Source organism: Streptomyces sp. NPDC048295 (assembly GCF_040652135.1).
Taxonomy (GTDB): domain Bacteria; phylum Actinomycetota; class Actinomycetes; order Streptomycetales; family Streptomycetaceae; genus Streptomyces.
On record NZ_JBEZLL010000003.1, the window covers coordinates 223034 to 278402 of the forward strand.

Genomic DNA, 55369 nt, shown 5'->3' on the forward strand with positions numbered 1-55369 from the left:
AGTCGCTGTCGTCCGCACCGATCTCGGAGCGCGTCTCGATCCGTACGTCCCACGCGAGCTCGGGGCGGTGCAGCCGGATCGCCCAGTCGGAGCGGGTACGCGCGGAGAGCGGGTCGTTCTCCTGGATCGTGTACGTCTCCAGGGCGTCCTCGGTGAACTCCAGGCCGTCCGGGTAGACCCGGGTGCCGCCGTAGCGCGGGTCGACCTCCAGCCGCCATTCGCCCTTGGCGACATCGCGGACCACCAGCCGCTCCGGGCGTTGTTCGTCGAGGGTCACCGGGTACACGACGCCGAGCGGCTCCGACTGCTCCGGCTCCTCGAAGCGGATCGCGGGCTCCTCGACGGGCCGGCGCACCGGCAGTTCGACGAGGCTGCCGTCGGCGTCCAGGACGAAGCCCACCGACCCGGCCTGCGGCCAGATCCACGGCCAGTACGAGGAGGAGACCGCGAGCCTGATCCGGTGGCCGGGCGGGAAGGTGTGCCCGATGCCGTTCAGCTCGAAGGTCACGTCCTCGGTGCTGCCCACCGGCCAGTCGTCCGCGCGGTCGCGGCCGCCCCGGGCGGAGAGGTTGAGCGCGCCCCGGGTGACCAGCGTCGAGGAGCCGTCCGGCGCGACGTCGCAGAGCCGGGCGATCGCCTGGCCGCGCGGCACGTCCATCCGGATCCGCAGTTTCACCCGGGGGCGGCCGAGGATCTCGATCGGGGCGTCCTCGACCGGGAATTCGAAGCAGACCGACTTGGCGTCCTCGTCGCGCTGGTCGGGCGGCAGGTCGGCGTCGTTGCCGAACGGGAAGAACCGCCCGGCGTCCAGCCCCGTCTGCTGCGGCGAGTCGACGATCTGCGGGCCGCCCCCGAGGGCGTACGCGACCGGCTCGATGTTCGGGGACGGCCAGCTGTGCTCGCCGGCCCAGCGGCCGGGCAGCGTCTCGTACACCGTGGCGGGGCGGTGCGACTCGCTGATCCAGGACCGCAGCAGCGGCTCGGACATGGCGCCGGTGTCCTTGTCCTTCAGGTGCTGGTCCCACCAGCGCAGCGTCTCCTGGAGGAAGCCGATCGACGGCCCCGGCGGCAGCCCGCGGTCCGGGTACTGGTGCGACCACGGCCCGATCAGCCCGCGGACCCGGTCCGCCGGCAGGTGCTCGACGAGCCGCAGGACGGTGTCGCGGTACGGGTCGTGCCAGCCGCCCACCGCGAGGACCTTCGCCCGGATCGCGGAGTAGTCCTCGCAGACGCTGCCGTGCTTCCAGTAGTCGTCGCGGGTCTGGTGCGCCAGCCAGGTGTGGATGAAGGGGTCGACGGCCTCCAGCCGCTTCAGCCACATGTCCTTCCAGCCGTCGCCGACCTGCGCCGGGTCCGGCGGCCGGGAGACGAAGGCCAGCATGGTCGCCGCCCAGGCATGCATGTCGACGGCGAGGACCGAGCCGCCCATGTAGTGGACGTCGTTGTCGTAGCGGTCGTCGGTCGAGCAGACGGTGACGATCGCCTTCAGCGGCTCGGGGGCCAGCGCGGCGATCTGGAGCGAGTTGAAGCCGCCCCAGGAGATGCCGAACATGCCGACCCGGCCGGAGCACCACGGCTGCTCGGCCAGCCAGTGGATGACGGCGACGCCGTCGGCCAGCTCCGTCGCGTCGTACTCGTCGCCCGGCAGCCCCTCGCTGTTGCCGTGTCCGCGTACGTCGACCCGGACGGAGGCGTAGCCGTGGCCCGCGTACCAGGGGTGGCGCTGCCAGTCCCGCGGCGCCGTCCAGTCGCTCAGCCGGTAGGGCAGGTATTCGAGCAGCGCGGGCACCGGTTCGTCGGTGACGGGCCGCCAGATCCGGGCGTAGAGCCGGGTGCCGTCCGGCAGCGGGATGCGGACGTCCTCATGGGTGGTCTCGTACGGGAATGTGGTGCGGATGTGCATGGTGGTACCTCAGTGGACGGGGTGCATGGTGCGCTTGAGCCAGGGTGCGGCGGCGATCACGGCCACACCGGCCACCACCGCGATCGCGCCATTGACACCGAAGTAGGCGGGGTTGGAGACCTCGCCGTACAGCTTCACGACCTGTGCCTGGATGCCGTTGGCGAGGGCCAGCGAGAGGAACCAGAGCGCCATCGTCTGGCTGGCGAACGCCTTGGGGGCGAGCTTGGTGGTCGCGGACATGCCGGAGGTCTCCAGCAGGATGTCGCCGAGGCCGAGCAGCAGGTACGAGCCGACGATCCACCAGGCGGCCATCTTGTAGGTGTCGCCGGAGTGCCCGGAGGTCGGCAGCACCATCAGCAGGAAGGACAGCCCGCCGAGGATCACCCCGATCGCGATCTTGTTGGAGGCGTGCGGCTGACGCGGCCCCATCCGGGCCCAGACGGCGGCGACCACCGGGGCGAGCGCGACCTCGAAGGCACCCAGCGCGGAGGCGTACCAGCTCGCCGGGAAGTGGAAGCCGAAGATCTCGGTGCGGGCGTTGGTCGACGCGAGCAGCATCATCGTCGAGTACGCCTGGAACAGGATGAAGTTGAAGACCACGGAGGCCAGGAACAGCACCACGTACGGGCGCAGCCTGCCGCGTTCCTCCGGGGTGACCCGGGGGCTGCGGAACATCACCACGAAGTAGACGACCGGGGCGATCACCGAGATCAGGGTGAGCAGGTCGACGAAGCGGTTCATGGTCAGCCAGCCGGCCAGGGCGAGCGCGGTGGCGACCGCGGCGACCACGACGGCACCGGCCACGATCAGCCGAACGGCGCGGCGCATGGGTGCCGGTGCCAGCGCGAATTCGGCGCTGTGCTTTCGCCCGGCCAGGTGACGCCGGCCGAGCACGTACTGGATCAGACCGAGGGTCATGCCGAAGGCAGCGGCCGAGAAACCCCAGTGCCAGCTCGCGTGGTCCCCGAGCCAGCCGGTGACCAGCGGGCCGAGGAACGCCCCGATGTTGATGCCCATGTAGTAGAGCGCGAAGCCGGCGTCGCGGCGTTCGTCGGTGGTGCGGTAGAGCTTGCCGACCATGGTCGCCACATTGGGCTTGAGCAGGCCGGTCCCGGCGCTGATCAGACCGAGGCCGACCCAGGTCATGGTGTCGGTGGGCACCGCCATGGCGTAATGCCCGCAGGCGATGAGGATTCCGCCGTACAGGACGGCGCGGTACGAGCCGAGGATCCGGTCGGCGAGCCAGCCGCCGGCGACGGAGACAAGATAGACGAGGGTGCCGTAAGCGGCCGAGACCGATGCCGCGGTACCCGCTTCCATGCCCATGCCGCCGCGGGCGACCGTGTCCGCGAAGTAGAGGACCAGGATCGCCTGCATGCCCAGGAACGAGAAGCGTTCCCAGACCTCCAGGCCGGACAGGGTCATCAGCCCTCGTGGCTGGCCGAAAAAAGCATGGTCGTCTTCGGGCGGCGGCTGACTCGGTTCGGTGTCGGTGGCCGTGTGGGACAAAGGGAGAACTCCTGATCGTATGAGCTGATCCCGAACATACCGGCGGTGGCGGGAAGGCGCCCACGTTGATCCAAAGGGGACCGGATACGCTGACTTGAGTGATGACAGCGACACATCGACATTCCGTGTGATCGTCAGCAGACAGGAGATCCCCTCGTGACCGTCGTCGGGCCGTTCGGGCTGAGCGTGCGGGACCAGGCACTTGAGGCCGATGTCCAGGCCGGGTTGGCTGCTGTCGAGTCCGGGCTGCTCGATGCCACCAAGAGCGGCGTGCCCTTCATCACGGAGGCCGCGCAGCATCTCGTGCGCGCCGGGGGCAAGCGTTTCCGGCCGCTGCTGGCGATGCTGGCCGCCCGGTTCGGCGACCCGGACGCGCCGGGCGTGGTGCCCGCGGCCGTCGTCGTCGAACTGACGCACCTCGCGACGCTCTACCACGACGACGTGATGGACGAGGCGGACGTGCGCCGCGGCGTGGACAGCGCCAACAGCCGCTGGGGCAACTCGGTGGCCGTGCTGACCGGCGACTTCCTCTTCGCCCGCGCCTCGCACATACTGGCCGACCTCGGTCCGGAGGCCGTTCGCATCCAGGCGGAGGCGTTCGAGCGGCTGGTGACCGGCCAGATCCTGGAGACCGCGGGGCCGGGCGACGGCCGCGACCCGGTCGAGCACTACCTCGAAGTGATGCGCGGCAAGACCGGCTCGCTGATCGCGGTGGCCTGCCGGTTCGGCGCGATGATGGCCGGCGCGGACGAGTCGGCGGTGGACATCCTCACCCAGTACGGGGAACGGCTCGGCGTCGCCTTCCAGCTCGCCGACGACGTGCTCGACATCGCGTCCGACTCCCACGAGTCCGGCAAGACCCCGGGCACCGATCTGCGCGAGGGCATCCCCACGCTCCCCGTGCTCCACCTGCGGGCGCAGGCGGAGGCCGAAGGGAAGCCGGACGACCTGGAGCTCGTCGAGCTGCTCGACGGCGACCTCAGCGACGACGCCCGGCACGCCGAGGCGCTGCGCAGGCTGCGCGCCCACCCGGCGCTGGAGCAGGCCAGGCGGGACACCGTGCGGTACGCGGAGGAGGCGCGCGCCACGCTGACGCCGCTGCCCGAGGGCTACGCGAAGGCCGCGCTGCGGGAGTTGTGCGACGCGGTGGTGCACCGCGCGGGCTGAGCCTTCCCCGTGGCATCCCCTACTGGACGGGGGCGCGAACGCCGTGCGATGTCATACCGAAGAGGTACGCGGAGTTGATCCCGGGGGCTGACGCCTCCGTGCCCCCGGTTTGGTCAGATGGAGAACAACCACTCCTGACCGAACCGGGTGAGAATGGCGGCACGGAGTGGACGAGTGCAACCGGACGGAAGCCGCCGACCACGGAGGTAGGGCACACATGGCACCGAACGACAGCGCAGGGACCGACGGCGGGACCAGGGGCACCGCCGCGGGCCGCCGCAAGGCGGCGCGCTACATCGTCCCGGTCGCGGTTGCGGGAGTCGCGGCCGCGACGATCGGGCTCGTCCCGGCGCTCGCGAGCTCCGGCGACCCCGATCTGCCGAAGATCAGCGCACAGCAGCTCATAGAGAAGATCGCCGCCTCGGACACCGAGCAGCTCTCCGGCACGGTGAAGATCAGCACGGACTTCGGCCTCCCGTCGCTCGGCGGTCTGGCCGAGTCCTTCGCCCAGGGCGGCGCGGGCGGCAAGGGCGGTTCGAGCGCCGACCCGCAGGAACGGATGACGGAGCTGGCCTCCGGCACGCACACCCTCCGGGTGGCGGCCGACGGCCCCGACAAGCAGCGGCTGTCGATCCTGGACAACGCGTCCGAGTACAGCCTGATCCGCAACGGCGATCAGGTCTGGGCGTACGACAGCAAGTCCGACCAGGCCTACCACGCCACCGAGGACCGGGCCGGCAAGGACGCCGGGAAGAAGTCCGGGCACACCGTTCCCGAGGGCGTGCCCACCACCCCGAAGGCCCTTGCCGAGCAGGTGCTGAAGGCCGCCGGTCCCACCACGTCGGTGACGGTCGAAGGCACCGCGCAGGTCGCCGGACGCGACGCGTACAAGCTGGTCGTCAAGCCGAAGCAGAGCGGCTCCACGATCGGTTCGGTCACGGTCGCGGTCGACGCGGAGAACGGCGTGCCGCTGAAGTTCACGCTGCTCGCGAGCAGCGGCGGCAAGGCCGTCGTCGACGCCGGCTTCACCAAGGTCGACTTCTCGAAGCCGGACGCCTCCTCGTTCACGTTCACCCCGCCCAAGGGCACCGAGGTGACCGAGGCCGACGACGCGAAGGCGCAGCACAAGAACGACAAGGGCCTCGACGGCCTGATCCCGGGCGCCGGGGAGCTGGGCGCCGGGGGCCGGGACGGCAAGGACACCAAGGTCATCGGCGAGGGCTGGAACGCCATCGCCGAGATCACGACCCCGGGCGGCACCGGCCTCCCCTCGAAGGGATCGGGCGACGTCCCGGCCGAGGCCCAGCAGTTCCTGGACGCGCTGGGCGACAAGGTCACCGGCACGTTCGGCTCGGGCACGGTCTTCAAGACCCGCTTGGTCAACGCCCTGATGACGGACGACGGCAAGGTGTACGTCGGCGCGGTCACCAAGGACGCGCTGGTCCGGGCGGCGAACAACGCCTCCTGAGCCGGGGCGCGCCGCGCTTCCCGCACCGCTCACCCGCCCCGCCGTACGCTCCGTACGGCGGGGCGGTCCGCCCTGGGGCCGGTCCGGCGGACAGGCCCTGGCCGACCCATGGGGAGTACGCATGACAGAGTCCGGGACCGTCGTCGAACCGGCGCCGGTCACCGAGCCGGGAGCCGTGATCGAGACCCGGGGCCTCACCAAGCGCTACCGCGGCGGCCAGCTCGCCGTCGACGGCCTCGACCTCAGTGTCCCCGCCGGCAGCGTCTTCGGCTTCCTCGGCCCCAACGGCTCGGGCAAGACCACCACCATCCGCATGCTGATGGGCCTGATCGAGGCGACCTCCGGCACCGCGCGGCTGCTGGGTCACACCATGCCGGGCTCCGCCCGCACCGTGCTCCCGCAGGTCGGCGCGCTGATCGAGGGGCCCGCGCTGTACGGCTTCCTGAGCGGCCGGGACAATCTGGTGCGGTACGACTCCGCCGACCCCACCGCCGATCCGCGCACCCGCCGGGCCCGGGTGGGGCAGGCCCTGGACCGGGTCGGGCTGGCCGCGGCGGCCGGGAAGAAGGCCAGGGCGTACTCGCTCGGCATGAAGCAGCGTCTGGGCCTCGCCGCCGCCCTGCTCCAGCCGCGCCGCCTGCTCGTCCTCGACGAGCCGACCAACGGCCTGGACCCGCAGGGCATGCGGGAGATCCGCACCCTGGTCAGGGAACTGGCGGCGGACGGCACCACCGTCTTCCTCTCCTCGCACCTCCTCGACGAGATCGAGCAGGTCTGCACGCACGCCGCGGTGATGGCCAGGGGCCGGCTGATGACCCAGGGCCCGGTCGCGGAACTGGCCGCGGGCGCCCGCGGACGGCTGGCGGTCACCACCCCCGACCCGGGAGAGGCCGCCCGGGTCCTCAAGGAGCTCGGCGTCACCGGGATCGCGGTCGACGGCGACCGGGTGAGCGCCGAGGCCCCGCCGGGCGACGTGGAGCTCGCCGACCTCAGCGCCGCGCTGGTGCACGCCGGCGTACGACTGAGGTCCTTCGGCGTCCAGCGGGCCTCGCTGGAGGACGCCTTCGTCGCACTCACCGGGGAGGGTTTCGATGTCGCAGGCTGAAACCGCGGTCACCGGGGCGGGCCGGGCGCCGAGCCCGCTGTGGACCTTCGGGATCCTCCGCTCCGAACTGACCACCACACTGCGCCGCTGGCGCACCCTCGCGCTGCTCGGGGTGCTGGCCGCCGTGCCCGTGCTGATCGGCATCGCGGTGCGGATCGAGACGGGCGACGGCTCCTCGCCCGGACCGGGCGGCGGGGGAGGCCCGGCGTTCCTCTCCCAGGTCACCAACAACGGCCTCTTCCTGGTCTTCGCCGCCCTCGCCGTGACGCTCCCGGTCTTCCTGCCGATGGCCGTCGGTGTCGTCGCGGGCGACTCGGTCGCGGGCGAGGCCGGCGCGGGAACGCTGCGCTACCTGCTGGTCGCCCCGGCCGGCCGCACCAGGCTGCTGCTGACGAAGTACGCCTCGGTGCTGGTGTTCTGCCTGGTCGCGACCCTGGTCGTGGCGCTCTCCGCGCTCGCCGTGGGCGCCCTGCTCTTCCCCGTCGGCGAGGTCACCACCATCTCGGGGACGCGGATCGGCTTCGGCGAGGGGCTGCTGCGGGCCGGGCTGATCGCGGTGGTGGTCGCGGCATCGCTGATCGGGTTCGCGGCGGTCGGCCTGTTCGTCTCGACCCTCACCAGCAGCGGCATCGCGGCCATGGCCACCACCGTCGGACTGCTGATCACCGTGCAGATCGTCGATGGCATCCCGCAGTTGAGCGCGGTGCACCCGTATCTCTTCCCGCATTACTGGATGTCGTACGCGGATCTGCTGCGCGACCCCGTCTACTGGGACGAAGTGGTCAAGAACCTGGGGCTTCAGGGCTTGTACGCGGTGGTGTTCGGCTCGGCGGCCTGGGCCCGGTTCACGGCGAAGGACATCACCGCCTGACGCACGGGACTCGCCGACGCACGGGGCGCAATGCCCCACTCGCGCCGTCGGCCGGGCGAGCCGTCCCCCGATCGGCTCGTCGCGGCACGAACGGCACGAACGGTGCGAATTGCAGGAACGACACGACACGGCACGTTCCGTTTCCGCCTGCGTATTGTTCGACCTCTGGCGACAGGCTGTCAATAACGCCCGGTTCGAACACGCCTATGCTCACCGAATGATCACATCGCAGAGTTCGCAGCGCCGCAGCGAGAGATCACGGAGAGCGACCCTGGAGGCCGCTCTCGAACTGTGCACGGAGAAGGGGTACGGCCGCGTCACGGTCGAGGCCATCGCGGCCAGAGCGGGCGTCAGCAAGAAGACGATCTACCGCTGGTGGCCGTCGAAGAGTGCGGTGATCCTGGAGGCCTTCACCGACGCGCTGGTCGGCACGACACCGTTCGCCGACACCGGCGACATCGCCGCCGATCTGCGGGCCAATCTCGCGGGCGCGGTGAAGCTTCTCAGCACACCGCCCTTCGGCCCCGCGTACGCCGGGATCCTCTCCGAGATGCACCACGACGACGAACTCGCGCGGACCGTCCGGGCGAAGCTGGTCGACCCCCGCTTCGACGAGGCGGTCACCCGTCTGAGCCGGGCCCAGGAGCAGGGGCAGGTCCCGCCGGACGCCGATCTCCCGCTGGCCGTGGAGATGCTGTACAGCCCCGTCTACTACCGCCATGTCCTGCGCAAGCCGATCCAGGACGAGGAGGAGATCGCGTCACTGGTCGCGCATGTGCTGCGGGCGATCGGTGTGCCGCCGGAGCCGTGAGACCGGGGCGACTGTCAGAGGGGCGTGCGAGCATGCGACGCATGGGAAACCTGTACGACTACTTCGGCGCACCGGACGACGCCACGGCGCTGGCGGCCTTCGGTCAGGGGATCGAGGAGGCCGGCCTCCCGCTGCTCCCGGTCAAGGGGATCGACCCGTACGTGCAGTTGGGCCAGGCCGAGAGCATGCTCACCGGCACGCCGTACGAGGACGTCACCTCGCTCCCGCGCTTCAACCGGCTGCTCAGCTCCCCCGAGGACGAATCCCGCTGGCTGGTCACGCTCACCGACGAGCTGCGGGACGCGCTCGCGGCCGCGAGACCCGGTGGGTTCGCCGCGGTGGCCGCGACCTGGTCGCACATCGAGGAGTTCGGAGGCGATGTCCCACCCGACGAGCTGGCCGACTTCCTGAGCAGGCTGGCGGACCTGGCCGAGCAGGCGCGGGCCCGCCCCGAGCCGCACCGGTTGTACTGCCTGATGTCACTCTGACACTCCGTCGGCTGACACGGACGACCTGGCAGGCATGGACGACCCGGGCGGCACGGACGACCCGGGCGGCACGGACGACCCGGGCGGCACGGACGACCCGGGCGGCACGGACGACCCGGGCGGCACGGACGACCCGGGCGGAACGGGTGACCCGGGCGGCACGGGCCGTTCAGCGGATGCGGGTGTTCAGCCGCTGCGGGTGGCTCGGCCGAACACCCGCTCAAGCACCTCCGCGACCCCGTCGCCCTCGTTCGACGACGTCACCTCGTCCGCCGCGGCCCGCAGCTCGGGATGGGCGTTGGCCATGGCCACGCCGTACCCGGCCGCCCGGAACATCGGCAGGTCGTTGGGCATGTCCCCGAAGGCGATCGCGGAGTCCGCGGCCACGCCGAGGTACTCGGCGGCCAGCGCGAGCCCGGTCCCCTTGTCGACGCCGTACGGCTGGAGTTCGACCGTGCCGGGGCCGGAGTGCGTGACGGTGGCGAGATCGCCGACGGCACCGCGGGCCGCCTCGGCCAGTGCGCCGTCGGTGAGCTCCGGGTGCCGGATGAGCACCTTCACCACGGGCGCGGACCACAACTCGTGCCGGTGCCGGGTCCGTTGGGCGGGCAGCGTGGGATGGGGCATCGCATACCCCGGCTCGATCAGGGTCCGCCCGTCCGCCCCGTCCTGGTCGACGGCTGCGAAGACCGGCCCCACCTGGGCCTCGATCTTGCCGAGCGCGGCGTCGGCGGCCTCCCGGTCCAGGGTGAACGCGTGCACCAGCCGCCCGGACCCGGCGTCGTACAGCTGGGTTCCCTGCCCGCACACCGCCGGCCCCCGGTAGCCCAGCCCGTCGAGCAGCCCGCGTATCCCGGGCACGGGGCGCCCCGTGACGACGAGATGCCGGGCCCCGGCGCGGGCGGCCAGGGCGAGCGCGGCGCGGGTGCGGGGGCTCACGGTGTCGTCGCGGCGCAGCAGGGTGCCGTCCAGGTCGGTGGCGACGAGGGCATATGCGGGTGGGGTGGGCATGGTGCAAGCCTAGGAGTGCCCGGCGTGCGGACGGGCGCGCGTTGACAGGTCCCCGCTGGGATGCGTGTAATGAACCCGGTGTCGCGTGACGCCGGCCAAAGAGCAGTGGGCCGGCCGGTGCTCGGGCGAACACCCTTCACCGAGGGGCCCGTCATGAGTTCATACTCCGCGCCCTGTATCTGACGCACATATCCGACGCAGCGGTGACCGCTGGTCGCACTCTTCCTCTTCCGCATGCCCCGGCACCGTGCACCGTCATGGGCCGTGTGGCGCGCTCGCTCGTTCTCATGGAGACACAGAACGCATGCCCACACCTTTCAACCAGTCCGTCATCGAGGAGTTCCGCGCCCATGGCGGGAAGGTCGGTGGTCCCTTCGAAGGCAGGGACCTGCTCCTGCTGACCACCACCGGCGCGAGGTCGGGGAAGGAGACCACCACACCCCTCGGCTACGTCCGCCACGGCGACGCGCTGCTGGTCGTCGGCTCCAACCTCGGTGCCCCGCACCACCCCGACTGGTACCACAACCTGCTCGCCCGTCCCGTGGTCCACGTGGAGCTCGGCACCCGTACCTTCCAGGCCCTCGCGGTCCCCGCGGAGGGGGCGCGGCGCGAGGAGCTGTTCGCGTACGCCGTCCAGGCGGCGCCCGGTTACGCCGACTACCAGGCACGCACGACCCGGCTCCTCCCGGTCGTGGTGCTGGAGCGTGCCGAGCCCGACGGTTGGGAGCCGGCCCGCGAGATCACCACCCTCGCGGGGAAGGTCATGGAGGTCCACACCTGGCTGCGGGGCCAGTTGCGCCAGGTGAAGGCGGAGGCGGACGCCCACTTCGCCGCACGGGCCGCCCACCGGGGCCCCGGCGCGCCACCCGTTCCGGGCCTCGGGCTCCAGATCAGGCAGCGCTGCCTGGCGTTCTGCCAGTCGCTGGAGTTCCACCACACCAGCGAGGACGAGCACCTGTTCCCCGGCATCGCCCGCTACCACCCGCACCTGACGGACACCTTCGCCCGGCTCGCCGACGAACACCGCGCGGTCGCCCGCATCCAGGGCGAGCTGGTGGCCCTGCTGGCGGACATGGGCAAGGCCGAACCCGAGCGTTTCCGCGCCGAGCTGGACAGGATGTCCACGGAGCTGAACGCCCATCTCGACTACGAGGAGGAGCAGATCCTGCCCCTGCTGGCCGGTGTCCCGTGGCCTCCCGCCCCTGCCAAGTGAGTCACTCTACGCAGCCGTTGACTACACATGGTAGTCATGGCTGTGAGGGTGCATCGGGCGCCCTCGTGACAGCCAGGAGAACCCTCATGCGCCGCGTCCTCACCGCGTTCGGCACCCTCGCCGCCGTGGCAATGCTCTCCGTATCGGTCACCCAGTCGGCCGCCGCCGCCACTGGAGACCTGGTCATCAACGGGAAGGTGCATGTCAACCCCTCCGGATGCTTCGACTCCGACCGCTGGCCGCTCTCCGTCCAGAACAGGACTAATGAAATGGTGCTGATCTTTGATTCGCCGAACTGCTCCGGCCGGGTCATCGCGGTCGTCCCGCCGGGGTCCTCGCAGGTGTCGGAGTTCGGCGCGAGCGTCTTCGTCCGCTGACCTTGCGGATGTTCTTCCTCTCCTGAGCCCCGGCGGTCCTCGTGACCGCCGGGGCTCGGACCATGGGCTCGGACCCGTGCCGGGGTCCTGGCCGGCACGATCTACGCTGATCTGCGGATCCGGCACGGGAGCGAGCAGACATGAGCGACGACGCGCGGCGGCTGGCCGAGGCACAGCGCCGGCACTGGCAGAGCACGTACACCGCCCACCCCGGCATGTACGGCGAGGACCCCTCCGCCCCTGCCGCCCACGCCGCCCGGGTCTTCCGCACGGCCGGGGCGGTCGACGTGCTGGAGATGGGGGCCGGTCACGGCAGGGACGCCCTGTACTTCGCCCGCGAGGGCTTCAACGTCCGGGCGGCCGACTTCAGCCCCGTGGGCCTGGACCAGCTCCGGCGCGCGGCGCGGGCCCAGGGCCTCGACGGGCGGGTGACCACCACGGTCCATGACGTACGCGAGCCGCTGCCGCTGCCGGACGCCTCCGTCGAAGCGGTCTTCGCGCACATGCTGTTGTGCATGGCCCTCTCGACCGAGGAGATCCACGCCCTGGTCGGCGAAGTCGGCCGCGTCCTGAAGCCGGGCGGGACCTTCGTGTACACGGTTCGCCACACCGGCGACGCCCACTACGGCTCCGGCACCGCCCATGGTGACGACATCTACGAACACGGCGGTTTCGCCGTGCACTTCTTCCCCCGCCACCTGGTCGACTCCCTCGCCGACGGCTGGACCCTGGACGAGGTCCACGCGTTCGAGGAGGGCGACCTGCCCCGCCGCCTGTGGCGCATCACCCAGAGCCTCCCGCGGTGAACGCCCACCCGATACCGGCCGCCGGCATCACCGTCGACGGCACCGGACTGCTGTGCGTCACACTCCTGCTGCGCCTGCGCAAGCAGATCGACGCCGCACCGCCCGGAACCCTGGTGCACGTCGTCGCGACCGACCCGGCCGCACCCCTCGACCTGCCGGCCTGGTGCCACATGACCGGTCACGACTACCTCGGACCGGTGCCCGGAGAGCGCCCGGTGTACGCGATCCGGCTGACCGCCGACGCGCACCCCACCCTCCCCGACGCCCCCTGGCGCATCGGACGGACGGACTGACGCAACGCCCCCGGGGCGGCGCGGCATTCGCGGCTCAGCGATAGCTTGGGCGACCCCGTGAACCGAACCCGACCGAACCCGACCGAACGAACCGAAGCGAACCGACCGACCGAACCGCTTCCGAGCGGTTGAAAGGCTGTGCCGTGCGAGTGAGAGTCAAGGACTTCGACCACCTGGTGCTCAACGTGCAGGACGTGGAACGGTCCCTGGAGTTCTACTGCGGACCCCTCGGACTGGAGCCGATCAAGGTCGACGAGTGGCGGGCGGGGACGTTCCCGTTCCCGTCGGTGCGGGTCAGCCAGACGACGATCATCGACCTGCTGGGCCGGCCGCGTCATGAGTCGAACGTCGACCACATCTGCCTGGTCGTCGAGCCGCTGGACTGGCAGGAGGTCATCGACTCCGGCACCTTCACCGTGCTGGAGGGCCCGGTCTCCCGCTCCGGGGCCCGGGGCGAGGCGCAGTCGGTGTACGTCCGGGACCCGGACGGCAACACCGTCGAACTGCGCTGGTATCCGCAGGACGTGGTGGGGGACTGACCGGCCGGCGGGACCACTCGTACCGCCCACCCGGGTGAGCGGTACGGCCGCCCGGATGGAAGCGTCCCGCGCATCTCGTTCCGGTCGTGACCCGCACCCGTGGTGCTCGTTCCCAGGCCATGAAAAAGATCTTGGCAGCCGCTGTGCTCGCCGCCGTGAGCCTCACCGTCGCCGCCCCCACCCACGCCGCCACACCCTCGGCGGCGAAGTCCCAGCACGCGAACTCCGCCCTCGCTCCGGCCACGGGGACGGAGATCCCCGAGGCGAACAGGTACGTGATCCACAACGTGGGTGCCGCCCCGGGGACTGCTCTGGGGATCGGCCCCGTCCCGCTGATCTACCCGCCGATCGACGTCCCCGTGCGGAACCTCTCCGGCGGCTTCGTCGAGCGGTGGGTGGTGACGCCGGTCGGGAACGGCCTGTACACGATCATCGCCGGACAGGGCCGGCCCGCCGAGGAGGGGCGGCCCGGTGACTACGCCCTCGTCGAGCGCGGCGACGCGGTCTTCGTCTCGGCCACGAAGCAGCCCGGCCAGTGGACGATCGAGCCGGCCGGTGGGGGCAGGTGGACCATCGGAGTCCCCAACAGCGACAAGGTCATCACCCTGAACCGGGACGACGAGTTCCCGCCGGTCGTCCTGGCCCCGAGGAACGGCTCGGACGCCCAGCTGTGGGACTCGGCCCTCCTCGACTAGGGGGCTCTCCCGCCCGTGGCACCAGAACGTCGCGGTGAAGCGTGACCGAAGAAGCCCCGCCGTGCTCCTGATCCGGGAGCGTGGCGGGGCTTCTTCATGCCGGGCGAACGGTCTTCCGTGGGGGCGCATACGAGCCGAACGCCTTCCCGCGAGACACCGCCTTGTCCATGGCGACTTCGGCCTCCTGCGAGTAGGCGAGCACGGAGCGCCGGTCACCCTCGTGCTGCGGTGGCTCGGCGGCCAGGCGCTGTGGATCGCGGACCGGCTCGACCCCGATCCGCAACGGTCCTCCTGGGTACGGCCGTTCATGCTGCTGCCGGCCGTCTCCCCGACTGTCGACCGCCCTGCGGAACTCCGTGCCTGGTACGAGGACCGCGAGAGCCAACGCGCCGCCCACGCGCACATCAAGAGTGGCGCCCCGCTCCTCGTCGTCGTCCCGGACCTGGACTGCACGTACACGCTGTCGGTGCGGTCCGTGTTGAGCGAGACGCCGGGCGTACCGCTCAACACACCTCATCCAGAGACCTGTTGACTCACTGCACGCAGAACTCGTTGCCCTCGGGGTCCGTGAGCACCGTCCAGGAGCCGCCCTGTTCCGCCACCTCGCGGAGCACCGTCGCGCCCAGCCCCACCAGCCGCTGCACCTCGGCCTCGCGGCGCTCCGGGCCCGCGTGCACGTCCAGGTGGAGGCGGTTCTTCACCGTCTTGGTCTCCGGGACGCGCTGGAACAGGAGGCGCCGCCCGAGGCCCGCCCCGCTGTCCTTGTCGTACGGGTCGTCGGGGTGCCGGGCCCCCGCGAGGTCGCGCCAGGCGCGGCGGTCGTGTGCGACGAGGGTGATGTCCTCGGATACCGCGCCGAAGCCCAGCAGTCGCTCGATCAGGACGCTGTGGTCCTCGACGAGGTAGCCGAGGGCCTCGCCCCAGAAGGTGGCCTGGGCGTGCGGGTCGGTCGAGTCGATGACGACTTTCCATTCCAGAGTCATGGTAACCGTTTTTAGTGGTTACTTGATCGGTTCGTCAATGGACACGCTGACGGCGAAAGCCGCTCCGTGCCTTCCGAGTTGGGGTCGTGCGGCCGGGTCGGCGGCGGCCGTGACGCAGTTGCCGCCGTTGTTGCGGTACGAGGACTTGAGGCCGTCGCTCTGCCGGAACGCGGCCCGCTCGACCAGGAGCGGCGCCCCGCTGCTCGTGACGGTTCCCGGCACGCACTGTGCGTACCTGGTCTCCGTGCGGCGCGCACGCGGGTAGCGGGACGAAAACAGGCCGACTTCGCATGCCGGGCACGTTAAACAATTCCCGCGCCTGCTCCATCAGATGGGGTGAACCCCGCGGCATGGAGGAGTGACACGCCCGGATCGGCGCCCAGGATGACGTCGTCCCGCCCACCCCTCCCACAAGGAGTACGACCATGTCCGCGACGACCGAACCCAACGTAGGTTCGTTCACCCTCGGCGGTCCGCTGACCGCCGGACCCGCCAGGGCCGTCGAGGTGCCGGAGCACGAGGAGTGGCCCCTGCCGAACGGCTTCGCCTGGGTGTTCCCCGGTGAGGGCAACCGCGGCAATCTCGTCCGGCCCGTGATCATGGCCGACGGTTTCAACCTCGGCCGGAGCAAGCTCGACGAGCTCTACCAAGGGCTGGAGGGCGGCGACTTCCCGTTCATCAGTGAGCTGCGCCGGCGCGGCAGGGACGTGATCCTCCTCGGCTTCGAGGAGCGCAGCGCGTCGATTCTGGAGAACGCGGAGGCGGTCGTGGCCGCTATCATGCGGGCCTCCGCCGAGCAGGTGGGCGACGCCCGTCTGGTCGTCGGCGGGTTCAGCATGGGCGGCATCGTCACCCGCTACGCGCTTGCCAAGCTGGAGACGCAGCGGATGGACCACCGGACCGCGCTGTACTTCTCCTACGACAGCCCGCACCGCGGCGCTTCCGTCCCGGTGGGCGTGCAGGCGTTCTCCCACTTCATCCCCTTCCCGAACAACTTCGCGAAGCAGATGGACAGCCCGGCCGCGCGCCAGATGCTGTGGCGGCACTACGACAAGGACACCGGCAAGATCGGCGTCGCCCCGGAGCGCACGGAGTTCCTGGCCGCTCTGGACCGGGTCGGCGGCTGGCCGCAGCGGCCGATGAAGATCGCCGTGGCCAACGGCCGCGCCGACGGGGTCGGCCTGCCCGACGTGAAGCCCGGCGATGTCGCGCTGCGGATCGACCGGATCTACCCCGGCACCACCTTCTACACCCAGGCCCAGGGCGACGACGTGACGGTCGCCTACCTGAACCGGCGGTTCCCCAAGGCCGAGAAGACCATCACGACCGACGGGTTCCCGGAACTGGACGGCGCGCCGGGCGGAACCCTGCACACGTACAAGATCCTCTCCGACACCTTGGAGAAGCTCGGCGGCAAGGTGGAACTGCGGCACGAGGACGTGTGCTTCGTCCCCTCGGTCAGCGCGGTCGCGGTCCGTGACGTCGAGAAGCAGGACGACCTGTACGTGAACATCGACGGACTGCCGCCGCAGGAGAGCGAACTGGACGACTTCCTCTGTTCGTCCACGACCACCGCGCACACGGCCATCACCGAAGAGCTGTGCACCTGGCTCATGGACCGGCTCCCCGACTGATCCTCGCCACGTGCACGACTGGGGGCTGCCGTCCGCCGACATGAGGTGGACGGCGGCCCCTTCGTCGATCCGCACTCCGGCCGGCCTCCGGCGAGAACACCCGGCTCCTGCTGCCGGCAGTCGCGGAAACCTTTTATGGTGGATGCGTGATCGAGCCCTCGACGGACGTGCCCGGGCTGACCCTTCATGCGCCGGGGGGCCGCTCCTACCGCTTCGATCCCGGGGCCCTGTGCCTGGAGCTGCTGCCCACCGGCGGGTACGCGCGGTACGCGGCGTACGAAGTGCTGCACACCCCCGAGGACCTGGTGCGCTGGGCGGGGGAGAGCCGGCTGCCGGGCGGTCTGTCGCTGTCGGTGAGTGCGGAAGAGCTGGTGCGGGCGCACGAGTTGCGCGGAGCGCTGTGGAATCTGACCGCCGACCGGGCGCACGGCCGCGCCCTCGACCGGTCCGATCTCGCCGTGGTGAACGCGGTGGCGGCCGAGCCGCCGCTCATTCCCCGTATCGACCCCGGAAGCGGGTCTCTCGCCGTCGTCCCGGACGCCACCGGCGCTGCCCTGCTCTCGACGGTCGCCCGGGACGCGGTGGAGCTCTTCACCGGTCCGTACGCAGGCCGCATCCGTGAATGCGGCTCCGACAGCTGCAAGCTGCTCTTCGTCGATACCTCGCGGCCGGGCCGGCGGCGCTGGTGCGCGATGGAGCGCTGCGGAAACCTCCACAAGGTACGGGCGCACCGTGCCCGGCACTCCCCGAAGGGGACATGATGCCCACAGGGCTGACGAAGGACGCGGGCCGGGAGACCGGCGTCCCGTGCACTGGCAGCGCGTGATGGACGAGGTCGCGGCGGCGCTCGTCCGAGGCCGGCTGGAAGACTCGTGGCGTGACGGATCGGATCGAGACCCCCTCGGGGCTGCTGCTGCGGCCTTGGTGTGCCCATGACGTGACGGCGGTGCTCGACGCGTTCGCGGAACCTGCGATGCGGCGCCAGGCGGCCCGACCCGTCGGATCGGTGGCCGAGGCGGAGCGCTGGCCGGCGGACCGGGAGGAGAGCCGCGCGGTGGGCTCGGCCTTCGCGTTCGCCGTGGTCGGGACCGATGGCACGGTGCTGGGCAACGTCCAGGTGGGGGCGCTCGACCGTACGCACGGCACGGGCTGGGTCTCGTACTGGACGACGGCTCCGGCCCGGGGCCGGGGAGCGGCGACGGGCGGATGCCGGGCCCTGGCCTCCTGGGCCTTCCGGGAACTGGGTCTGTTCCGGCTGGAGTCGGGCCACCGTACGAACAACCCGGCATCGTGCGCGGTCGCCCGCGCGGCAGGGTTCGTGGTGGAGGGGATCCAGCGGCAGAAGCTCGCGTACGACGGTGTCCGGTACGACGTCGAGCTCCACGCCCGGCTGGCCACCGACCCGGAGCCCGCGCCGCACCCGCCCTCGTAAGGAATCCCCGTCAGGCCCTGCCGCCCAGCCGGTCGAGGTAGGCGCCGATCGTCCCGCTCTTGGTGGCCGGGGTGATCAGGGCCACGTGGTTGTCGGGGCGGACCAGGACGAGGAGGGCGGTGGCCGGGGCGACGCCGTACGCCGTGCGGGCGTGGCCCGCGTCGTCGGTCAGGTCGCGGGGGGTTCCGGCGTCCACCCCGTACGCCCGCACCGTGTCACCGTACGCGGACTCCGTCGCCCGCAGCGTCTCGGACGTGTCCGGGCCGAAGCCCAGCAGGGTGAAGTGCGGGCCCGCGAACGCCTCGAACAGGCGGGTCGGCGCGCCCGTCGTGGTGTCGCGGCAGGGGGCGTCCGGGGCGCGGTCGCCCGCCCGCAGCCGGGGGGTGGAGCCGGGGGCGGAGAGGGAGCTCCAGGGGTAGCCGAGGCCCAGGCCCGCGGTGTCCCGGGAGAGCGCCGAGTCCAGGCCGCCGCCCGGCTGCCGGATCGCTTCGAGGGTCGTCCGCAGCCGCTCGGCGGTGATGTCCAGAGTCCAGGAGGCGACGGGAAGCCGCTCCTCCTCGTAGGTGTCCAGCAGGCGGGCGTCCGACCGGCCCTCGACGACCCGGGCGAGCTTCCAGCCCAGGTTGTACGCGTCCTGGATCCCGGTGTTCATGCCCAGCCCGCCGGCGACGGAGTGCACATGCGCGGCGTCCCCGGCCAGCAGCACCCGGCCCACCCGGTAGCGGTCGGCCATGCGCTCGTTGACCCGGTACGTCGACAGCAGGGTGGCCTGCGAGAGACGGGCCTCCGGGAGCCGGGTGTGCTTGGCGAACAGGCGCCGGAAGCTCTCCAGCGAGGGCGGTACGAGGGCTCCCGCCGCGTCGCGCTCCGGCCCGGCCTGGAACCACCAGCCCGTGCGCGTACCCGGGATCGGGCACAGCATCACGGCGCCGTCCTCGTCGAACCACTGGTGCCAGATGCCGCGGTCGAGGCCGTCCACCTCCACGTCCCCGCAGACCATCGCCTGCTCCTCGGTCGTCCTCCCCTCGAACGGGACGCCGAGCATCTTGCGCACCGGGCTGTGGCCGCCGTCGCAGCCCACCACGTACCGCGCCCGCACGCTCCGGCCGTCGGCGAGCGCCACGGTCACCGACTCGGGTCCCTGCGACAGACCGACCGCCTCGGAACCGAGCTCCACGTGCACGCCGTACTCCGCCAGGCGGTCCCGCAGGATCTCCTCCAGCTGCCACTGGGCGATCAGCCGGCCCTGGGCGTACGGGGTGTCCGGCGTGGGGTGCGAGGACGCGGACGGATCGGCGTCGGCGACCGGCAGCCCGTCGCGGTACTTGCGCATCGGCAGCGGTCCCGAACCCGCGGCCAGCACCCGGTCGGCGACGCCCAGGTCCTCCAGCACCTCCAGGGAGCGGGGGTTGGGGCCCTTGGCCCGTGAGCTGCGCGGGAATCCGGGGGACCTCTCGATGATCCGTACACCGACCGAGCGCCGGGCCAGGTCGCAGGCGAGGGTCAGGCCGGTCGGACCCGAGCCGACGATCAGTACGGGGGCGGGGACGGTCGTGGTGGCAGGCGCGGTTGCGGACATGCGGGCTCCTCGGTCGCGGTTCCGTGGACACCCAGGGAAACGTAACCGAGTTAAAAAAGCAACCAGGTAACTAAATCTGTACCTGCGGGGCGGGCTCGTCGGCCGGCGGATTCGGGCGCGGTGCCTGCTGCCGCGCCGCCTGCCGGGCCTCGCGCACCTGGATCCTCGTCCGCCGCGCCGTCCGGAACGCGTCCCAGGTCAGCAGGATGAGCGCCAGCCACACCAGGGCGAACCCGGCCCACCGCTCCGGCGGCATCGCCTCGTGGAAGTAGAGGATGCCGAGCACGAACTGGAAGACCGGCGCCAGGTACTGCAGCAGGCCCAGCGTGGAGAGCGGCACCCGGATCGCCGCCGCGCCGAACAGTACGAGCGGGACGGCCGTGACGAGACCGGCCGAGGCCAGCAGGGCCGCGTGGCCGGCGCCGTCGGAGGCGAACGTCGACTCGCCCCGGGCGCCCAGCCACAGCAGATAGCCGAGCGCGGGCACGAACATCACGGCGGTCTCGGCGGTGAGCGACTCCAGGCCGCCCATGTCGACCTTCTTCTTCATCAGTCCATAGGTCGCGAAGGAGAACGCCAGGACCAGCGAGATCCACGGCGGCCGCCCGTAGCCGATCGCCAGCACGAGCACCGCCGCGAAGCCGGTGCCGACCGCCACCCACTGCACGGGGCGCAGCCGTTCGCCCAGGAGCAGGACGCCCATGGCTATGGTGACCAGCGGGTTGATGAAGTAGCCGAGCGAGGCCTCGACGACATGACCGTTGTTCACGGACCAGATGTACAGGCCCCAGTTGACCGTGATCGTGGCCGCGGCCACCGAGATCAGACCGAGCTTCCTCGGCTGCCGGACCAGCTCGCCGATCCAGGACCAGCGGCGCAGCACCAGCAGGGCGACGGCGACGAAGCCCAGGGACCAGACCATGCGGTGGGCGAGGATCTCGATCGCGCCGGCGGGCTTCAGCAGCGGCCAGAAGAGCGGGACGAGCCCCCACAGACCGTAGGCGCCGATGCCGGACAGGAGTCCCGCCCGCTGTTCGTTGATCCCCTTCACGGGCCCTCCAGGCGTGTCTGCGTCAACTGCACGAAGGTAGCGCCGGGGAGGGCCCCATGTCATACCCGTATCGGGATACGGTCATGACATGGGGCCCCTGAGGTGCGGGTGAACGGGTGTGACGCAGCCGCCTTCCGCAGGTGTTACGCGGCCGCCACCGCGGCCGCCACCGTCTCGGCGAGCGGCGTCGTCGGACGGCCGGTCAGCCGGGCCAGGTCGCCGCTCGTGGTGGCGAGCAGGCCGCGTCCGATCGCCTCGTCGACGTCGACGAGGATCTCCGCGAAGAACTCGGGCACGCCGGCGCCGACCAGGATCTCCTGGTGCACGGAGGCCGGGACGTTCTTGTACGCGATCTCCTTGTCGGTGGCTTTCGAGATCTCCGCCGCGTACTCCGCCAACGACCAGGCGACGTCGCCGCTCAGCTCGTAGACCGCGCCGATGTGGCCCTCGCCGGTCAGCACGGCGGCGGCCGCGGCGGCGTAGTCGGCGCGGGTGGCGGAGGCGACCCGCCCGTCGCCCGCGTTGGCGACGACGGCGCCGTGCTCCAGGACCGGGGCGAGGTTCGCCGTGTAGTTCTCGGTGTACCAGCCGTTGCGCAGGAAGGTGTGGGGCAGTCCGGAGTCGAGGATCAGCTGCTCGGTGGCCTTGTGCTCGTCGGCCAGCCGGAAGTCGGCGTCGGGGCCGCCGAGGACGCCGGTGTACGCGAGCTGGGCGACGCCCGCCGCCTTCGCCGCGTCGATGACCGCGGTGTGCTGGGGCACGCGCCTGCCGACCTCGCTGCCGGAGATGAGCAGGACCCGGTCGCCCGCCCGGAAGACGTCCTTGAGGGACTCCGGCCGGTCGTAGTCCGCGATGCGGAGCTCGATGCCGCGGGCGGCGAGCGCGGCGGCCTTCTCCTCGTCGCGCACGACGGCGACGACCTCGCTCGCGGGCACGGTGGCCAGCAGCTGCTCGACGACGAGGCGGCCGAGCGCTCCGGTGGCTCCGGTGACGACGATGCTCATGGGGGGTTTCTCCTCTTCGGTGGCGCTTGTCCTTGTTCGGGCTCGCACGACTCACCGTAAGGGGTGCACTTACCAATCGAAAGTACCCACTTTGAAGTAAGGTACTGGTGTGAAGGTGAGCGACCTGGGGCCTCGGGCCGATACGAACGGGCAGATGTGCCCCTCCCGGCTGGTGCTCGAACATGTCACCAGCCGCTGGGGGGTCCTGATCCTGATCGCACTGCTGGAGCGCCCGTACCGCTTCAGCGAACTGCGCCGCGAGGTGGGCGGCGTCAGCGAGAAGATGCTGGCCCAGACCCTCCAGACGCTGGAGCGCGACGGCATCGTGCACCGGGACGCGAAGCCCGTGATCCCGCCGCGGGTCGACTACTCGCTCACCGACCTGGGCCGGGAGGCCGCCGAGCAGGTGCGGGCACTGGGCCGCTGGACCGAACACCGTCTGAGCGCGGTGCAGGCGGCGCGCGAGACCTACGACGCGCGCAAGGCGCACGCCCGGTAGCGCCCGCGCGGTCACTCCGGCTGCGGCGCGCGTCCCTCCTCCAGCTCGCGCAGCGCACGCGACACGTCGAACGGCAGGATCGTCACCGCCACGTGCGGCAGCTGGCCCAGCGTCTTGGCCATCTGCTCGCCCGTGCCCCGGTGCAGCAGCTTCCCGAGCCAGTTGGTGTACATCCGCCGCGGCACCAGCACCGTCAGCGAGGTCCGGCCGTCCTGTGTGGTGCGGGTGGCGAGCTCCTTCATCGCGTGGCGCAGCCGCCGGTCCGGGCACGCGACCAGCTCCAGGGAGACGGACGTGGCCGCTGTCGCCTCCCACCGGGCGGCCAGCCTCCTGCCGTGCGCCTCGTCGATCGCGAAGTGCACCGCCCGGATCTCGTCAGGGCGCAGCTCGTGCGCGTACCGCAGCGCCTTGATCGTCGCCAGGTCCAGCGTCTCGACGAGGACGAAGACCAGATGGCGCAGATCCCGGGGCCGGTCGGCGCCCGGTGACTGGAGGCTCTGGAGCGCCGCGGCCTCGCGCCGGTACTCGCGGTTGATCCGCATCAGCGCCCACACACCGAGCGGGAAGATCACCACGACCAGCCAGGCGCCCTCGGTGAACTTGGTGACCGCGAAGATCAGCACGACGGCGGCCGAGATGACCGCGGCGAGCGCGTTGACCGCGATCTTGGTCCGGCGGTACCGCTCCCGGCGCCGCAGGTGGTACGCGGTGAGACCGGCCCCGGCCATGGTGAAGGCGGTGAACACGCCGATCGCGTACAGCGCCACCAGCCTGTCCACGCTGGCCCCGGTGACCAGCAGCAGCGCCAGCGAGACGACGGTCAGCGCGATGATGCCGTTGGAGAACGCCAGCCGGTGCCCGCGCCGGGTCAGCTGCCGGGGCAGGAACCGGTCCTCGGCGACGAAGCTGGCGAGGAACGGGAAGCCGGTGAACGGTGTGTTGGCGCCGGTGTAGAGGACCAGCGCGGTCGCCAGCTGCACGAAGACCAGCCCGACCGTCCCCAGCGGCCCGCCGCCGAAGGCGAGATGGGCCTCCTGCGCGATGACCGTCGGGGTGCCGTCGGTGTACGGGACGGCATGGGTGAAGTGCGCCAGCGTGGAGACGCCGAGGACCAGGACGCCGAGCACACAGCTCATCGCGATCAGCGTGCGGCGGGCGTTGCGGCCCTGCGGTTCGCGGAACGCGGAGATGCCGTTGGAGATCGCTTCGAGCCCGGTGAGGGACGAGCCGCCGTTGGCGAACGAGCGCAGCACGATGAAGAGCGAGGCGCCGTAGAGCCAGCCCTCTCCCTCGGTGCCGAGCGGTACGACCCCGGCGGCGTGCAGATCGGCTTGCGGCAGCTCACCCGTGAGCCCGCGCACCGCGGCGACGACGAGGACGAGCCCGACGGCGGCCATGAAGAGATAGGCGGGCAGCGCGAAGGCCCGGCCCGCCTCGCGGATCCCGCGCAGATTCCCGTACGCGAGCAGCGCGATGACACCGACGGAGACCGGGAGCTGCAGGTGGTCGAGGCCGGTGAAATCGTTGCCGACCAGATGGGCGAGCGAGATCAGGGCGTTGGTGCCCGCCGAGACCTGGACGGCGACGGTGACGATGTAGTCGACGAGCAGGGCCACGGCGGCGATCTGCGCGATGTTCGGCCCGAAGTTCTCCCGCGCGACGACATAGGACCCGCCCGCCCGGGTGTAGATCATGACGACATCGCTGTAACAGAGCGTCAGAAGCAGCAGCACCAGCAGGATCGCGCCGGTCACCGGCATCAGAAGCGTGAAGGCGGCGGCCCCGACGACGGGCACGAGGACCCGGAGCATCTCCTCGGAGCCGTACGCGGACGAACTGATGCAGTCGGAGGCGAGCACCCCGAGCGCCGTCCGGTTGTTCAGCTTCTCCTCGCTGATGCGCTCGGTGGTGAGCGGTTTGCCGAGCAGACGCCGCTTGATGCGGTACACGGGACGGTCCAGGGTCATGGCCACATCGTGCGCGGTGACCGGCCGCACCCCTGGGACGCCGTCGCCGGACGGGCCGAAATTCAGCCCGTCCGGCGACGGCGCGATCCGGACGCCTGGCTCAGCCGACGACCGTCCAGTTGTCGTTGCCGGCGAGGAGCGCGGCGAGATCGCCCTTGCCCTTCTCGTCGACGGCGGTGTCGAGCTGCTCCGCCATGAGGGTGTCGTAGACCGGGCGGTCGACGTCGCGCAGGACGCCGATGGGGGTCTGGTGGAGGGTGTCGGGGTCGGCGAGGCGGGAGAGGGCGAAGGCGGTGGTCGGGGAGGCGCTGTGGGCGTCGTGGACGAGGATCCGGGACTCGTTCTCCTCGGTGACCGTCACGACCTTCAGGTCCCCGGTGGCCGGGTCGCGGACGACGCCCTTGCCGTTGTCCGCGCCGAAGCGGATGGGCTGTCCGTGCTCCAGGCGGATGACCGCGTCCTGCGCCCGGTCCTTGTCCTTCAGGGCCTCGAACGCGCCGTCGTTGAAGATGTTGCAGTTCTGGTAGATCTCCACCAGCGCCGTGCCCGGGTGGTCGGCCGCCGCGCGCAGCACGCTCGTGAGGTGCTTGCGGTCGGAGTCGATGGTGCGGGCCACGAAGGAGGCTTCCGCGCCGATGGCCAGGGAGACCGGGTTGAAGGGCGCGTCCAGCGAGCCCATCGGCGTCGACTTGGTGATCTTGCCGATCTCGGAGGTGGGGGAGTACTGGCCCTTGGTGAGGCCGTAGATCCGGTTGTTGAAGAGCAGGATCTTCAGGTTCACATTGCGGCGCAGGGCGTGGATGAGGTGGTTGCCGCCGATGGACAGGGCGTCGCCGTCACCGGTGACGACCCAGACGGACAGGTCGCGGCGGGAGGAGGCGAGCCCGGTGGCGATGGCCGGGGCGCGGCCGTGGATGGAGTGCATCCCGTAGGTGTTCATGTAGTACGGGAAGCGGGAGGAGCAGCCGATGCCGGAGACGAAGACGATGTTCTCCTTGGCGAGGCCGAGTTCGGGCATGAAGCCCTGGACGGCCGCGAGAACGGCGTAGTCGCCGCAGCCGGGGCACCAGCGGACCTCCTGGTCGGACTTGAAGTCCTTCATGGACTGCTTGGCCTCGGCCTTGGGCACCAGGTGCAGGAGTTCATTGGTGTCAGGCATCGATGGCCTCCTTGAGTGCCGTCGCGAGCTGTTCGGCCTTGAACGGCATGCCGTTGACCTGGTTGTAGCTGTGGGCGTCGACGAGGTACCTGGCCCGGACGAGGGTGGCGAGCTGGCCGAGGTTCATCTCGGGGACGATGACCTTGTCGTAACGTCCCAGGACGTCGCCGAGGTTCTTCGGGAAGGGGTTCAGGTTGCGCAGATGCGCCTGCGCGATGGGCTGTCCGGCGGCGCGGAGCCGGCGGACGGCGGCGGTGATGGGGCCGTAGGTGGAGCCCCAGCCCAGCACCAGGGTCCTGGCCCCGGAGGGGTCGTCGACCTGGAGGTCGGGGACCTCGATGCCGTCGATCTTGGCCTGGCGGGTGCGGACCATGAGGTCGTGGTTGGCCGGGTCGTAGGAGATGTTGCCGCTGCCGTCCTGCTTCTCGATGCCGCCGATGCGGTGTTCGAGACCGGGGGTGCCGGGCACCGCCCACGGCCGGGCCAGGGTGTGCGGGTCGCGCTTGTAGGGCCAGAACACCTCGGTGCCGTCGGCCAGTTCGTGGTTGGGGCCGGTGGCGAACCGGACGCGCAGATCGGGCAGCTCGTCGATCTCGGGGATCTTCCACGGCTCGGAGCCGTTGGCGAGATAGCCGTCCGAGAGCAGGAACACCGGAGTGCGGTACGTCAGCGCGATCCGGGCGGCGTCGAGCGCGGCGTCGAAGCAGTCCGCCGGGGTCCTGGGGGCCACGACCGGGACCGGGGCCTCGCCGTTGCGCCCGTACATCGCCTGGAGCAGATCGGCCTGCTCGGTCTTGGTCGGCAGACCGGTGGAGGGGCCGCCGCGCTGGATGTCGACCACGATCAGCGGCAGCTCCAGGGAGACGGCGAGCCCGATCGTCTCCGACTTCAGCGCCACCCCGGGCCCCGACGTCGTCGTCACCGCGAGGGAACCCCCGAAGGCCGCGCCCAGCGCCGCCCCGATCCCCGCGATCTCGTCCTCGGCCTGGAAGGTCCGCACACCGAAGTTCTTGTGCTTGCTCAGCTCGTGCAGGATGTCGGAGGCCGGGGTGATGGGGTACGAGCCCAGGTACAGCGGCAGGTCCGCCTGGCGGGACGCGGCGATCAGCCCGTAGGACAGCGCCAGGTTCCCGGAGATGTTGCGGTACGTACCCGTCGGGAAGGCCTGCGCGGCGGGTGCCACCTCGTAGGAGACGGCGAAGTCCTCCGTCGTCTCCCCGAAGTTCCACCCGGCGCGGAACGCGGTCACGTTCGCCTCGGCGATCTGCGGCTTCTTCGCGAACTTGGCGCGCAGGAACGCCTCGGTCCCGTCGGTCGGGCGGTGGTACATCCAGGAGAGCAGCCCGAGCGCGAACATGTTCTTCGAGCGCTCGGCCTCCTTGCGGGAGAGCCCGAACTCCTTGAGCGCCTCGATCGTGAGGGTGGTCAGCGGCACCGGGTGGACGCTGTACGCCTCCAGCGAGCCGTCCTCCAGCGGACTGGTCTCGTAACCGACCTTCGCCATCGGCCGCTTGGTGAACTCATCGGTGTTCACGATGATTTCCGCACCGCGCGGCACATCGCCGATGTTCGCCTTCAGCGCGGCCGGGTTCATCGCGACCAGCACGTTCGGCGCGTCACCGGGCGTGAGGATGTCGTGGTCCGCGAAATGCAGCTGGAACGAAGAAACCCCCGGCAGGGTCCCTGCGGGGGCGCGGATCTCGGCGGGAAAGTTCGGCAGCGTCGACAGATCGTTCCCGAACGACGCGGTCTCCGAAGTGAAGCGGTCACCGGTGAGCTGCATACCGTCTCCGGAGTCACCCGCGAAGCGGATGATCACCCTGTCGAGGCGGCGGATCTCCTTCTCGCCGGCGCCCGCATGATCGGAGCGTGGGGCCCGCTGGCCCCCGACGAGCGCCTCGCCGGCCTCATCGGCCTGTCCGGCTGGGCTACTGACCTGGCTGGTCACTGAACTGGACCTCCCTCTGGGCGGCTGCTCGGGACCCTCCGGCCCGCCGGTGGTCCCCATGCCCACCCTACTTCTGTAAGGGTCGCCTTCCCTGGATCGGTCACATGGTGGACGCCATTTTGGGACGCGATTCGATACCGGTTTGTCACGTTTTGCAAGCCCCCCAGCCGTTCGGTGAAGACGCCGTGCACTCATTCTTTGGTGCTAGGACCCCGGGTGACGGTTTCCGGGCGCAGGCACCCCGCTCCGGTCGCCGCGACGGCCGTGACCAGCCGCTCGCGGTGACCGTCGGCAGTTATCTGACAGAGTGTCAGGTCCTCAGGAGTTCAGGTAGGTCAGCACGGCCAGCACCCGGCGGTGATCCCCGTCACTGGGGGACAGGCCCAGCTTCAGGAAGATGTTGCTGACGTGCTTCTCCACGGCGCCGTCGCTCACCACGAGCTGCCTGGCCACCGCGGAGTTCGTCCGCCCCTCGGCCATCAGACCGAGTACCTCGCGCTCGCGCGGCGTCAGCCCGGCCAGAACGTCCTGTTTACGACTCCGGCCCAGCAACTGCGCCACCACTTCCGGGTCCAGCGCCGTCCCGCCCTGCGCCACCCGGACCACCGCGTCCACGAACTCCCTGACCTCGGCGACCCGGTCCTTCAGCAGGTAACCCACACCCCGGCTGGACCCGGCCAGCAACTCGGTCGCGTACTGCTCCTCGACGTACTGCGAAAGGACCAGCACCCCGATCCCCGGATAGTCCTTCCGCAGCCGCACCGCGGCCCGCACGCCCTCGTCGGTGTGGGTCGGGGGCATCCGCACATCGGCGACCACCACATCGGGCAGCGCGTCCTGCCCCGCCAGATCGCCCACCGTCTTGATCAGCGCCTCGGCGTCCCCGACTCCGGCGACGACGTCATGTCCCAGATCGGTCAGCAGCCGGGTGAGCCCTTCCCGGAGCAGCACCGAATCCTCGGCGATGACTACTCGCACCCTGTCCTCCACCATGAAGCCGTATCCCCCACTGTTCGCCGGTCCCGTGTGTACGGTCTCCAGCATCCCAGCATCGGCGGGGTGGTGCCTCGGCCGCCGGGTGGAGTTCTTCCGCCCCGGGGTGGAGGCCGTCCGGGCTCAGCCGCGCCACGGCAGCTCGGCGGTGATCCGGGTCGGGCCGCCCTGCGGGGAGTCCACGACCAGGACGCCGTCCACCGCGCCCAGCCGCTCGGTCAGCCCGGCGAGCCCGCTGCCCGAGGACGCGTCGGCGCCGCCGCGTCCGTCGTCGGTGACCTGGAGCATCAGCCGGTCCGCCGCCCGCCACACGTCGACCGAGGCGCGCGTCGCCCGTGCGTGCTTGCTCACGTTCTGCAGCAGCTCGGAGACGGTGAAGTACGCGATGCCCTCGATCGCCTGGGCCGGCCGGGAGGCCAGATCCACCTCGACCGTGACGGGGACGGTGCAGCGGGAGGCGATGGCGGAGAGTGCGGCGTCGAGTCCGCGGTCGGTGAGGACGGCGGGGTGGATGCCGCGGGCGAGGTCGCGGAGTTCCTGGAGGGCGACCTTGACCTCGCCGTGGGCCTCGTCGACCATGCGGGCGGCGGCCTCGGGGTCGTCGGTCAGTTTCTCCTTCGCCAGACCCAGATCCATGGCGAGGGCGACGAGGCGGGCCTGGGCGCCGTCGTGCAGATCGCGTTCGATGCGGCGCAGGTCGGCGGCGGCCGTGTCGACGACCACCCCCCGGTCCGACTCCAGCTCCGAGACGCGGGTCGCCAGCCGGGACGGGCCGAGCAGCCCGGCGACCATGACCCGGTCCACGCTCACCAGACCACGGATGATCCACGGCGTGACAAGGACGAACGCCAGGCCGATCGCGCTGGTCAGGGCCAGTTCGACGGAGGAGTCGAGGCGGACCTCGTGGGCCCGGTCGCTGTAGAGCTGAATGCCGCCCCGACCGGCGTACGCCGGGAAGATCCAGCGCCACAGCGGGTACGTGAAAGCGGTCCACCCGGTCGACCAGAACGTCACCGAGACGCAGAAGGCGAAGATCGCCCACGGCATGTGCAGCAGGGCGTAGAGCAGATGCCGCCAGGACGCCCCGCTCTTGAGGACCGCCCCCACCCAGGACATCATTCCGCCGGTCCGGCCGCGGGCCGGCTCCGGGGCCGCCACGTCCATCCCCAGCAGTCCGCGCGCCCGTGCCCGTTCCATCGCGCCGAAGCCGCGGCACATGGCCAGCGCACCGGCCAGGACCGGCACCCCGAGGAAGGTGATCAGCAGACCGACGCCCAGCGTCGTCATGGTGATCGAGAGGCTGAACAGGACGATGCCGATCGGCAGGCTCAGCAGCAGATATGTGAACTCGCGCCAGGTCCTGCCCTCGACGGGCGCGCGCAGAGCGGCGGGAAAGAAGTGCTTCACCGGGGGTTGGTCCCCGAAGCCGGCCCCGGACCGCTGGTGGTCCCGAGTGTCCGGTCCGTATGCCGTGGCCATGGGTGCTGTCCGTTTCTTCTCATCCGCATCGGCTGTTGCCATCATGACAAGGGTGCTGTTTCGCGGGGCGGCCCACCATGAGGGGGCCATCCCTCTTCGACCGGGGGTTTTCCCCACCGTGGAGGCGCGCCGCACGGCCCTGCGCGGCCCTGTACGGCCTTGTACGGGCCCCGGCCTCCGCGGCGCGAGCCCGGGAAGCCGGCGGTGCTCGGCCGGGGAGGCCGGCACGATCCGGACGAGGTGCCCTGGCGGCGCACGATCTCCCCGGTGTGGCAGTGGCGGCGCAGGGCCGCGTCCCCGTGCGGCCCTGGCGGCGCACGGCCGCCCCGGCCGCGGCCCTAGCGGCGCACGGCCGCCCCCGTGCCCTTCGGTTTCTTGTCCGTCCGCTGGTCACGGTCCCGCCAGGGCAGTTCCGCGGTGACGGTCGTGGGTCCGCCGACCGGTGAGTCGAGGACGAAGAGCCCGTCGACGGCGCCCAGCCGCTCGGCCAGCCCCGCCATTCCCGTACCGCCGTCCATCCGGGCCCCGCCGTGTCCGTCGTCGGTGACCTGGAGCATCAGCCGGTCCCCGGTGCGCCACACCTCGACCGAGGCCGAACGCGCCGCGCTGTGTTTGCTCACGTTCTGGAGCAGCTCGGAGACGGTGAAGTACGCGATGCCCTCGATCGCCTCCGCCGGGCGCCCCGGCAGGTCCACGCCGACCGTGACGGGGACGGTGCAGCGGGAGGCGATGGCGGAGAGTGCGGCGTCGAGTCCGCGGTCGGTGAGGACGGCGGGGTGGATGCCGCGGGCGAGGTCGCGGAGTTCCTGGAGGGCGACCTTGATCTCGCCGTGGGCCTCGTCGACCATGCGGGCGGCGGCCTCGGGGTCGTCGGTCAGCTTCTCCTTCGCCAGGCCCAGGCCCATGGCGAGGGCGACGAGGCGGGCTTGTGCGCCGTCGTGCAGATCGCGTTCGATGCGGCGCAGGTCGGCGGCGGCCGTGTCGACGACCACCCCCCGGTCCGCCTCCAGTTCGGCGATCCGGCGCTCCAGTTCGTCGGAGGGCGAGAGCAGCCCGCGCACCATCGACCGGTCCACATTGCTGAGGAGGCGTGCGATGTGCGGAAGCACCGGCCACAGGACGATGAGGCTCACGAGCGTCACCGCGAAGGTGAGCACGCCCCAGGGCAGCCGGATGAAGGAGTACAGCACGGACCGCCAGCCCACCGGGTCCTTGAGGCTCGACCACAGCCAGGGGAAGAACCCCGTGTCCCGGCGGGCCAGATCCATCGGGCTCGGCTCCTCGACGCGCACCCCGAGCATCGCCCGCGCCCGTCCCCGCTCGGCCTTGCCGATCAGCCGCGCCCCGTGCAGCCCGAGGGCGAGCAGGGGCAGACCGATCACCGTGACCGCGAGCCCCACGCCTACGGCGACCATGAACACCGTGTAAACAAACCCGACGATGGCCACGGGGAGATTGACCAGGAGGTGGCCGATCTCCTTCCAGGTCCATCGATCGAGAGCGAGGCGGGCGGGCGGCGGCCGGTCGTTGTCGGGCACCTGGGGGCTCATGGTCATGGCCCCAGCCTGCCGGGCCGGACCGGCGCACGCCATGGGGCTCATGGGTGAGGTGGAGTAGGGATAACCCCACCCCATGTCCGATGCGGCTGCTTACCGTCTCTTTAACAGGGCCTAGACTCCCGTGCGTACGGATCACCGGACGGATTCCAGGGAGCGAGGGGCGGACGTGGCGGACCTGCCGGAATCGACCGTTCTCGCGTCGGACTATTTCCACGGCTATTCAGTGGTCGGGCTGCTCGCCGTGATCGGCGTGCTGTTCGTCGCCGTCGCCTTCGGGGCCGGCCGGCTGCTGCGCCCCGTGGTCCCGACGCCGGAGAAGCTTCTGACGTACGAGTGCGGCGTGGACCCGGTGGGTGAAGGATGGGCACATACCCAGGTTCGTTATTACGTCTATGCCTTCCTGTACGTGATCTTCGCCGTCGACTCGATCTTCCTGTTTCCGTGGGCGACCGTATTCGCGGCGCCCGGATACGGGGCGACGACGCTGGTCGAAATGTTCATCTTCCTCGGTTTCCTGGCCGTTGGACTGCTCTACGCATGGAAGAAGGGCGTCCTCGAATGGACGTGACCAGCCCGCGGGCCGACGAGGGACCCGAGCCGCAGCCCGTACCGACCTTCCTGCCGGAACCCAAGCGGCTCGGCGTCCTGTCGCGCCTGGCGCCCGAGCCCATGAAGGTGGTCCTGAACTGGGGCCGCCGCTACAGCCTCTGGGTCTTCAACTTCGGGCTCGCCTGCTGCGCGATCGAGTTCATCGCCGCCTCCATGGCACGGCACGACTTCATCCGGCTCGGTGTGATCCCGTTCGCGCCCGGGCCGCGCCAGGCCGACCTCATGATCGTTTCCGGCACGGTGACCGACAAGATGGCCCCGGCGGTGAAGCGTCTGTACGAGCAGATGCCGGAGCCCAAGTACGTCATCTCCTTCGGCGCCTGCTCCAACTGCGGCGGCCCGTACTGGGACTCGTACTCCGTGACCAAGGGCGTCGACCAGATCATCCCGGTCGATGTCTACGTCCCCGGCTGCCCGCCCCGGCCCGAGGCGCTCCTCCAGGGCATTCTCAAGCTCCAGGAGAAGATCGCCCGCGAGTCGCTGGGGGAGCGGTACGCGACGGGTGGCAGCCGTCCCTCCACCGCGGCGCTGCGCAGCGGCCTGGTCGCGCCCCCGCAGACCCCGCCCCAGGACCCGTCCGAGGCACAGGCTCCGGCTCCCGGGGAGGACCGCGCATGACCACCGGCCCCGCCGACGCCTACGACCGCCTGCCGGACGCCGCCGCCGAGCTCTTCGGCGAGGACGCGACGGCGGAGTACGCGTACGACCTGCTGACCGTCGATGTACCGGCGGCCTCCTGGATCGCGGCCCTCGAAACGGCGCGCGACGGGCTGGGCTGCACGTATTTCGACTGGCTGAGCGCGGTCGACGAGCCGGGCACCGGATTCCGGGTCTGCGCCCATGTCGCGGCCCTGGCCCCGGGCAGGGTGCGCCGGCTCATGATCCGTACGACCGTCCCGCACGAGGCGGCCGTCCTGCCCACCGCCGTCGACGTCTACGCGGGCGCCGCCTGGCACGAGCGCGAGACGCACGAGATGTTCGGCATCGGCTTCGAGGGCCACCCGCACCTGGTGCCGCTGCTGCTGCCCGAGGGCTTCGAGGGCCATCCGCTGCGCAAGGACTTCGTGCTGGCGGCGCGCGTCGCGAAGGCGTGGCCCGGCGCGAAGGAGCCCGGCGAGTCGGAGCACGGCGGCCCGAAGCGGCGCACGATGCTGCCGCCCGGTGTCCCCGACCCGAACGACTGGGGCCCCCTGAAGGGCCAGCTCCCGCCCGCCCCGTCCCGCCCGGCCCGCACCCCGCGCGCGGCGGGCGACCGCCCGGTGCGCCGTGCCCGCAGCGCGAGCGAGGGCTCGGCCGCCCAGCGGACGGCGGCGGCAGCAGCCCCGGAGCCGGGCACGGGCACGGAGCCGGGCACGGGTACGGAGCCGGCGCCCCGGGCCACGGCCCCGCGCCGCACCCGCAGCGCCTCCCAGGGCTCGGCGAGCCAGCAGTCGAAAACGCCACAGCCGGAGCCAGGCACGGAGCCGGGCACGGGTACGGAGCCGGCGCCCCGGGCCACGGCCCCGCGCCGCACCCGCAGCGCCTCCCAGGGCTCGGCGAGCCAGCAGCCGAAAACACCACAGCCGGAGCCGGGCACGGACACGGAGCCGGACACGGAGCCGGACACGGAGGCAGGCACGGAGGCAGGCACGGAGGCAGGCACGGGTACGGGCGCCGGGACCGGCGCCGAGCCGCGCACGGCCCCCAGGACGGCAGAGCCGGGTTCCGCAGCCGGCGACGCCCCGTGGCACCACGCCCGTCCGGCCTTCGACGCGGACACCGACAAAGGCGCCGACAAGGGCACCGGCACAGATGCCGGTCCCGCCCCCGGCCCCACCCCCGACCCCGACACCACCCCCGACCGACCCGCCGGAGGCGATACCGAGTGAACGACGTACTGGACGTCGCCCTCCGCCTCGTCATCGTCTTCGCCGTGTTCATGGTCCTCCCGCTCGTCGTCGGGCAGACCGAGCACAAGGTGATGGCCCACATGCAGGGCCGCCTCGGCCCCATGTACGCCGGCGGCTTCCACGGCTGGGCCCAGCTCGTCGCGGACGGCGTGAAATTCGCGCAGAAGGAAGACATCGTCCCGGCCGGGGCCGACCGCCGGATCTTCCAGCTCGCGCCGGCCGTCGCGCTGCTCCCGTACCTCCTCGTACTCGTCGCGATCCCGATCGGCCCCGGTGAGGGCGCGGTCGGCCAGGTCGTCGACGCGGGCATCTTCTTCGTGCTCGCCGTCATGGGCGTGGGAGTGCTCGGCTCGCTGATGGCCGGCTGGGCGTCGGCGAACAAGTTCTCCCTTCTCGGGGGCCTGCGCACCGCAGCCCAGCTGCTCGCGTACGAGCTGCCGATGCTGCTCGCCGCCGCCTCCGTCGCGATGGCGGCCGGAACCGTCTCCCTCCCGGGCATCCTCGACGCCTTCGAGTGGTGGTGGCTGCCCTGGCAGATCGTCGGCGCACTGGTCTTCTTCGTGGCCGGACTCGCCGAGCTGCAACGCCCGCCGTTCGACATGCCGGTCGCCGACTCGGAGATCATTTTCGGGGCCTACACCGAGTACACCGGCCTGCGCTTCGCCCTGTTCCTGCTCGCCGAGTACGCGGGCATCGTCGTGCTGTGCGGCCTGACCACCGTGCTCTTCCTCGGCGGCTGGCACGGCCCGTTCGGTGCCGACGGACTCGGCTGGGTCTGGACGCTCCTCAAGACCGCGGTGCTCGCCTTCGTCGTCATCTGGCTGCGGGTGTCCTACCCGCGGCTCCGCGAGGACCAGCTGCAGAAGCTCGCCTGGACCACACTCATCCCGCTCGCTCTCGCGCAGATCGCGCTCACCGGCATCGTGAAGGTGGCGATCAGCTGATGGCCTCGTTGCCCCCGCCCTCCCGCCCTCGCATCCCCGGCTCCGGACTGGCCAAGGGCCTGGCCGTCACCCTGCGGACGATGACGAGGAAGACAGTCACCGCGCAGTACCCGGACGTCCAGCCCGAGCTCCCGCCCCGCTCCCGGGGCGTCATCGCGCTGTTCGAGGAGAACTGCACGGTCTGCATGCTCTGCGCCCGCGAGTGTCCCGACTGGTGCATCTACATCGACTCCCACAAGGAGACGGTGCCCGCCACAACCCCGGGCGGCCGCGAACGCAGCCGCAACGTCCTCGACCGCTTCGCCATCGACTTCTCCCTCTGCATGTACTGCGGTATCTGCATCGAGGTGTGTCCTTTCGACGCGCTGTTCTGGTCACCGGAGTTCGAGTACGCGGAGACGGACATCCTCGAACTCACCCATGAGCGCGACAAGCTCCGCGAATGGATGTGGACGGTGCCGGAACCGCCCGCGCTCGACCCGGGCGCCGAGGAGCCGAAGGAGATCGCCGCCGCCCGCAAGACGGCGGAGAAACTCGAAGCCCAGCGCGCCCAGGAAGCTCAGCAGGCTCAGGAAGCTCGGCAGGCTCAGCAAACCCAGCAGAACCAGGAAGCCCAGCAGAACCAGAGGGAAGCGGAGGGGGAGGAGTGACACTCGCAGCCACCGCGGCCCACCCCGGCTTCCTCTCCCCTACCGGCGTCGAGATCGCCTTCGTCCTCGTCGGCATCGCCACCCTCGGCGCGGCCCTCGTCACCGTCACGACCAAGCAACTGGTGCACGCCGCGCTCTGGCTGGTCGTGGCGCTCGGGGGGCTCGCCGTCGAGTACCTCCTGCTCACCGCGGAGTTCATCGCCTGGGTGCAGGTACTGATCTACGTCGGTTCCGTGGTCGTCCTCCTGCTCTTCGGGCTGATGCTCACCAAGGCCCCCATCGGCCGCTCCCCGGACGCCGACTCGGGCAACCGCTGGGCGGCCCTCGCCGTGGCGGCCGCCTCCGCGGGCGCGCTCGTCTGGGTCGTCGTCGACGCCTTCCGCACCACCTGGATCGACCTGGACGGACCCGCCCGGGGCTCGACCGAGGCGACCGGCTCCTTCCTCTTCCGGCACTGGGTGCTGCCGTTCGAAGCACTCTCCGTCCTGCTGCTCGCCGCCCTCGTCGGCGCGATCGTCCTGTCCCGCAAGCGCGGTAAGGAGCAGAGCTGATGCACCTCGCCTATCCCGCCGTGCTCGCCGCCCTCCTCTTCTGCACCGGGCTGTACGGCGTGCTCGCCCGGCGCAACGCGATCCTGGTCCTGATGTCCGTCGAGCTGATGCTCAACGCCGTCAACCTCAACCTGGTCGCCTTCGACGTCTGGCTCCGCGACACCCTGCACGCCGGCCAGGCCCTCACCCTCTTCACCATCGCCATCGCGGCGGCGGAGATCGGCATCGGCCTGGCGATCGTCCTGGCCGTGTACCGCAACCGCGGCAGCTCGGACGTCGACCGCCTACGCGACACCGCCGAGACCGACGCAGCCGAAGCCCTGCCGGACGACGACACCGACACCGGCAACGAAGAAGACCAGGCCACTGCTGCGGCAGGGAAGGCAAAGAAGGCAGAGGCCACCGCGTGACCACCACGACCCTCGCCGTCCTCGTCCCCCTCCTTCCGTTCCTGGGCGCCGCGGCCGGTCTCCTCCTGGGACGCACCGCCCCCGGCTTCGTACGCCCCGTCGCCGTACTGCCCACGCTCGCCGCCGCCCTTCTCGCGGCCGTCGTCGCCGCACGCCAGGGCGGCGGCCGGGCCATCGACGCCGCGACCCAGCTCACCCCCACCGGCTCGGTCCCGATCGACCTCGCCCTGCACCTCGACGGCTTCGCGGTCCTCGTCGCCGTCCTGGTCGGGCTCGTCGCGAGCTGCGTGCAGATCTACTCGACCGCCTATCTGCGCGACGACCCCCGCTACCCCTCGTACGCGGCCCTCGTCTCCCTCTTCACCTCCGCGATGCTGCTCGTCGTCTACTCGGGCGACCTGATGGTGCTGCTGGTCGGCTGGGAGATCATGGGCATCTGCTCGTACTTCCTCGTCGGCCACTACTGGGAGACGCCCGAAGCCCGCGCCGCCTCCCTCAAGGCCTTCCTGGTCACCAAGCTCGGCGACGTCCCCTTCCTGATCGGTCTGTTCGCGCTCGCCGCCGACACCGGCACCTTCCGCATCACCGGCATCCTGGGCGCCGTCGCCAACGGCGGCCTCGACCACCCCACCCTCATCGCCCTGCTGCTCCTCGCGGGCGTCGCCGGAAAGTCCGCGCAGTTCCCCCTGCACACCTGGCTGCCCGACGCGATGGCCGGCCCGACCCCCGTCTCCGCGCTCATCCACGCCGCGACGATGGTCGCCGCCGGCATCTACTTCGTGGCCCGGCTCCTCCCCGTCTTCGCCCAGTCCGGCGCGGCCCTCGTCGTACTCGCCGTCATGGCGGCGATCACGATGATCGGCTCGGGACTCGCCGCCCTCGCCCAGGACGACATCAAGCGGGTCCTCGCCTACTCGACGATCGGCCAGCTCGGCTACATGGCCGGTGCCCTGGCCGTCGGCGACCGCGGGGCCGCCGTGTTCCACCTCCTCTCCCACGGCGCGTTCAAGGCCGTCCTCTTCCTCGCGGCCGGCGTCGTCATCCACGCCGCCGGAACCAACTCGCTGGCCGCCATGTCCCGCATGGGCGGCCTGACGAAGCGCATCCCGGACGCCTACTGGACGATGACCGTCGCCCTGCTCGCGCTCGCCGCCATCCCCCCGTTCGCCGGCTTCTTCTCCAAGGAAGCCGTCCTCGTCGCCGCCGAGCACACCGCGCTCGGGGACCGGCACGTCGCCCCGGCCGCCGCCGGCTGGACCGTACTCGTCGCCGGACTGCTCGCCGCCGTCCTCACCGCCGCGTACGCCACCCGCCTCTGGCTCCTCGCCTTCCGGGGCCGCGGCGCCGAGGCCCCGGACCACGGCAGGCAGCCCGTCGCGATGACCGCCGTCCTCTGGGTCCTCGCCGTCCCCACCATCGCCTTCGGCCCGACCGTCGGCGTGATCACCGACTGGTTCGACGGCCACAGCCTCACCCCGACCGTCACCACCGCCGTCCTCTCCACGGGCGTCGGCCTCGTCGGAGGCCTCGTCACCTACGGCGCCTGGCGCCACACCTCGGCGCTCGCCGCCCGCACCCCCGTCGGCACCGTCGTCGCCCACCCCGAAGCCGAACCCGCCCTCATCGAGGCCCAGGCCATGACGGCACACACCGCCGCCTACGGAGCCGACGGGGACGCCCCCGACCCGGCCGACCCGGGCCGCCTGCTGCTCGGCCCGCTCCACCACCACGCCGCCGCCGGCTTCCACCTCGACGCCCTGTACGCGGTGCTGTTCGTCCGCCCCGTCCAGGCCGCGGCGAGCCTCGTCCGCTTCCTGGACCGCGAGGTCGTCGACACCTACGTACGCGGCTCCGGAGCCGTCGCACGCGGGCTCGGCGCCGCCGTCCGCCGGGCCCAGACCGGCAACGTGCAGACCTACCTCAGCGCACTGCTCGCCGGTTCGCTGGTCCTGGCGATCGCCGCCGTCGTCTTCGCCAACGTCAACGCCGGGTCGTGAGCCGTGATCGATATCAGTGAATCCGTGATGCAGTTCCTTCTCGCGTTCATCGTCGTCATCCCGCTCGTCGGCGCCGTGGCCGCCCTGCTCCCGGCACCGCCCGGGCTGAAGGGATCCGGCCCCGACCAGGCCGTGCTCCGCCACGGCGTGACCGTGACCGGCGCGGTACTCGTCGCCGCCATCGTCCTCGCCGCGGGCTTCGACCACGACCACCCGTCGAAGATGCAGGCCACCACCGACATCAGCTGGATCCCGGCGCTCGACGTCCGCATCCATCTCGGCATCGACGGCATCTCGCTCCCCCTTCTCGTGCTGACCGCGCTGCTGACCTTCCTCTGCGCGCTCTACAGCTACTTCAAGATGCCCGCGGGCCCCTCCCCGAAGGCCTTCGTCGCTCTCCTGCTCGTCCTGGAGTCCGGCACCCTCGCGACCTTCGCCGTCCTCGACCTGCTGCTGTTCTTCCTGGCGTTCGAGATGGTGCTCATCCCGATGTACTTCCTCATCGCCCGCTGGGGCGGTGCGCAGAGGCAGGCCGCCGCCTGGAAATTCATCCTCTACACACTGCTCGGCTCGGTCGTCATGCTGCTGGGCCTGCTCCTCGTCGGACTGAAGAGCGGCACCTTCGACATGGTGGCACTCGCCACTGACAACGGCCGCGGGCTCACCACGTCCGTGCAGGTCGTCGCCGTGCTGGCGATCGGCATCGGGCTCGCCGTGAAGACCCCGATGTGGCCGCTGCACAGCTGGCTGCCGGACGCCCACACCGCAGCCCCGACCGTCGGCTCGGTGCTGCTCGCGGGTGTCCTGCTGAAGATGGGCACGTACGGATTCGTCCGCATCCTGCTCCCCGTCACCCCCGACGGGATGCACACCTTCGCGCCCTACCTCGCCGCCTTCGCGGTCGTCGGCATCATCTACGGATCGCTGGCCTGCCTGGCGCTGGTCCGCCCCGGCTCCAAGGGCGACCTCAAGCGCCTGATCGCGTACTCGTCCGTCGGGCACATGGGCTTCGTGCTCCTCGGCATCGCGAGCATGACCCCCACCGGAGTCAACGGCGCGCTCTTCGCCAACATTGCCCACGGCCTCATCACCGGCCTGCTGTTCTTCCTGGTCGGAGCAGTCAAGGACCGGTACGGGACCGCCGACCTCGACACCCTCTCCGGAGCCACCGGAGCCGCGCTCTACGGCCGGGCACCCCGCCTCGGAGGCCTCCTCGCCTTCGCCGCCGTCGCCTCCCTGGGCCTGCCGGGCCTCGCCGGATTCTGGGGCGAGATGCTCGCCCTGTTCGGCTCCTTCGACCCCGCCGACGGCCTCAGCCGGCCCGCCTTCCTCACCTTCATGTCGATCGCCGCGTTCGGCACCCTGCTCACCGCCGCGTACATGCTGATGGTCGTACGCCGGGTCTGCATGGGCGAGAAGCGCGAGGAGCCGCAGCTCGCCGACGTCCAGACGTACGAGTTCGCCGCCTGGACCCCGCTCGTCGCGCTCACCGTCCTCGCCGGCCTGTGGCCCGCCGTCCTCCTCGGCCTCACCGACCCGGCCGTGCAGAAGCTCCTCGCAGGAGGCAAGTCGTGACCCCAGCCGTCGTCACCGCGGGCGCCGCCGCCCCGGACCTCGTCACCACCGCGGCCGAGAACACCACCAGCCTCGTCCAGTCCGTCGACTGGCTCGCGATCGCGCCCCCGGTCGTCGTCGCGGCCATGGCCCTGATCGTCCTGGTCACCGACCTCTTCCTGCCCGAGCGGCGCAAGCCGCTCCTCGGCGCGCTGACCATCGCCGGCCTCGTCGCCGCACTGGCCCTCCTCGTCCCGCTGCGCGACGGCGACCACTCCACCTTCTGCCTCGCCGGGACCGCCACCGGACCCGGCTCCGGGGGAGCCTGCAGCTACACCGCCGACCACTTCGCCCTGGTCATCCAGGCCCTCGTGCTCGGCGGCGCGCTGCTCACCGCGCTGCTCTCGCTCGGCGACACCCGCAGGCTCCCCGCCGGCGAGTTCTGGTTCCTGCTGCTGGCCTCCGCCTCCGGTGCCGCGCTGCTGCCCGCCGCCCGCGACCTCGCCACCCTCGTCGTCGCCCTCGAAGTCGCCTCGCTGCCCGCCTTCGCGCTCGTCGGCATCAAGCGCGGCGACCGGCGGTCCTCCGAGGCAGCCCTGAAGTTCTTCCTCTCCTCCGTCGTCGCGACCGCCGTCATGCTGCTCGGCGTCAGCTTCGTGTACGCGACCACCGGCACCCTGCACCTCACCGAGATCGCCGCCCGGCTGGACGACGTACCCGGTCAGCTCGACACCCTCGCCAAGGCGGGCGTCGCCCTCACCCTGGTCGGCTTCGCGTTCAAGACGGCCGCCGCGCCCTTCCACTTCTGGGTCCCCGACACCTACGTCGGTGCCCCCCTGCCGATCGCCGCCTACCTCTCGGTCGTCGGCAAGGCGGTCGGCTTCTCCGGCCTCATCCTCGTCACCGTGATCGCCTTCCCGGCGTACGCCGACGTCTGGGGACCGGCCCTCGCCGTCCTCGCCGCGCTCACCATGACGATCGGCAACGTCGCCGCCCTGCGCCAGAACCCCGGCCGGGCCCGCAGCGCGGTGCGCCTGCTCGCCTGGTCGTCCGTCGCCCAGGCCGGCTACCTCCTGGTGCCGATCGCCTCCGCCGCGTACTCCAGCGACGAACACATCGGCTCCACCGTCGCGTACGCCCTCATGTACGCCGTGGTGAACCTCGGGGCCTTCGCGGTCGCCGCCCTGGTCTCCCGCACCAGCCCCGGCAACCGGATCACCGACTACCGCGGCCTGTACGCCACCCGCCCGCTCGCCGCCCTGGCCATGGCCTTCTTCCTGCTCTGTCTGGCCGGTCTGCCGCCCGGCATCATCGGCCTCTTCGCCAAGGTCACGGTCTTCTCCGCGGCCGTCGACGCCGGGCTCGGCTGGCTCGCCGTCGTCATGGCCGTCAACGTCGTGATCGCGCTCTACTACTACCTCCAGTGGACCGCGACGCTCTTCCGCGCCCCGGCGGAGGTCTCGGAGGAAGCTCCGGCGACGGCCCGCGAAGAGACTCCGGCGGACGGCGCCGTACCCGCCCCCACCAGGCACGGAGCCCCGGCCTCCCTCACCGTCGCGATCGCGCTCACGGCCGTGGCCGGAGTGGTGCTGTCAGGCGCTCCGCAGACGGTCCTCCGGTTCGCCGCGGTCAATCTCTTCTGACATACCGAAGATCGGTTTGCCCGGGACGGTCCGCACAGGGCATGGTCTTGCCCGCACACCCCCCACACGTACGCATGACAGAGGAGCAAGAGCGGTGCTGAACGGGTTCAAGGACTTCATCCTGCGCGGAAACGTCATCTCCATGGCCATCGGTCTGGCCGTCGGAGCCGCGTTCACCGCAGTCGTCACGGGATTCAGCACGGCCTTCATCACCCCGCTGATCGGCCTCGCCACCGGCTCCGTCGGAGACTTCAGCTCGGCGGAGTTCTCGGTCGAGGGCACCATCTTCCCGTACGGGAAGTTCCTCGCCGCCGCCATCGCGTTCCTGATCACCGCCGCCGTTCTCTACTTCTGCGTGGTCGTGCCCATGGCGAAGGTCCAGGCCCGCTTCACCAAGGCGGAGAAGCTCGACATCAAGGCCGCCACGCGCGACTGCCCCCGCTGCTACACCGAGATCCCGGCCATCGCCTCCCGCTGCGCCCACTGCACCAGCGAGATCAAGCCGGACCCCGCGGCCCTGGAGGTCGCCGGACTTCCCGCCCAGCGCTGAGTCGCCCCGGGGCGGACCGGCACACGTACAGCCACTGACCCGTACGGCCCAGAGCCCGATCCGGCCACAAGTGCCGGACAGGCCCGGCCGTGCGGCGGTGCGCACAAGGGAACTAGCTCCTCCCGCCTGGCGTTGACCGGTACGGGAGGCTCCACTGGGGGAGTGGAGACCACCAAGCAAAGGGTTCCCCTGCCGCACCACTTGGAGGGCGTACCGTGCACCGCCGGCACAACGGGCTGAGAACCGCCGTACTCCTCGGGGGACTGTCCGCACTCATCATCGTCATCGGAAGCTTTTTCGGACGTACGGGCCTGATCGTCGCGCTCCTCGTAGCCGTCGGTACCAACGCCTACGCGTACTGGAACAGCGACAAGCTGGCGCTCAGGGCCATGCGGGCCCGCCCCGTCAGCGAGTTCGAGGCACCACAGCTCTACCGCATGGTCCGCGAGCTCTCCACCGCCGCCCGCCAGCCCATGCCCAGGCTCTACATCTCCCCGACGCAGGCACCCAACGCCTTCGCCACCGGGCGCAACCCGCGCAACGCCGCGGTCTGCTGCACCGAGGGCATCCTGCAGATCCTGGACGAGCGGGAGCTGCGCGGCGTCCTGGGGCACGAGCTGAGCCATGTCTACAACCGGGACATCCTGATCTCGTCCGTCGCCGGAGCGCTCGCCTCCGTCGTCATGTTCCTGGTCAATTTCGCCTGGCTGATCCCGGTGGGCCGGTCCAACGACGACGACGGCCCGGGAATCCTCGGGATGCTGCTGATCATGATCCTCGGCCCGGTCGCGGCCTCCGTCATCCAGCTGGCCGTCAGCCGCTCCCGGGAGTACGAGGCGGACGCCTCCGGCGCCCAGCTGACCGGCGACCCGCTGGCCCTGGCCAGCGCCCTGCGCAAGCTCGACGCAGGAACGAAACAGCTCCCGCTGCCCCCGGAGCCGAGGATCGAGACCGCGAGCCACATGATGATCGCGAACCCGTTCCGCCCCGGCCAGGGCATGTCCAAATTGTTCTCGACGCACCCGCCCATGGCGGAGCGCATCGCCCGGCTGGAGCAGATGGCCGGCCCCCGCCGGCCCTGAAGCGCCTCGCCGAGAGACGTACGAGCGGCCCCGGACTCCTCGTCCGGGGCCGCTCGCGTGGTTCATCGCGTGGTTCAGCGGGCGCCGAAGGCCTCGTCGCTCGGGACCACCTCGCGGCCCAGCGGCATCAGCGAGATCGGGATCATCTTCAGGTTCGCCCAGCCGAAGGGGATGCCGATGATCGACACGAACAGCGGGATGCTGGTGATCAGGTGCCCCAGCGCCAGCCACCATCCGGCGAAGACGAGCCAGATCACGTTCCCGACGAAGGACGGCGCACCCGCGTCGGGCCGCTCCACCGTCGTCCGCCCGAAGGGCCACAGCACGTAACCGGCGATCCTCAGGGACGCGATGCCGAACGGGATCGTCACGATCAGCACGAAGCAGATGACCGCGGCGACGAGGTAGCCGAGGGCCATCCAGAACCCGCAGAACACCACCCAGAGGATGTTCAGGATCAGCTGTATGAGCTTCATGGTCACTCGCCTTCCGGGGGTGTTGCCCGTCGTCGCCCTGCATGGTCAGTATCAGCCCGGGTCACGGACAGGAGTAACCGGAGCGGGCCCGTGGAGTGACCGTCCCGCCGGCCACGCCCGACCGTCGGTGCCGTCACTCACCATGAACGCAGGAACGGCACCGCGCAGTTGCCCGCGGCCGCCGGAAAGACCGCCCGCACCGGGAGGAACACCCCCAGACCCCCGGGGACGCCACGCGCAACCACGTCACGGTCCAGGGCGTCTTGGATTCCAGGAACGAGTGACGGGTAGGTTCGCACGCATGAGCATTATCGGATGGATCATTCTCGGACTGGTGGCCGGAGTCATCGCCAAGGTCCTGCTCCCGGGCCGTGACCCGGGCGGCCTGATCGGCACCACCCTCATAGGGATCGTCGGCGCCTTCCTCGGCGGCTGGATATCGTCGCGCTTCCTGGACCGCCCCATTTCCAACGACTTCTTCGACATGGCCACTTGGGTCGCCGCCATCGGTGGTTCGCTGGTCCTGCTGATCGCCTACCGGCTGTTGTTCGGGAACTCCCGCGAACGCCGCTGAGGCCCGTCGCCGAAGCCGCCCAGCCCGGTCTCGCGCAGGGTCATATTGAGCCGGCCGCGGCTCATCCCCGACGCGGGACCGGCGGTCCCGGGGAAGACCTTCGGCACGCCGTGGAACGCGAAACGCGACGGCCCGCCGAAGACGAACAGATCACCGGAGGCCAATTCCACGTCCGTGTAGGGCTTCCCGCGGTTCTCCGTGTTGCCGAAGCGGAAGACGCAGGTGTCGCCGATGCTGAGCGACACCACCGGAGCACCGGACCGCTCCTCCTTGTCCTGGTGCATGCCCATCCGCGCCGCCCCGTCGTAGAAATTGACGAGCGCGGTGTCCGGCGCGTACGTCCGTACCGGAACCGGACCCTCGTCCCCGTACGCGGCCGCCAGCGCCTCGCGCCCCAACTCCGCCAGCCAGCCGGGAAACCCGGCCACCCGGGCACCGTTCACGTCGTCGGCCGTGCGCGAATAGCGGTACGGCTGCCAGTGCCACCCCACACAGACCGTCTGCACCGACATCACCCCGCCGCCCGGCAGGACCGTGTGCCGCAGCGGCACGGGCCCGCGCGCCCACTCCCGGCAGGCCGCCACCAGCTCCCGCTGCCGCTCCGGCGGCAGCCACTCGGGCACATGCACGGCCCCCGGCGCGACGACGGCGCGAGGCCTCGGGAAGAGCCCGGACATCTCAGCGCACCGCCAGGGCGCCTTCCAGGCCCAGGAGCCGCTCCTTGCGCTCCAGACCGCCCGCGTAACCCCGCAGCGCCCCGTCCGCGCCGATCACCCGGTGGCACGGCCGCACGATCAGCAGCGGATTGCACCCGATCGCCGTCCCCACGGCCCGTACCCCCGCCGCCGAGGTGCCGACGCGGTCGGCGATCTCGCCGTACGACACGGTCTCCCCGTACGGGACGGTGTCCAGGGCGGCCCACACCCGGCGCTGGAAGTCGGTGCCCACGCCGTCCGCGTACACGATGTCGAAGCGGGTCAGCCGCCCCGCGAAGTACTCCCGCAGCTGGGCGGCGCTCCCCGCGAAGGCCTCCGGAGCGTGGACCCAGCCGTCCTGGACGACCGCGGCGCCCTTCTGGCCGGGCAGCGAGAGCGAGGCGAGCGCCGGTCCGCCGGTGGTCTCCTCGCCGACCAGCAGCAGTTCACCCAGCGGGCTGTCGACCGTTGCGTACATGGTCATGACTCGTCCCTTTTCTGCATGTCACGCCGGATTCGACCGTATCGTCGCCCGGCATGGACAAGTCTCCGTGTCCCGCGCCGGCGAGACCGGCGGTTTTCGGACATCGCACCCCGGGTGCGGAGCGGTGCGTCCCGCTCCGCACACCGAAAGGGCGGGACCTACCGGTAGTTCACGAACTGCACGGCGAAGTCGAAGTCCTGGCCCTTCAGCAGCGCCTGCACGGCCTGCAGGTCGTCCCGGCTCTTCGAGCTGACCCGCAGCTCGTCGCCCTGGACCTGGGCCTTGACGCCCTTGGGGCCCTCGTCGCGAATGATCTTCGCCACCTTCTTGGCGTTCTCCTGGGAGATGCCCTCCTCGATGGTGGCGAAGATCTTGTACTCCTTGCCGGACAGCTGGGGCTCGCCCGCGTCCAGCGACTTCAGCGAGATGCCCCGCTTGATCAGCTTGGACTGGAAGATGTCGAGGATCGCCTTGACCCGCTCCTCGCCGTTCGCCTCCATCAGGATCTTCTCGCCGGACCAGGCGATCGAGGCGTTGGTGCCCTTGAAGTCGTAACGCTGCGAGATCTCCTTGGCGGCCTGGTTGAGGGCGTTGTCGACCTCCTGCCGCTCGACCTTCGAGACGATGTCGAAACTGGAGTCGGCCATGACGTGTGGCTCCTTGTATCGGGGATGCGGAAACGGGGGGTGCATACGGACGGCGGCAGGCCTGTCGGCCCCGCGACGCCGATCAAAGCCTAGCCACCCGCGCCCGATCGGGCCGCTGATCAATCCGGTGGCGAAGCACCCCTGGGCATCGGGTATCGTTTACGTCGTTGCCACGGAGCACCGCCGAAAAGCGGGTCTCACAGCAGCGAACCCCGGCGGTGTGCCCGAGTGGCCAAAGGGAGCAGACTGTAAATCTGCCGGCTCAGCCTACCCAGGTTCGAACCCTGGCGCCGCCACATGGTAAGGCCCCTGTCTCAGACAGGGGCCTTCTTTGTTTTCTGCTGCGAGGGGCCGTGAACATGGAATCCGTACTGGTCAGCGCCTGTCTGCAGGGTGTGCCCTGCCGCTTCGACGGCCGCGGCAAGGCCTCCGACGCGGTGACCGCGGCCATCGGCGACCGTCGCTCCGTGGCCTTCTGCCCCGAGGTCTCCGCCGGACTCCCCACCCCGCGCCGCCCCGCCGAGATCACCGGCGGTGACGGCCATGACGTGCTGGACGGCCGCGCCCGCGTCGTCGACGACACCGGGCACGACGTGACGGAGGAGTTCGTGGACGGCGCGGAACGGGCCCTGGAGGCCGCGCGCCGGACCGGGTGCACCGAGGCGCTGCTGATGGCGCGCAGCCCTTCCTGCGGACGCGGAACGGTCTACGACGGTACGTTCACGGGCGCGCTCCGCGAGGGCGACGGCGTCACCGCCGCACTGCTGGAGCGCCACGGCATCACCGTCCGCCCGGCGCCGGGCGCCTGACTCCGAAGGGCTCCCGCCCGGTCAGTTCCCCGCGACGTCCTTCACCGCGACCGACACCGGCACCTTCCCCGAGATCAGCTCCAGCGTCAGCCCCGCCGTCGCCGGGGTCTCCAGCAGCTCCAGCAGCGCCGCCGCCACGTCGTCGCGCGGTACCGGCCCCCGCCCGGTCGACGCGGTCAGCAGGACTTCTCCCGTGCCCGCGTCGTTCGTCAGCATGCCGGGGCGCAGGATCGTCCAGTCGAGCGCGGACCTGGAGCGCACATACACGTCCGCGGCGCCCTTGGCCCGCAGATACGCGTCGAAGACCTCGTCGCCCGGATGGTCGGGGTCGGCGCCCATCGACGAGACCACGACGTAGCGCCGTACCCCCGCCCGCTCCGCCGCGTCCGCGAACAGCACCGCCGCCCCGCGGTCCACCGTCTCCTTGCGTGCCGCGCCGCTGTCCGGGCCCGCGCCGGCCGCGAAGACCGCCGCGTCGGCGCCCCGCAGCACCTGCGCCACCTCCTCCACGGAGGCGGATTCGAGATCCAGGACCACCGGCTCGGCACCTGCCGCCCGGAGGTCCTCGCCCTGGTCCGGATTGCGGATGACGCCCACGGCTTCGTCCCCGCGCGCGGCGAGCAGCCGCTCCAGCCGCAGCGCGATCTGACCATGTCCACCTGCGATGACAATGCGCATGCTCACGACCGTACGCCGCGAGGGCCCCCCGCGCTCAGGGCCCGCCGCACGGACCGGAATCCGGCCTTCCCTGGCGGGGCAGATCGAGGGCGACGACGGTCTCGGATTCGCAGTACTCGCGCACCGCGCTGGTCCGCGCCACCACCCGGCCGCGATGCACCACGATCCGGCTGTACGCGAGCGAGAGCGCGCCCGGGAGCTGCTCCCCGCGCACCGCCAGCAGCTCGGCCGGGAAGCCCGCCTCGACCCTGACCCCGGGCAGCCCCGTCGCCGCCCTGGCGACCGAGGACACCGCCTCGTAGGCCTCCGTGGCGGGCAGTCCGTGCTGCGAGGCGAGCAGATAGGCGGCCTCCAGGGGGTCGCCCCGGCCCACGGGGTTCGCGACGTCCCGCAGCGCACCGCTGCCCGCCGCGACCCGCACCCCGGCCGACCGCAGCAGCCGTACGGGCGCGGTGCCCCGGTCCTCCGCGCCGCAACAGCCGCCCTGCGGGAGGCAGATGACCGTCACCCCGGCCGCGGCCAGCTGGTCGGCGGCGCGGCCCGCGGCCTGCGGGGGAAGCCGGGAGAGGCCGGCGCACGGGCCCAGGGAGACGCCGGGCCGCAGTCCTCCGGCCATGGCGGCCAGCCGGCCGAGCCGGGCCGGATCGTCGCCGTCCGTGTGCAGATCGACCGGGCAGCCCTGCTCGGCGGCGACCTCCAGGACGGCCTCCGCGTACCCTGCCGGATCCGGATCGATGTCCGGGCAGCCGCCGACCGCGTCGGCCCCCATCTTCACCGCGTCGCGCAGCATCGCCAGGTTGTCGGCGCCCGCGACGCCGGTGAGCAGCCGGGGCACGGCGACCGTGGCCAGATCGGCCAGACCGTGCAGCGAGCGGCGCGCCTGGAGCACGGCTTCGAGCGAGGCGAGGCCCTGGACGTCCCCGATCCGCACATGCGAGCGCAGCGCCGTGGCGCCGTGCCCGAGCTGCAGCAGGGCGGCCTCGGTGGCGCGGCGGCGGATGTCCTCCGGGCGGTGCGACACCGGTCCGGGGCCGTCGGGGCCGGTGCCGCCGGCGGTGAGCGCGGTGTCGCTGTGGGCGTGGGGGTCGGCGGGGGCGGGGAGCAGCAGATAGCCGCGCAGGTCCAGCCGCGGACCGGGTGCGGCCAGGCTGCCCGCGGTGCCGACGGCCTCGATGCGGCCGCCGCCGAGCCGTACGTCCACGACGCGGCCGTCGGTGAGACGGGCGTCGCAGAGCACCAGGCCGGTTCCGGCCGGGTCGGCGGTGTCGGGGCTGCTGGTCGGTCCGGCCGCGTCGGCGGCGTGGTCGTCCGGCTGCCACGGCTGGCTGTCGGGCATCGCGCTCCAGGGAAAGGGGGCAAGATCACGCAGAGTGAGTCGAGCCTAGGGGCGTGTTCGGCCGGGTTCGAGGAGGAGCGAAATAGTCGTACCGGTGTGGCCTGGGGGGCGCGCGGGGCGGGGGCGCGCGGCCGTGACGGCGGGGCCCCGTGGGGAGGTCGAGGCGCTGCTCAGGCGGCCGAAGGGCGGTCCCGGGAGCCGTCGGCCGGGGGATCGGCGGGGTGCCGGTCAAGGCCGGTGGGCGGGGCTCCGAAACGGATTTGGGCGATCGGCGAGAGACCGTGTAATGTCTTCATCGCTCGCCCCAATAGCTCAGTCGGTAGAGCGTCTCCATGGTAAGGAGAAGGTCTGCGGTTCGATTCCGCATTGGGGCTCTGGTGATCGGGAAACCCCGCTTCGGCGGGGGGACTCATTCATCAAAGCGGTGTAGCTCAGTCGGTAGAGCAAGCGGCTCATAATCGCTGTGTCACCGGTTCAAGTCCGGTCACCGCTACTTACGGTAGCCGATTGTGGGGTCGGTCCTTCGATCGGCTACTCTTTTTTGCGTTCATCCGTCCATCCGTCCGTCCAAGGAGCACTCACGTGGCTGCCACCGACGTCCGCCCGAAGATCACGCTGGCCTGCGTGGAGTGCAAGGAGCGGAACTACATCACCAAGAAGAACCGGCGTAACAACCCGGACCGTCTTGAGATGAAGAAGCACTGCCCGCGCTGCAACTCGCACACTGCGCACCGCGAAACCCGCTGAATCAGGCTCGTACACGAGGCCGTCCCCTTTGGGGGGCGGCCTCGTGTCGTTGTATGAAGGCTGTTCTTCGGCCTGTTCATCTTTCATCAGGAGGTAGCGAGCCCATGGCGCTCGACCAGTCCTTCGTCGGACGGACCTATCCGCCCACCCCGCCGTACGAGGTCGGCCGGGAGAAGATCCGCGAGTTCGCCGAGGCGGTGGGCGACCCGAATCCGGTGTACGTCGATCCCGAGGCCGCCAAGGCGTTCGGCCACAGCGATGTGATCGCGCCGCCGACGTTCGTCTTCTCGATCACCTTCAAGGCCGCCGGGCAGGTGGTGCAGGATCCGCAGCTGGGCCTGGACTACAGCCGGGTGGTGCACGGTGACCAGAAGTTCGTCTATGCGCGGCCCGTCCGGGCGGGGGACCGGCTGACGGTCACCTCGACGATCGAAGGCATCAAGTCCATGGCGGGCAACGACATCGTGGACGTCCGCGGCGAGGTCCACGACGAGTCCGGCGAGCACGTGGTGACCGCGTGGACGAAGCTGGTGGCGCGCGCCGCCGAGGAGGCGTGATGACGGCGAAGGTCGCATACGAGTCGGTCGAGGTCGGTACGGAGCTGCCGGCGCAGTCCTTCCCGGTGACCCGGGCGACGCTGGTGCAGTACGCGGGCGCCTCCGGTGACTTCAACCCGATCCACTGGAACGAGAAGTTCGCCCGCGAGGTCGGGCTGCCGGACGTGATCGCGCACGGCATGTTCACCATGGCCGAGGCGATCCGGGTGGTCACCGACTGGGTCGGCGACCCGGGTGCGGTCGTCGAGTACGGGGTGCGGTTCACCAAGCCGGTCGTCGTGCCGAACGACGACGAGGGCGCCCTGATCGAGGTCAGCGCCAAGGTCGCCGCCCTGCTGGACGACAAGCAGGTGCGGGTGGACCTCACGGCGATGAGCGAGGGCAAGAAGGTGCTGGGCATGTCCCGCGCCGTGGTGCGGCTCGGCTGAGGCCGTACCGCGCGGGAGGGACGAGGGGCACGGTCCATGGGGCCGTGCCCCTCGGTCGTGCCTGCGGGCACCCGTGGTGGCGGGCCGGTTGACCAAGTTAGTGATTGAGTACTAACTTACCCGCATGGCAAGGATGAGTGCGGAAGAGCGGCGAGAGAGTGTCATCCGTGCGGCGATCGCCGAGTTCTCCCGCGGTGGTTACGACGGCACCTCCACGGAGGTGATCGCCAGACGGGTCGGCGTCTCGCAGCCGTACCTCTTCCGGCTCTTCCCCAATAAGCAGGCGATGTTCCTCGCGGCCGTCGAGCGGTGCTTCACGGACACCCGGAGGGTTTTCGCCGAGGCCGCGGAGGGGCTTGAGGGCGATGCGGCGGTGAAGGCGATGGCCGCCGCGTACCAGCGGCTCATCGTCGACGACCCCGACAAGATCCAGATGCAGATGCAGACCTACGCGGCGGTCGCGAGCGCCGACGCCTCCGGGGAGAAGGAGCTGGGTGACGCGGTGCGCGCCGCCTGGCTGGGGCTGTGGGACGACGTCCACCTCGCCCTGGGTGCCGACGCCAAGGAGACGACGACGTTCCTTGCGTACGGGATGCTCGTCAACACACTCGCCTCGCTCGGCTTTCCGGCCGGGCACCGGGTCTGGTCGGGGTTCTACGACGAGGTCCGGCCGCCCGCCTGAACAGCGCGACCCGGGTTCCGCCCGGTTTTCTGCCCAGAGAAGTTAGTAATTGATAACTAACCCCCAGGGGGAGCAGTGAACCAGCACACAGCAGGCCGCTCGGGAGCGGTCTGGGCCCTCGTCATCACCAGCGTCGCCGGATTCATGGCGGCCCTCGACAACCTCGTCGTCACCACCGCCCTGCCCTCCATCCGCGAGAGTCTCGGCGGCGAGCTGCCCGAGCTGGAATGGACGGTGAACGCCTACACCCTCACCTTCGCCGTCCTGCTGATGCTCGGGGCGGCCCTCGGTGACAGATTCGGCCGCCGCCGGCTCTTCCTCACCGGGCTCACCGTCTTCACCGGCGCGTCCGCCGCGGCCGCCCTCTCGTCCGGGATCAACGAACTCATCGCCTTCCGGGCGGTCCAGGGCGTGGGCGCCGCGATCATGATGCCGCTGACGCTCACCCTGCTCACGGCCGCCGTGCCGCCCGCCCGTCGAGGTGCCGCGCTCGGCATCTTCAGTGCCGTCACCGGGCTGGCCGTGGCCAGTGGGCCCCTGATCGGCGGCAGTCTCACCGAGCACCTGTCCTGGCAGTGGATCTTCTGGCTGAACGTCCCGGTCGGCGTGGCCCTGCTGCCGCTGGCCCGGCTGCGCCTGACCGAGTCGTACGCGCCGGACGCACGGCTCGACATCCCCGGCACGCTCCTGGTCAGCGGCGGACTGTTCGGCATCGTCTACGGCCTGGTCAACGCCAACTCCGACGGCTGGACCAGCCCCACCGTCCTCGGCGCGCTGATCGTGGGCGGAGCGCTCGTGGCCGGCTTCATCCGCCACGGCTTGCGCGCGAAGCGCCCCATGCTGCCGATGCGGCTCTTCCGCGACCGCGCGTTCTTCGGGATCAACATGGCGAGCATGCTGATGTTCCTGGGCATGTTCGGCTCGATCTTCCTGCTCAGCCAGTACTTCCAGGGCGTGCTGGGCTACTCGCCCACCGAGGCCGGCCTGCGGATGCTGCCCTGGACCGGAATGCCCATGCTGGTCGCGCCCGTCGCGGGGATACTCTCCGACCGTTTCGGCGGCCGCCCGGTGGTCGTGGCCGGGCTCGCGCTCCAGGCGGCCGGCCTGGCGTTCTTCGCGATGATCATCGGCCCCGACGCCTCGTACGCCTCGCAGCTGCCCGGCCTGATCGTCGGCGGGGTCGGCATGGCCCTGTACTTCGCACCCGCCGCCAGCCTCGTGATGTCCAGCGTCCGCCCCGAGGAGCAGGGCATCGCCTCCGGCGCCAACAACGCCCTGCGCGAGGTCGGCGGGGCCCTCGGGGTCGCCGTGCTCGCCACGGTCTTCTCCTCGCGGGGCGGTTACGGCTCCGCACGCGCCTTCACGGACGGGACTGTCCCGGCGGTCTGGATCGGCGCCTCGGCGGTGGCGCTGGCCGCCGTCGTCGCCCTGCTGATCCCGCGCCGCCGCAGTACCCCGGCCCCGGAGTCCGGGACGGCCGGGAAGCCGGTCCCCGTCGCCGCCTGAGCCGCGGTTCCACACCTGCGGTCCGCGCCCCGCCCGAGCGGTGGGGGCGCGGACCGTACCCTTGTCCCCGTGCAGGAACTCCATGACGCCCCCCTCGCCCCCCTGACCACCTTCCGGCTGGGCGGCCCCGCCTCCCGCCTCCTCACGGCGACCACCGACGCCGAGGTGATCGAAGCCGTGCGCGAGGCCGACGGGAGCGGCACCCCGCTCCTCGTCATCGGCGGTGGCAGCAATCTGGTCATCGGCGACAAGGGCTTCGACGGCACCGCCCTGCGCATCGCGACCAAGGGCTTCGCGCTGAACGGCACCACGCTGGAGCTCGCCGCCGGCGAGATCTGGACGGACGCCGTGGCCCGTACCGTCGAAGCCGGCCTCGCGGGCATCGAATGCCTGGCCGGAATCCCGGGCTCCGCGGGTGCGACACCGATCCAGAACGTCGGCGCGTACGGCCAGGAGGTCTCCTCCACCATCACGGAGGTCGTCGCCTACGACCGGCACACCGAGGAAACGGTCACCATCCCGAACGCCGACTGCGCGTTCTCGTACCGGCACAGTCGCTTCAAGGCCGAACCCGACCGTTTCGTGGTGCTGCGTGTCCGCTTCGAGCTGGAGGACGCGGGGGGTCTCTCCGCGCCGCTGCGGTACGCCGAGACGGCTCGCACCATGGGCGTCGAGCAGGGCGAGCGGGTGCCCGCCGCGGCCGCCCGCGCAACGGTGCTCGCGCTCCGCGCCGGCAAGGGCATGGTCCTGGACCCGGAGGACCACGACTCCTGGTCGGCGGGCTCCTTCTTCACCAACCCGATCCTGGAGGAGGCGGAGTACGAGGCGTTCCTCGCCCGTGCCCAGGACCGCCTCGGCCCCGGGACGACGCCCCCCGCCTTCCCCGCGGACGGGGGACGCGTCAAGACCTCGGCGGCCTGGCTCATCGACAAGGCCGGTTTCACCAAGGGATACGGCACCGGACCGGCCCGTATCTCCACCAAGCACACCCTCGCCCTCACCAACCGCGGCGAGGCGACCACCGAGGACCTCCTCGCGCTCGCCCGCGAGGTCGTCGCCGGAGTCCGCGAGGCCTTCGGCGTCACGCTCGTCAACGAACCGGTGACGGTCGGCGTGAGCCTGTAGGCCCCATCGGCACGTCACTCAGTACGCCACGCCCACGCCCTGCCTCACCGACGCCGGGTCGTCGACCAGCGCCAGCATCGCGTGCGCCACATCGGCGCGCGAGATGCTCCGGCCGCTGCGCGGCGTGCTGCCGACGGCCGTGCGGTACTTCCCCGTCAGCGGGCCGTTCGTGAGCTTCGGCGGCCGTACCGACGTCCAGTCCGCCGTGCTCCGGGCCAGCGCGGCCTCCATCCGTGTCAGGTCCGCGTAGACCTCCTTGAGGATCGCCCCGACGGCCCTGCGGGCCAGCCGGTCCGGCAGCGGGTCGTCGGCCGGCCGGGGGCCGACCGGGGCCGCGCTGACCACCAGCAGCCGCCGCACCCCCTCGGCCTCCATCGCCGCCAGCACCGCCCCGGTGAGCCGCTCGGCGACCCCGTCCGCCTTCCGGCCGCGCGAGCCGAGTGCGGAGAGCACGGCGTCCCGGCCCGCGACCGCCTCGCGCAGCGCTTCCGGATCGTCCACCCGCGCGACCGTGTGGACCTGCACGTCGGAGAGCGGGACGGGCAGTCGCGCCGGGTCGCGGACCACCGCCGTCACCTCGTGGCCCGCCGCCACCGCCTGCCGGACGACCTCCTGACCGATACCGCCCGTGGCACCGAACACCGTGATCCTCATTGCGCACCCTCCCAGGGTGGGTAAGTATTCACTCACCCATAGAGTGAGTGGATACTCACCACCTCGTCAAGCTTCGCTGGAGTGCACATGGAGCAGAAGCCGGCCCGCGTCCGCATCATCGACGCCGCCCATCAGCTGATGCTCACCATCGGCCTGGCCCGCGCCACCACCAAGGAGATCGCCAGAGCCGCGGGCTGCTCGGAGGCCGCGCTCTACAAGCACTTCGCGAGCAAGGAAGAACTGTTCGTGGTCGTGCTCAAGGAACGGCTGCCCAGGCTCAACCCGCTGCTGGAACGGCTCGTCGCGTCCCCGGGCGCGGGGGAGCGCACCGTCGAGCGGAACCTCACCGAGATCGCCCGCCAGGCCGCGCTCTTCTACGAGCAGAGCTTCCCGATCGCCGCCTCGCTGTACGCCGAACCCAGGCTCAAGGAACGCCACAACGAGGCGATGAGGGAGCTCGGCACCGGCCCGCACATGCCCGTCCGGGGCCTGGACGCCTATCTGCGCTCCGAGCAGGAGGCCGGCCGGGTGCGGTCCGACGCGGACACC

General features: G+C 71.2%; 59 protein-coding genes and 3 tRNA genes (2 of these 62 cut by a window edge). 41 read left to right on the plus strand and 21 right to left on the minus strand.

The annotated features are described in order from the left end of the window. Positions 1–1903, minus strand: the 5' portion of a protein-coding gene (locus tag AB0D53_RS05555; protein WP_362440529.1) for a CocE/NonD family hydrolase. 92 nt of this gene lie to the left of the window's left edge; only the first 1903 of its 1995 coding nucleotides appear in the window; it begins with the start codon at positions 1901–1903; its stop codon lies beyond the left edge, outside the window. Positions 1904–1912: 9 nt separating this feature from the next. After that, entirely contained in the window at positions 1913–3412 is a 1500-nt protein-coding gene (locus tag AB0D53_RS05560; protein WP_362440532.1) for a peptide MFS transporter, read from the minus strand. A gap of 156 nt (positions 3413–3568) precedes the next feature. Here AB0D53_RS05560 and AB0D53_RS05565 point away from each other — a divergent pair, with 156 nt between their 5' ends. The 6 genes from AB0D53_RS05565 (at position 3569) to AB0D53_RS05590 (ending at position 9322) form a co-directional block, all read left to right on the plus strand. Further along, a complete protein-coding gene (locus AB0D53_RS05565; protein WP_362440535.1) occupies positions 3569–4579 on the plus strand; it encodes a polyprenyl synthetase family protein in 1011 nt (336 codons plus the stop codon). A gap of 217 nt (positions 4580–4796) precedes the next feature. Continuing rightward, positions 4797–6047 carry a DUF2092 domain-containing protein gene (locus AB0D53_RS05570; protein ID WP_362440538.1) on the plus strand — a complete coding sequence of 417 codons (1251 nt, stop codon included), beginning with the start codon at positions 4797–4799 and terminating at the stop codon, positions 6045–6047. Positions 6048–6168: 121 nt separating this feature from the next. After that, on the plus strand, positions 6169–7152 hold the full coding sequence (locus tag AB0D53_RS05575; RefSeq protein WP_362440541.1) for an ABC transporter ATP-binding protein: 984 nt from the start codon (positions 6169–6171) through the stop codon (positions 7150–7152). Further along, on the plus strand, positions 7139–8023 hold the full coding sequence (locus AB0D53_RS05580; RefSeq protein WP_362440544.1) for an ABC transporter permease: 885 nt from the start codon (positions 7139–7141) through the stop codon (positions 8021–8023). The genes AB0D53_RS05575 and AB0D53_RS05580 overlap by 14 nt, the downstream gene beginning before the upstream one ends. 217 nt (positions 8024–8240) lie before the next feature. Next, positions 8241–8834: a TetR/AcrR family transcriptional regulator gene (locus AB0D53_RS05585; protein ID WP_362440547.1), complete on the plus strand. Its 594-nt coding sequence runs from the start codon at positions 8241–8243 to the stop codon at positions 8832–8834. Positions 8835–8866: 32 nt separating this feature from the next. Next, on the plus strand, positions 8867–9322 hold the full coding sequence (locus AB0D53_RS05590; protein ID WP_362440550.1) for a hypothetical protein: 456 nt from the start codon (positions 8867–8869) through the stop codon (positions 9320–9322). A gap of 186 nt (positions 9323–9508) precedes the next feature. On the opposite strand, the gene AB0D53_RS05595 is transcribed toward AB0D53_RS05590, so the two are convergent. Beyond that, positions 9509–10333, minus strand: a complete 825-nt coding sequence (locus tag AB0D53_RS05595; protein ID WP_362440553.1) for an HAD family hydrolase — start codon at positions 10331–10333, stop codon at positions 9509–9511. 304 nt (positions 10334–10637) lie between these two features. Between AB0D53_RS05595 and AB0D53_RS05600 the strand changes: the two genes are divergently transcribed. The 7 genes from AB0D53_RS05600 to AB0D53_RS05630 all read left to right on the plus strand — a co-directional run bounded on the left by AB0D53_RS05600 (position 10638) and on the right by AB0D53_RS05630 (position 14788). After that, positions 10638–11546 (plus strand): nitroreductase/quinone reductase family protein, encoded by a 909-nt coding sequence (locus AB0D53_RS05600; protein ID WP_362440556.1) that lies wholly within the window; start codon positions 10638–10640, stop codon positions 11544–11546. 86 nt (positions 11547–11632) lie between these two features. Beyond that, entirely contained in the window at positions 11633–11923 is a 291-nt protein-coding gene (locus AB0D53_RS05605; RefSeq protein WP_362440559.1) for a hypothetical protein, read from the plus strand. A 140-nt stretch (positions 11924–12063) separates the two neighbouring features. After that, positions 12064–12729: a class I SAM-dependent methyltransferase gene (locus tag AB0D53_RS05610; protein WP_362440562.1), complete on the plus strand. Its 666-nt coding sequence runs from the start codon at positions 12064–12066 to the stop codon at positions 12727–12729. Beyond that, positions 12726–13022, plus strand: a complete 297-nt coding sequence (locus AB0D53_RS05615) for a sulfurtransferase TusA family protein (protein ID WP_362440565.1) — start codon at positions 12726–12728, stop codon at positions 13020–13022. Before AB0D53_RS05610 ends, AB0D53_RS05615 begins: the two co-directional genes overlap by 4 nt. Positions 13023–13171: 149 nt before the next feature. Continuing rightward, positions 13172–13561 carry a VOC family protein gene (locus AB0D53_RS05620; RefSeq protein ID WP_362441026.1) on the plus strand — a complete coding sequence of 130 codons (390 nt, stop codon included), beginning with the start codon at positions 13172–13174 and terminating at the stop codon, positions 13559–13561. A 131-nt stretch (positions 13562–13692) separates the two neighbouring features. Next, complete coding sequence (locus AB0D53_RS05625; RefSeq protein ID WP_362440568.1) at positions 13693–14256, plus strand: RICIN domain-containing protein; 564 nt, start codon at positions 13693–13695, stop codon at positions 14254–14256. A gap of 220 nt (positions 14257–14476) precedes the next feature. Continuing rightward, positions 14477–14788 (plus strand): hypothetical protein, encoded by a 312-nt coding sequence (locus tag AB0D53_RS05630; RefSeq protein ID WP_362440571.1) that lies wholly within the window; start codon positions 14477–14479, stop codon positions 14786–14788. A 1-nt stretch (position 14789) separates the two neighbouring features. Here the strand turns inward: AB0D53_RS05630 and AB0D53_RS05635 are convergent, their stop codons facing one another. Together AB0D53_RS05635 and AB0D53_RS05640 are read right to left on the minus strand one after the other, a co-directional pair. Then, positions 14790–15239 (minus strand): VOC family protein, encoded by a 450-nt coding sequence (locus tag AB0D53_RS05635; RefSeq protein ID WP_362440574.1) that lies wholly within the window; start codon positions 15237–15239, stop codon positions 14790–14792. A gap of 18 nt (positions 15240–15257) precedes the next feature. Further along, positions 15258–15461, minus strand: coding sequence for a hypothetical protein (locus AB0D53_RS05640; RefSeq protein WP_362440577.1), 204 nt, complete (start codon positions 15459–15461; stop codon positions 15258–15260). A 203-nt stretch (positions 15462–15664) separates the two neighbouring features. On the opposite strand from AB0D53_RS05640, the gene AB0D53_RS05645 reads away from it, so the two are divergent. The 3 genes from AB0D53_RS05645 (at position 15665) to AB0D53_RS05655 (ending at position 18305) form a co-directional block, all read left to right on the plus strand. Then, positions 15665–16873, plus strand: a complete 1209-nt coding sequence (locus AB0D53_RS05645; protein ID WP_362440580.1) for a hypothetical protein — start codon at positions 15665–15667, stop codon at positions 16871–16873. 146 nt (positions 16874–17019) lie between these two features. Then, the gene (locus AB0D53_RS05650; RefSeq protein ID WP_362440583.1) at positions 17020–17634 is read left to right on the plus strand and encodes a CGNR zinc finger domain-containing protein; all 615 of its coding nucleotides are present in this window, start codon (positions 17020–17022) and stop codon (positions 17632–17634) included. Positions 17635–17750: 116 nt separating this feature from the next. Further along, positions 17751–18305 carry a GNAT family N-acetyltransferase gene (locus tag AB0D53_RS05655; RefSeq protein ID WP_362440586.1) on the plus strand — a complete coding sequence of 185 codons (555 nt, stop codon included), beginning with the start codon at positions 17751–17753 and terminating at the stop codon, positions 18303–18305. A 10-nt stretch (positions 18306–18315) separates the two neighbouring features. Here the strand turns inward: AB0D53_RS05655 and AB0D53_RS05660 are convergent, their stop codons facing one another. The 3 genes from AB0D53_RS05660 to AB0D53_RS05670 form a co-directional block, all read right to left on the minus strand. After that, a complete protein-coding gene (locus tag AB0D53_RS05660; protein ID WP_362440589.1) occupies positions 18316–19884 on the minus strand; it encodes an FAD-dependent monooxygenase in 1569 nt (522 codons plus the stop codon). A 70-nt stretch (positions 19885–19954) separates the two neighbouring features. After that, on the minus strand, positions 19955–20935 hold the full coding sequence (gene rarD / locus AB0D53_RS05665; RefSeq protein WP_362440592.1) for an EamA family transporter RarD: 981 nt from the start codon (positions 20933–20935) through the stop codon (positions 19955–19957). 143 nt (positions 20936–21078) lie between these two features. After that, positions 21079–21939 (minus strand): SDR family oxidoreductase, encoded by an 861-nt coding sequence (locus AB0D53_RS05670; RefSeq protein ID WP_362440595.1) that lies wholly within the window; start codon positions 21937–21939, stop codon positions 21079–21081. A gap of 154 nt (positions 21940–22093) precedes the next feature. Here AB0D53_RS05670 and AB0D53_RS05675 point away from each other — a divergent pair, with 154 nt between their 5' ends. Next, positions 22094–22438, plus strand: coding sequence for a helix-turn-helix domain-containing protein (locus AB0D53_RS05675; protein WP_362441029.1), 345 nt, complete (start codon positions 22094–22096; stop codon positions 22436–22438). A gap of 11 nt (positions 22439–22449) precedes the next feature. Here AB0D53_RS05675 and AB0D53_RS05680 read toward each other — a convergent pair whose 3' ends face one another. The 6 genes from AB0D53_RS05680 to AB0D53_RS05705 form a co-directional block, all read right to left on the minus strand. Further along, a complete protein-coding gene (locus AB0D53_RS05680; protein WP_362440598.1) occupies positions 22450–24405 on the minus strand; it encodes an APC family permease in 1956 nt (651 codons plus the stop codon). A 100-nt stretch (positions 24406–24505) separates the two neighbouring features. After that, complete coding sequence (locus tag AB0D53_RS05685) at positions 24506–25564, minus strand: 2-oxoacid:ferredoxin oxidoreductase subunit beta (protein WP_362440601.1); 1059 nt, start codon at positions 25562–25564, stop codon at positions 24506–24508. Further along, on the minus strand, positions 25557–27512 hold the full coding sequence (locus AB0D53_RS05690; protein ID WP_362440604.1) for a 2-oxoacid:acceptor oxidoreductase subunit alpha: 1956 nt from the start codon (positions 27510–27512) through the stop codon (positions 25557–25559). Before AB0D53_RS05690 ends, AB0D53_RS05685 begins: the two co-directional genes overlap by 8 nt. Before the next feature lie 318 nt (positions 27513–27830). Continuing rightward, positions 27831–28505 carry a response regulator transcription factor gene (locus AB0D53_RS05695; protein ID WP_177328130.1) on the minus strand — a complete coding sequence of 225 codons (675 nt, stop codon included), beginning with the start codon at positions 28503–28505 and terminating at the stop codon, positions 27831–27833. 123 nt (positions 28506–28628) lie between these two features. After that, positions 28629–29984 (minus strand): sensor domain-containing protein, encoded by a 1356-nt coding sequence (locus tag AB0D53_RS05700; RefSeq protein ID WP_362440607.1) that lies wholly within the window; start codon positions 29982–29984, stop codon positions 28629–28631. 338 nt (positions 29985–30322) lie between these two features. Beyond that, entirely contained in the window at positions 30323–31540 is a 1218-nt protein-coding gene (locus tag AB0D53_RS05705; protein ID WP_362440610.1) for a sensor domain-containing protein, read from the minus strand. A 169-nt stretch (positions 31541–31709) separates the two neighbouring features. Here AB0D53_RS05705 and AB0D53_RS05710 point away from each other — a divergent pair, with 169 nt between their 5' ends. From AB0D53_RS05710 to htpX, 12 genes are all read left to right on the plus strand, one after another. Beyond that, on the plus strand, positions 31710–32111 hold the full coding sequence (locus AB0D53_RS05710; RefSeq protein ID WP_189544080.1) for an NADH-quinone oxidoreductase subunit A: 402 nt from the start codon (positions 31710–31712) through the stop codon (positions 32109–32111). Beyond that, complete coding sequence (locus AB0D53_RS05715) at positions 32102–32770, plus strand: NADH-quinone oxidoreductase subunit B family protein (RefSeq protein ID WP_362440614.1); 669 nt, start codon at positions 32102–32104, stop codon at positions 32768–32770. The genes AB0D53_RS05710 and AB0D53_RS05715 overlap by 10 nt, the downstream gene beginning before the upstream one ends. Continuing rightward, positions 32767–34020, plus strand: coding sequence for an NADH-quinone oxidoreductase subunit C (locus AB0D53_RS05720; RefSeq protein WP_362440617.1), 1254 nt, complete (start codon positions 32767–32769; stop codon positions 34018–34020). Before AB0D53_RS05715 ends, AB0D53_RS05720 begins: the two co-directional genes overlap by 4 nt. Then, positions 34017–34985, plus strand: coding sequence for a complex I subunit 1 family protein (locus tag AB0D53_RS05725; protein ID WP_072485588.1), 969 nt, complete (start codon positions 34017–34019; stop codon positions 34983–34985). The genes AB0D53_RS05720 and AB0D53_RS05725 overlap by 4 nt, the downstream gene beginning before the upstream one ends. Then, entirely contained in the window at positions 34985–35635 is a 651-nt protein-coding gene (locus AB0D53_RS05730) for an NADH-quinone oxidoreductase subunit I (RefSeq protein ID WP_362440621.1), read from the plus strand. The genes AB0D53_RS05725 and AB0D53_RS05730 overlap by 1 nt, the downstream gene beginning before the upstream one ends. Further along, a complete protein-coding gene (locus AB0D53_RS05735) occupies positions 35632–36186 on the plus strand; it encodes an NADH-quinone oxidoreductase subunit J (RefSeq protein ID WP_362440624.1) in 555 nt (184 codons plus the stop codon). The genes AB0D53_RS05730 and AB0D53_RS05735 overlap by 4 nt, the downstream gene beginning before the upstream one ends. Further along, entirely contained in the window at positions 36186–36596 is a 411-nt protein-coding gene (gene nuoK, locus AB0D53_RS05740) for an NADH-quinone oxidoreductase subunit NuoK (protein WP_362440626.1), read from the plus strand. Before AB0D53_RS05735 ends, nuoK begins: the two co-directional genes overlap by 1 nt. Then, a complete protein-coding gene (locus AB0D53_RS05745) occupies positions 36593–38593 on the plus strand; it encodes an NADH-quinone oxidoreductase subunit L (RefSeq protein WP_362440629.1) in 2001 nt (666 codons plus the stop codon). Before nuoK ends, AB0D53_RS05745 begins: the two co-directional genes overlap by 4 nt. Before the next feature lie 27 nt (positions 38594–38620). Continuing rightward, positions 38621–40168 (plus strand): NADH-quinone oxidoreductase subunit M, encoded by a 1548-nt coding sequence (locus AB0D53_RS05750; RefSeq protein ID WP_362441033.1) that lies wholly within the window; start codon positions 38621–38623, stop codon positions 40166–40168. Positions 40169–40266: 98 nt separating this feature from the next. Further along, positions 40267–41790, plus strand: coding sequence for an NADH-quinone oxidoreductase subunit N (locus tag AB0D53_RS05755; protein ID WP_362441037.1), 1524 nt, complete (start codon positions 40267–40269; stop codon positions 41788–41790). Between the two features lie 94 nt (positions 41791–41884). Next, a complete protein-coding gene (locus AB0D53_RS05760) occupies positions 41885–42340 on the plus strand; it encodes an MscL family protein (protein WP_342286082.1) in 456 nt (151 codons plus the stop codon). Positions 42341–42555: 215 nt separating this feature from the next. Then, positions 42556–43422 (plus strand): zinc metalloprotease HtpX, encoded by an 867-nt coding sequence (gene htpX, locus AB0D53_RS05765; RefSeq protein ID WP_329818590.1) that lies wholly within the window; start codon positions 42556–42558, stop codon positions 43420–43422. 74 nt (positions 43423–43496) lie between these two features. On the opposite strand, the gene AB0D53_RS05770 is transcribed toward htpX, so the two are convergent. Then, the gene (locus tag AB0D53_RS05770; protein ID WP_362440634.1) at positions 43497–43898 is read right to left on the minus strand and encodes a YccF domain-containing protein; all 402 of its coding nucleotides are present in this window, start codon (positions 43896–43898) and stop codon (positions 43497–43499) included. 301 nt (positions 43899–44199) lie between these two features. Here AB0D53_RS05770 and AB0D53_RS05775 point away from each other — a divergent pair, with 301 nt between their 5' ends. Next, positions 44200–44472 (plus strand): GlsB/YeaQ/YmgE family stress response membrane protein, encoded by a 273-nt coding sequence (locus tag AB0D53_RS05775; protein WP_329818592.1) that lies wholly within the window; start codon positions 44200–44202, stop codon positions 44470–44472. On the opposite strand, the gene AB0D53_RS05780 is transcribed toward AB0D53_RS05775, so the two are convergent. The 3 genes from AB0D53_RS05780 to AB0D53_RS05790 all read right to left on the minus strand — a co-directional run bounded on the left by AB0D53_RS05780 (position 44433) and on the right by AB0D53_RS05790 (position 46298). Beyond that, positions 44433–45149, minus strand: a complete 717-nt coding sequence (locus tag AB0D53_RS05780) for an alpha-ketoglutarate-dependent dioxygenase AlkB (protein ID WP_362440638.1) — start codon at positions 45147–45149, stop codon at positions 44433–44435. The two genes, AB0D53_RS05775 and AB0D53_RS05780, sit on opposite strands and share 40 nt — an antisense overlap. A 1-nt stretch (position 45150) precedes the next feature. After that, positions 45151–45651, minus strand: coding sequence for a methylated-DNA--[protein]-cysteine S-methyltransferase (locus tag AB0D53_RS05785; protein ID WP_362440641.1), 501 nt, complete (start codon positions 45649–45651; stop codon positions 45151–45153). 158 nt (positions 45652–45809) lie between these two features. Beyond that, entirely contained in the window at positions 45810–46298 is a 489-nt protein-coding gene (locus AB0D53_RS05790) for a YajQ family cyclic di-GMP-binding protein (protein WP_329818595.1), read from the minus strand. Positions 46299–46512: 214 nt separating this feature from the next. Here AB0D53_RS05790 and AB0D53_RS05795 point away from each other — a divergent pair. Next, positions 46513–46594: transfer RNA gene (locus AB0D53_RS05795), tRNA-Tyr, on the plus strand. A gap of 63 nt (positions 46595–46657) precedes the next feature. Then, positions 46658–47107, plus strand: a complete 450-nt coding sequence (locus tag AB0D53_RS05800) for a DUF523 domain-containing protein (RefSeq protein WP_362440645.1) — start codon at positions 46658–46660, stop codon at positions 47105–47107. Between the two features lie 21 nt (positions 47108–47128). Here the strand turns inward: AB0D53_RS05800 and AB0D53_RS05805 are convergent, their stop codons facing one another. Further along, the gene (locus tag AB0D53_RS05805) at positions 47129–47785 is read right to left on the minus strand and encodes an SDR family oxidoreductase (protein WP_362440648.1); all 657 of its coding nucleotides are present in this window, start codon (positions 47783–47785) and stop codon (positions 47129–47131) included. 34 nt (positions 47786–47819) lie between these two features. Next, entirely contained in the window at positions 47820–49121 is a 1302-nt protein-coding gene (locus tag AB0D53_RS05810) for an amidohydrolase family protein (protein WP_362440651.1), read from the minus strand. Positions 49122–49422: 301 nt separating this feature from the next. On the opposite strand from AB0D53_RS05810, the gene AB0D53_RS05815 reads away from it, so the two are divergent. The 8 genes from AB0D53_RS05815 (at position 49423) to AB0D53_RS05850 (ending at position 54166) form a co-directional block, all read left to right on the plus strand. Next, positions 49423–49495, plus strand: a tRNA-Thr gene (locus tag AB0D53_RS05815). A 46-nt stretch (positions 49496–49541) separates the two neighbouring features. Then, a tRNA-Met gene (locus AB0D53_RS05820) sits at positions 49542–49614 on the plus strand. Positions 49615–49703: 89 nt separating this feature from the next. After that, positions 49704–49868, plus strand: a complete 165-nt coding sequence (gene rpmG, locus AB0D53_RS05825; RefSeq protein WP_003956487.1) for a 50S ribosomal protein L33 — start codon at positions 49704–49706, stop codon at positions 49866–49868. Positions 49869–49972: 104 nt separating this feature from the next. Then, positions 49973–50425 carry a MaoC family dehydratase N-terminal domain-containing protein gene (locus tag AB0D53_RS05830; RefSeq protein WP_362440654.1) on the plus strand — a complete coding sequence of 151 codons (453 nt, stop codon included), beginning with the start codon at positions 49973–49975 and terminating at the stop codon, positions 50423–50425. Continuing rightward, positions 50425–50853, plus strand: a complete 429-nt coding sequence (locus tag AB0D53_RS05835) for a MaoC family dehydratase (RefSeq protein ID WP_329818600.1) — start codon at positions 50425–50427, stop codon at positions 50851–50853. Before AB0D53_RS05830 ends, AB0D53_RS05835 begins: the two co-directional genes overlap by 1 nt. 133 nt (positions 50854–50986) lie before the next feature. Continuing rightward, the gene (locus AB0D53_RS05840) at positions 50987–51535 is read left to right on the plus strand and encodes a TetR/AcrR family transcriptional regulator (RefSeq protein ID WP_362441040.1); all 549 of its coding nucleotides are present in this window, start codon (positions 50987–50989) and stop codon (positions 51533–51535) included. 75 nt (positions 51536–51610) lie between these two features. Then, positions 51611–53041 carry an MFS transporter gene (locus AB0D53_RS05845; RefSeq protein WP_362440658.1) on the plus strand — a complete coding sequence of 477 codons (1431 nt, stop codon included), beginning with the start codon at positions 51611–51613 and terminating at the stop codon, positions 53039–53041. A 15-nt stretch (positions 53042–53056) separates the two neighbouring features. Continuing rightward, complete coding sequence (locus AB0D53_RS05850) at positions 53057–54166, plus strand: UDP-N-acetylmuramate dehydrogenase (RefSeq protein WP_362441043.1); 1110 nt, start codon at positions 53057–53059, stop codon at positions 54164–54166. An 18-nt stretch (positions 54167–54184) separates the two neighbouring features. Here AB0D53_RS05850 and AB0D53_RS05855 read toward each other — a convergent pair whose 3' ends face one another. After that, the gene (locus tag AB0D53_RS05855) at positions 54185–54820 is read right to left on the minus strand and encodes an NAD(P)H-binding protein (RefSeq protein ID WP_362440661.1); all 636 of its coding nucleotides are present in this window, start codon (positions 54818–54820) and stop codon (positions 54185–54187) included. 87 nt (positions 54821–54907) lie between these two features. On the opposite strand from AB0D53_RS05855, the gene AB0D53_RS05860 reads away from it, so the two are divergent. Next, a protein-coding gene (locus AB0D53_RS05860; protein ID WP_362440664.1) for a helix-turn-helix domain-containing protein crosses the window boundary here: on the plus strand, positions 54908–55369 show its 5' portion. The gene runs 144 nt beyond the window's last position; 462 of the gene's 606 nt are visible here — the first part of the coding sequence; it begins with the start codon at positions 54908–54910; its stop codon lies beyond the right edge, outside the window.

Coding starts and splice junctions, on each gene's coding strand:
- AB0D53_RS05570 (WP_362440538.1), top strand. CDS start 4,797: ATGGCACCGAACGACAGCGCAGGGACCGACGGCGGGACCAGGGGCACC.
- AB0D53_RS05575 (WP_362440541.1), top strand. CDS start 6,169: ATGACAGAGTCCGGGACCGTCGTCGAACCGGCGCCGGTCACCGAGCCG.
- AB0D53_RS05580 (WP_362440544.1), top strand. CDS start 7,139: ATGTCGCAGGCTGAAACCGCGGTCACCGGGGCGGGCCGGGCGCCGAGC.
- AB0D53_RS05585 (WP_362440547.1), top strand. CDS start 8,241: ATGATCACATCGCAGAGTTCGCAGCGCCGCAGCGAGAGATCACGGAGA.
- AB0D53_RS05590 (WP_362440550.1), top strand. CDS start 8,867: ATGCGACGCATGGGAAACCTGTACGACTACTTCGGCGCACCGGACGAC.
- AB0D53_RS05595 (WP_362440553.1), bottom strand. CDS start 10,333: ATGCCCACCCCACCCGCATATGCCCTCGTCGCCACCGACCTGGACGGC.
- AB0D53_RS05600 (WP_362440556.1), top strand. CDS start 10,638: ATGCCCACACCTTTCAACCAGTCCGTCATCGAGGAGTTCCGCGCCCAT.
- AB0D53_RS05605 (WP_362440559.1), top strand. CDS start 11,633: ATGCGCCGCGTCCTCACCGCGTTCGGCACCCTCGCCGCCGTGGCAATG.
- AB0D53_RS05610 (WP_362440562.1), top strand. CDS start 12,064: ATGAGCGACGACGCGCGGCGGCTGGCCGAGGCACAGCGCCGGCACTGG.
- AB0D53_RS05635 (WP_362440574.1), bottom strand. CDS start 15,239: ATGACTCTGGAATGGAAAGTCGTCATCGACTCGACCGACCCGCACGCC.
- AB0D53_RS05645 (WP_362440580.1), top strand. CDS start 15,665: ATGTCCGCGACGACCGAACCCAACGTAGGTTCGTTCACCCTCGGCGGT.
- AB0D53_RS05660 (WP_362440589.1), bottom strand. CDS start 19,884: ATGTCCGCAACCGCGCCTGCCACCACGACCGTCCCCGCCCCCGTACTG.
- AB0D53_RS05670 (WP_362440595.1), bottom strand. CDS start 21,939: ATGAGCATCGTCGTCACCGGAGCCACCGGAGCGCTCGGCCGCCTCGTC.
- AB0D53_RS05675 (WP_362441029.1), top strand. CDS start 22,094: ATGTGCCCCTCCCGGCTGGTGCTCGAACATGTCACCAGCCGCTGGGGG.
- AB0D53_RS05680 (WP_362440598.1), bottom strand. CDS start 24,405: ATGACCCTGGACCGTCCCGTGTACCGCATCAAGCGGCGTCTGCTCGGC.
- AB0D53_RS05685 (WP_362440601.1), bottom strand. CDS start 25,564: ATGCCTGACACCAATGAACTCCTGCACCTGGTGCCCAAGGCCGAGGCC.
- AB0D53_RS05695 (WP_177328130.1), bottom strand. CDS start 28,505: ATGGTGGAGGACAGGGTGCGAGTAGTCATCGCCGAGGATTCGGTGCTG.
- AB0D53_RS05700 (WP_362440607.1), bottom strand. CDS start 29,984: ATGGCCACGGCATACGGACCGGACACTCGGGACCACCAGCGGTCCGGG.
- AB0D53_RS05705 (WP_362440610.1), bottom strand. CDS start 31,540: ATGACCATGAGCCCCCAGGTGCCCGACAACGACCGGCCGCCGCCCGCC.
- AB0D53_RS05715 (WP_362440614.1), top strand. CDS start 32,102: ATGGACGTGACCAGCCCGCGGGCCGACGAGGGACCCGAGCCGCAGCCC.
- AB0D53_RS05720 (WP_362440617.1), top strand. CDS start 32,767: ATGACCACCGGCCCCGCCGACGCCTACGACCGCCTGCCGGACGCCGCC.
- AB0D53_RS05730 (WP_362440621.1), top strand. CDS start 34,985: ATGGCCTCGTTGCCCCCGCCCTCCCGCCCTCGCATCCCCGGCTCCGGA.
- nuoK (WP_362440626.1), top strand. CDS start 36,186: ATGCACCTCGCCTATCCCGCCGTGCTCGCCGCCCTCCTCTTCTGCACC.
- AB0D53_RS05750 (WP_362441033.1), top strand. CDS start 38,621: ATGCAGTTCCTTCTCGCGTTCATCGTCGTCATCCCGCTCGTCGGCGCC.
- AB0D53_RS05770 (WP_362440634.1), bottom strand. CDS start 43,898: ATGAAGCTCATACAGCTGATCCTGAACATCCTCTGGGTGGTGTTCTGC.
- AB0D53_RS05775 (WP_329818592.1), top strand. CDS start 44,200: ATGAGCATTATCGGATGGATCATTCTCGGACTGGTGGCCGGAGTCATC.
- AB0D53_RS05780 (WP_362440638.1), bottom strand. CDS start 45,149: ATGTCCGGGCTCTTCCCGAGGCCTCGCGCCGTCGTCGCGCCGGGGGCC.
- AB0D53_RS05785 (WP_362440641.1), bottom strand. CDS start 45,651: ATGACCATGTACGCAACGGTCGACAGCCCGCTGGGTGAACTGCTGCTG.
- AB0D53_RS05790 (WP_329818595.1), bottom strand. CDS start 46,298: ATGGCCGACTCCAGTTTCGACATCGTCTCGAAGGTCGAGCGGCAGGAG.
- AB0D53_RS05800 (WP_362440645.1), top strand. CDS start 46,658: ATGGAATCCGTACTGGTCAGCGCCTGTCTGCAGGGTGTGCCCTGCCGC.
- AB0D53_RS05805 (WP_362440648.1), bottom strand. CDS start 47,785: ATGCGCATTGTCATCGCAGGTGGACATGGTCAGATCGCGCTGCGGCTG.
- AB0D53_RS05810 (WP_362440651.1), bottom strand. CDS start 49,121: ATGCCCGACAGCCAGCCGTGGCAGCCGGACGACCACGCCGCCGACGCG.
- AB0D53_RS05830 (WP_362440654.1), top strand. CDS start 49,973: ATGGCGCTCGACCAGTCCTTCGTCGGACGGACCTATCCGCCCACCCCG.
- AB0D53_RS05835 (WP_329818600.1), top strand. CDS start 50,425: ATGACGGCGAAGGTCGCATACGAGTCGGTCGAGGTCGGTACGGAGCTG.
- AB0D53_RS05840 (WP_362441040.1), top strand. CDS start 50,987: ATGAGTGCGGAAGAGCGGCGAGAGAGTGTCATCCGTGCGGCGATCGCC.
- AB0D53_RS05855 (WP_362440661.1), bottom strand. CDS start 54,820: ATGAGGATCACGGTGTTCGGTGCCACGGGCGGTATCGGTCAGGAGGTC.